The sequence below is a fragment of the Nocardia thraciensis genome (assembly GCF_054782435.1).
On record NZ_BAAGSM010000021.1, the window covers coordinates 1 to 53,952 of the forward strand.

The 53,952-nt window shown below is 67.7% G+C and carries 57 protein-coding genes and 1 pseudogene (1 of these 58 only partly in view); 33 read left to right on the forward strand and 25 right to left on the reverse strand.

Annotated elements, in window-relative coordinates:
* Positions 1 to 101 precede the first annotated feature (101 nt).
* The 3 genes from ACYVLQ_RS12895 to yidC all read left to right on the forward strand — a co-directional run bounded on the left by ACYVLQ_RS12895 (position 102) and on the right by yidC (position 2,583).
* Positions 102 to 1,007 (forward strand): IS5 family transposase, encoded by a 906-nt coding sequence (locus tag ACYVLQ_RS12895; RefSeq protein ID WP_460697673.1) that lies wholly within the window; start codon positions 102 to 104, stop codon positions 1,005 to 1,007.
* Positions 1,008 to 1,348: 341 nt separating this feature from the next.
* Entirely contained in the window at positions 1,349 to 1,645 is a 297-nt protein-coding gene (locus ACYVLQ_RS12900; RefSeq protein ID WP_460697674.1) for a DUF6412 domain-containing protein, read from the forward strand.
* An 86-nt stretch (positions 1,646 to 1,731) separates the two neighbouring features.
* A complete protein-coding gene (gene yidC, locus ACYVLQ_RS12905; protein WP_460697675.1) occupies positions 1,732 to 2,583 on the forward strand; it encodes a membrane protein insertase YidC in 852 nt (283 codons plus the stop codon).
* Between the two features lie 109 nt (positions 2,584 to 2,692).
* On the opposite strand, the gene ACYVLQ_RS12910 is transcribed toward yidC, so the two are convergent.
* Positions 2,693 to 3,214, reverse strand: coding sequence for a hypothetical protein (locus ACYVLQ_RS12910; protein WP_460697676.1), 522 nt, complete (start codon positions 3,212 to 3,214; stop codon positions 2,693 to 2,695).
* A 622-nt stretch (positions 3,215 to 3,836) separates the two neighbouring features.
* Between ACYVLQ_RS12910 and ACYVLQ_RS12915 the strand changes: the two genes are divergently transcribed.
* From ACYVLQ_RS12915 to ACYVLQ_RS12930, 4 genes and pseudogenes are all read left to right on the forward strand, one after another.
* Positions 3,837 to 6,407, forward strand: coding sequence for an ATP-dependent Clp protease ATP-binding subunit (locus tag ACYVLQ_RS12915; RefSeq protein ID WP_460697677.1), 2,571 nt, complete (start codon positions 3,837 to 3,839; stop codon positions 6,405 to 6,407).
* 260 nt (positions 6,408 to 6,667) lie between these two features.
* Positions 6,668 to 7,389, forward strand: a pseudogene (locus ACYVLQ_RS12920) (SDR family NAD(P)-dependent oxidoreductase).
* 81 nt (positions 7,390 to 7,470) lie between these two features.
* Positions 7,471 to 7,941 carry a nuclear transport factor 2 family protein gene (locus ACYVLQ_RS12925; RefSeq protein ID WP_460697678.1) on the forward strand — a complete coding sequence of 157 codons (471 nt, stop codon included), beginning with the start codon at positions 7,471 to 7,473 and terminating at the stop codon, positions 7,939 to 7,941.
* Between the two features lie 14 nt (positions 7,942 to 7,955).
* Positions 7,956 to 8,330 (forward strand): hypothetical protein, encoded by a 375-nt coding sequence (locus ACYVLQ_RS12930; protein WP_460697679.1) that lies wholly within the window; start codon positions 7,956 to 7,958, stop codon positions 8,328 to 8,330.
* A gap of 37 nt (positions 8,331 to 8,367) precedes the next feature.
* Here ACYVLQ_RS12930 and ACYVLQ_RS12935 read toward each other — a convergent pair whose 3' ends face one another.
* The gene (locus tag ACYVLQ_RS12935) at positions 8,368 to 9,387 is read right to left on the reverse strand and encodes an AraC family transcriptional regulator (protein ID WP_460697680.1); all 1,020 of its coding nucleotides are present in this window, start codon (positions 9,385 to 9,387) and stop codon (positions 8,368 to 8,370) included.
* Positions 9,388 to 9,457: 70 nt separating this feature from the next.
* On the opposite strand from ACYVLQ_RS12935, the gene ACYVLQ_RS12940 reads away from it, so the two are divergent.
* The 3 genes from ACYVLQ_RS12940 to ACYVLQ_RS12950 all read left to right on the forward strand — a co-directional run bounded on the left by ACYVLQ_RS12940 (position 9,458) and on the right by ACYVLQ_RS12950 (position 11,958).
* A complete protein-coding gene (locus tag ACYVLQ_RS12940; protein WP_460697681.1) occupies positions 9,458 to 10,918 on the forward strand; it encodes a flavin-containing monooxygenase in 1,461 nt (486 codons plus the stop codon).
* Between the two features lie 60 nt (positions 10,919 to 10,978).
* A complete protein-coding gene (locus ACYVLQ_RS12945) occupies positions 10,979 to 11,365 on the forward strand; it encodes a YybH family protein (RefSeq protein ID WP_460697682.1) in 387 nt (128 codons plus the stop codon).
* A 98-nt stretch (positions 11,366 to 11,463) separates the two neighbouring features.
* Positions 11,464 to 11,958 carry a methylated-DNA--[protein]-cysteine S-methyltransferase gene (locus ACYVLQ_RS12950; protein WP_460697683.1) on the forward strand — a complete coding sequence of 165 codons (495 nt, stop codon included), beginning with the start codon at positions 11,464 to 11,466 and terminating at the stop codon, positions 11,956 to 11,958.
* A gap of 95 nt (positions 11,959 to 12,053) precedes the next feature.
* On the opposite strand, the gene ACYVLQ_RS12955 is transcribed toward ACYVLQ_RS12950, so the two are convergent.
* From ACYVLQ_RS12955 to ACYVLQ_RS12975, 5 genes are all read right to left on the reverse strand, one after another.
* On the reverse strand, positions 12,054 to 12,419 hold the full coding sequence (locus tag ACYVLQ_RS12955; RefSeq protein ID WP_460697684.1) for an ACT domain-containing protein: 366 nt from the start codon (positions 12,417 to 12,419) through the stop codon (positions 12,054 to 12,056).
* Positions 12,416 to 13,024, reverse strand: a complete 609-nt coding sequence (locus ACYVLQ_RS12960; RefSeq protein WP_460697685.1) for a TetR/AcrR family transcriptional regulator — start codon at positions 13,022 to 13,024, stop codon at positions 12,416 to 12,418. The genes ACYVLQ_RS12955 and ACYVLQ_RS12960 overlap by 4 nt, the downstream gene beginning before the upstream one ends.
* Before the next feature lie 105 nt (positions 13,025 to 13,129).
* Positions 13,130 to 13,510 (reverse strand): F-box protein, encoded by a 381-nt coding sequence (locus ACYVLQ_RS12965; protein WP_460697686.1) that lies wholly within the window; start codon positions 13,508 to 13,510, stop codon positions 13,130 to 13,132.
* A gap of 61 nt (positions 13,511 to 13,571) precedes the next feature.
* Positions 13,572 to 13,775, reverse strand: a complete 204-nt coding sequence (locus ACYVLQ_RS12970; protein WP_460697687.1) for a hypothetical protein — start codon at positions 13,773 to 13,775, stop codon at positions 13,572 to 13,574.
* A gap of 248 nt (positions 13,776 to 14,023) precedes the next feature.
* Positions 14,024 to 14,308 (reverse strand): hypothetical protein, encoded by a 285-nt coding sequence (locus ACYVLQ_RS12975; RefSeq protein WP_460697688.1) that lies wholly within the window; start codon positions 14,306 to 14,308, stop codon positions 14,024 to 14,026.
* Between the two features lie 25 nt (positions 14,309 to 14,333).
* Here ACYVLQ_RS12975 and ACYVLQ_RS12980 point away from each other — a divergent pair, with 25 nt between their 5' ends.
* From ACYVLQ_RS12980 to ACYVLQ_RS12995, 4 genes are all read left to right on the forward strand, one after another.
* Complete coding sequence (locus ACYVLQ_RS12980) at positions 14,334 to 14,831, forward strand: CGNR zinc finger domain-containing protein (RefSeq protein WP_460697689.1); 498 nt, start codon at positions 14,334 to 14,336, stop codon at positions 14,829 to 14,831.
* Between the two features lie 343 nt (positions 14,832 to 15,174).
* Positions 15,175 to 15,681, forward strand: a complete 507-nt coding sequence (locus ACYVLQ_RS12985; protein WP_460697690.1) for a MarR family winged helix-turn-helix transcriptional regulator — start codon at positions 15,175 to 15,177, stop codon at positions 15,679 to 15,681.
* Positions 15,678 to 18,284, forward strand: coding sequence for an MFS transporter (locus tag ACYVLQ_RS12990; protein WP_460697691.1), 2,607 nt, complete (start codon positions 15,678 to 15,680; stop codon positions 18,282 to 18,284). Before ACYVLQ_RS12985 ends, ACYVLQ_RS12990 begins: the two co-directional genes overlap by 4 nt.
* Before the next feature lie 103 nt (positions 18,285 to 18,387).
* Positions 18,388 to 19,209 carry a YceI family protein gene (locus tag ACYVLQ_RS12995; protein ID WP_460697692.1) on the forward strand — a complete coding sequence of 274 codons (822 nt, stop codon included), beginning with the start codon at positions 18,388 to 18,390 and terminating at the stop codon, positions 19,207 to 19,209.
* Positions 19,210 to 19,236: 27 nt separating this feature from the next.
* On the opposite strand, the gene ACYVLQ_RS13000 is transcribed toward ACYVLQ_RS12995, so the two are convergent.
* Together ACYVLQ_RS13000 and ACYVLQ_RS13005 are read right to left on the reverse strand one after the other, a co-directional pair.
* Positions 19,237 to 19,422: a hypothetical protein gene (locus ACYVLQ_RS13000; protein WP_460697693.1), complete on the reverse strand. Its 186-nt coding sequence runs from the start codon at positions 19,420 to 19,422 to the stop codon at positions 19,237 to 19,239.
* A gap of 2 nt (positions 19,423 to 19,424) precedes the next feature.
* Positions 19,425 to 20,342, reverse strand: a complete 918-nt coding sequence (locus ACYVLQ_RS13005; RefSeq protein ID WP_460697694.1) for a helix-turn-helix domain-containing protein — start codon at positions 20,340 to 20,342, stop codon at positions 19,425 to 19,427.
* Between the two features lie 208 nt (positions 20,343 to 20,550).
* On the opposite strand from ACYVLQ_RS13005, the gene ACYVLQ_RS13010 reads away from it, so the two are divergent.
* Genes ACYVLQ_RS13010 through ACYVLQ_RS13020 form a run of 3 tightly spaced genes read left to right on the forward strand, consistent with a single transcriptional unit; the run spans position 20,551 to position 22,247 of the window.
* Positions 20,551 to 21,033, forward strand: a complete 483-nt coding sequence (locus ACYVLQ_RS13010; protein WP_460697695.1) for a DMT family transporter — start codon at positions 20,551 to 20,553, stop codon at positions 21,031 to 21,033.
* Positions 21,030 to 21,536: a DMT family transporter gene (locus ACYVLQ_RS13015; protein ID WP_460697696.1), complete on the forward strand. Its 507-nt coding sequence runs from the start codon at positions 21,030 to 21,032 to the stop codon at positions 21,534 to 21,536. Before ACYVLQ_RS13010 ends, ACYVLQ_RS13015 begins: the two co-directional genes overlap by 4 nt.
* A gap of 6 nt (positions 21,537 to 21,542) precedes the next feature.
* Positions 21,543 to 22,247 carry an aquaporin gene (locus ACYVLQ_RS13020; protein ID WP_460697697.1) on the forward strand — a complete coding sequence of 235 codons (705 nt, stop codon included), beginning with the start codon at positions 21,543 to 21,545 and terminating at the stop codon, positions 22,245 to 22,247.
* A 73-nt stretch (positions 22,248 to 22,320) separates the two neighbouring features.
* Here the strand turns inward: ACYVLQ_RS13020 and ACYVLQ_RS13025 are convergent, their stop codons facing one another.
* On the reverse strand, positions 22,321 to 23,115 hold the full coding sequence (locus ACYVLQ_RS13025; protein ID WP_460697698.1) for an inositol monophosphatase family protein: 795 nt from the start codon (positions 23,113 to 23,115) through the stop codon (positions 22,321 to 22,323).
* Between the two features lie 94 nt (positions 23,116 to 23,209).
* Between ACYVLQ_RS13025 and ACYVLQ_RS13030 the strand changes: the two genes are divergently transcribed.
* From ACYVLQ_RS13030 to ACYVLQ_RS13045, 4 genes are all read left to right on the forward strand, one after another.
* Positions 23,210 to 23,395, forward strand: coding sequence for a hypothetical protein (locus ACYVLQ_RS13030; protein ID WP_460697699.1), 186 nt, complete (start codon positions 23,210 to 23,212; stop codon positions 23,393 to 23,395).
* Between the two features lie 205 nt (positions 23,396 to 23,600).
* Positions 23,601 to 24,662, forward strand: a complete 1,062-nt coding sequence (locus ACYVLQ_RS13035; RefSeq protein ID WP_460697700.1) for a protein kinase family protein — start codon at positions 23,601 to 23,603, stop codon at positions 24,660 to 24,662.
* Positions 24,662 to 24,979 (forward strand): hypothetical protein, encoded by a 318-nt coding sequence (locus tag ACYVLQ_RS13040; protein WP_460697701.1) that lies wholly within the window; start codon positions 24,662 to 24,664, stop codon positions 24,977 to 24,979. The genes ACYVLQ_RS13035 and ACYVLQ_RS13040 overlap by 1 nt, the downstream gene beginning before the upstream one ends.
* Before the next feature lie 92 nt (positions 24,980 to 25,071).
* Positions 25,072 to 25,797, forward strand: coding sequence for a VIT1/CCC1 transporter family protein (locus ACYVLQ_RS13045; RefSeq protein ID WP_460697702.1), 726 nt, complete (start codon positions 25,072 to 25,074; stop codon positions 25,795 to 25,797).
* Between the two features lie 365 nt (positions 25,798 to 26,162).
* On the opposite strand, the gene ACYVLQ_RS13050 is transcribed toward ACYVLQ_RS13045, so the two are convergent.
* Positions 26,163 to 26,324: a hypothetical protein gene (locus ACYVLQ_RS13050; RefSeq protein WP_157123912.1), complete on the reverse strand. Its 162-nt coding sequence runs from the start codon at positions 26,322 to 26,324 to the stop codon at positions 26,163 to 26,165.
* Between the two features lie 336 nt (positions 26,325 to 26,660).
* Positions 26,661 to 27,656 (reverse strand): acyl-ACP desaturase, encoded by a 996-nt coding sequence (locus tag ACYVLQ_RS13055; protein ID WP_460697703.1) that lies wholly within the window; start codon positions 27,654 to 27,656, stop codon positions 26,661 to 26,663.
* A 344-nt stretch (positions 27,657 to 28,000) separates the two neighbouring features.
* On the opposite strand from ACYVLQ_RS13055, the gene ACYVLQ_RS13060 reads away from it, so the two are divergent.
* The 3 genes from ACYVLQ_RS13060 to ACYVLQ_RS13070 all read left to right on the forward strand — a co-directional run bounded on the left by ACYVLQ_RS13060 (position 28,001) and on the right by ACYVLQ_RS13070 (position 31,802).
* Entirely contained in the window at positions 28,001 to 29,242 is a 1,242-nt protein-coding gene (locus ACYVLQ_RS13060; RefSeq protein ID WP_460697704.1) for a KasA/KasB family beta-ketoacyl-ACP synthase, read from the forward strand.
* 104 nt (positions 29,243 to 29,346) lie between these two features.
* A complete protein-coding gene (fadD32, locus tag ACYVLQ_RS13065; RefSeq protein WP_460697705.1) occupies positions 29,347 to 31,215 on the forward strand; it encodes a long-chain-fatty-acid--AMP ligase FadD32 in 1,869 nt (622 codons plus the stop codon).
* Positions 31,216 to 31,520: 305 nt separating this feature from the next.
* Entirely contained in the window at positions 31,521 to 31,802 is a 282-nt protein-coding gene (locus tag ACYVLQ_RS13070; protein ID WP_460697706.1) for a hypothetical protein, read from the forward strand.
* Between the two features lie 241 nt (positions 31,803 to 32,043).
* On the opposite strand, the gene ACYVLQ_RS13075 is transcribed toward ACYVLQ_RS13070, so the two are convergent.
* The 3 genes from ACYVLQ_RS13075 to ACYVLQ_RS13085 form a co-directional block, all read right to left on the reverse strand.
* On the reverse strand, positions 32,044 to 32,790 hold the full coding sequence (locus ACYVLQ_RS13075) for an SDR family NAD(P)-dependent oxidoreductase (RefSeq protein WP_460697707.1): 747 nt from the start codon (positions 32,788 to 32,790) through the stop codon (positions 32,044 to 32,046).
* A gap of 46 nt (positions 32,791 to 32,836) precedes the next feature.
* Positions 32,837 to 34,003, reverse strand: coding sequence for a thiolase family protein (locus ACYVLQ_RS13080; protein WP_460697708.1), 1,167 nt, complete (start codon positions 34,001 to 34,003; stop codon positions 32,837 to 32,839).
* 93 nt (positions 34,004 to 34,096) lie between these two features.
* Positions 34,097 to 34,606: a hypothetical protein gene (locus tag ACYVLQ_RS13085; RefSeq protein WP_460697709.1), complete on the reverse strand. Its 510-nt coding sequence runs from the start codon at positions 34,604 to 34,606 to the stop codon at positions 34,097 to 34,099.
* 235 nt (positions 34,607 to 34,841) lie between these two features.
* Between ACYVLQ_RS13085 and ACYVLQ_RS13090 the strand changes: the two genes are divergently transcribed.
* The 3 genes from ACYVLQ_RS13090 to ACYVLQ_RS13100 all read left to right on the forward strand — a co-directional run bounded on the left by ACYVLQ_RS13090 (position 34,842) and on the right by ACYVLQ_RS13100 (position 39,972).
* Entirely contained in the window at positions 34,842 to 36,341 is a 1,500-nt protein-coding gene (locus ACYVLQ_RS13090) for a hypothetical protein (protein WP_460697710.1), read from the forward strand.
* A gap of 35 nt (positions 36,342 to 36,376) precedes the next feature.
* Complete coding sequence (locus tag ACYVLQ_RS13095) at positions 36,377 to 37,216, forward strand: DUF72 domain-containing protein (RefSeq protein ID WP_460697711.1); 840 nt, start codon at positions 36,377 to 36,379, stop codon at positions 37,214 to 37,216.
* A gap of 200 nt (positions 37,217 to 37,416) precedes the next feature.
* Entirely contained in the window at positions 37,417 to 39,972 is a 2,556-nt protein-coding gene (locus ACYVLQ_RS13100) for an MFS transporter (protein WP_460697712.1), read from the forward strand.
* A 9-nt stretch (positions 39,973 to 39,981) separates the two neighbouring features.
* On the opposite strand, the gene lipB is transcribed toward ACYVLQ_RS13100, so the two are convergent.
* Both lipB and ACYVLQ_RS13110 read right to left on the reverse strand, forming a co-directional pair.
* Positions 39,982 to 40,617: a lipoyl(octanoyl) transferase LipB gene (lipB, locus tag ACYVLQ_RS13105; protein ID WP_460697713.1), complete on the reverse strand. Its 636-nt coding sequence runs from the start codon at positions 40,615 to 40,617 to the stop codon at positions 39,982 to 39,984.
* 35 nt (positions 40,618 to 40,652) lie between these two features.
* Positions 40,653 to 41,000 carry a DoxX family protein gene (locus ACYVLQ_RS13110; protein ID WP_460697714.1) on the reverse strand — a complete coding sequence of 116 codons (348 nt, stop codon included), beginning with the start codon at positions 40,998 to 41,000 and terminating at the stop codon, positions 40,653 to 40,655.
* 161 nt (positions 41,001 to 41,161) lie between these two features.
* Between ACYVLQ_RS13110 and ACYVLQ_RS13115 the strand changes: the two genes are divergently transcribed.
* Entirely contained in the window at positions 41,162 to 41,674 is a 513-nt protein-coding gene (locus tag ACYVLQ_RS13115; RefSeq protein ID WP_460697715.1) for a mycothiol transferase, read from the forward strand.
* On the opposite strand, the gene ACYVLQ_RS13120 is transcribed toward ACYVLQ_RS13115, so the two are convergent.
* The 3 genes from ACYVLQ_RS13120 to ACYVLQ_RS13130 form a co-directional block, all read right to left on the reverse strand.
* Entirely contained in the window at positions 41,655 to 42,779 is a 1,125-nt protein-coding gene (locus ACYVLQ_RS13120; protein ID WP_460697716.1) for a DUF475 domain-containing protein, read from the reverse strand. The two genes, ACYVLQ_RS13115 and ACYVLQ_RS13120, sit on opposite strands and share 20 nt — an antisense overlap.
* Positions 42,780 to 42,991: 212 nt before the next feature.
* Positions 42,992 to 43,594, reverse strand: coding sequence for an aggregation-promoting factor C-terminal-like domain-containing protein (locus ACYVLQ_RS13125; RefSeq protein WP_460697717.1), 603 nt, complete (start codon positions 43,592 to 43,594; stop codon positions 42,992 to 42,994).
* Positions 43,595 to 43,707: 113 nt separating this feature from the next.
* Positions 43,708 to 45,327: a DUF885 domain-containing protein gene (locus tag ACYVLQ_RS13130; protein ID WP_460697718.1), complete on the reverse strand. Its 1,620-nt coding sequence runs from the start codon at positions 45,325 to 45,327 to the stop codon at positions 43,708 to 43,710.
* A 146-nt stretch (positions 45,328 to 45,473) separates the two neighbouring features.
* On the opposite strand from ACYVLQ_RS13130, the gene ACYVLQ_RS13135 reads away from it, so the two are divergent.
* Both ACYVLQ_RS13135 and ACYVLQ_RS13140 read left to right on the forward strand, forming a co-directional pair.
* On the forward strand, positions 45,474 to 46,307 hold the full coding sequence (locus tag ACYVLQ_RS13135; protein WP_460697719.1) for an SAM-dependent methyltransferase: 834 nt from the start codon (positions 45,474 to 45,476) through the stop codon (positions 46,305 to 46,307).
* Between the two features lie 84 nt (positions 46,308 to 46,391).
* On the forward strand, positions 46,392 to 47,897 hold the full coding sequence (locus ACYVLQ_RS13140) for a YfcC family protein (RefSeq protein WP_460697720.1): 1,506 nt from the start codon (positions 46,392 to 46,394) through the stop codon (positions 47,895 to 47,897).
* Positions 47,898 to 48,172: 275 nt separating this feature from the next.
* On the opposite strand, the gene ACYVLQ_RS13145 is transcribed toward ACYVLQ_RS13140, so the two are convergent.
* Positions 48,173 to 49,933: a BCCT family transporter gene (locus ACYVLQ_RS13145; protein ID WP_460697721.1), complete on the reverse strand. Its 1,761-nt coding sequence runs from the start codon at positions 49,931 to 49,933 to the stop codon at positions 48,173 to 48,175.
* A gap of 430 nt (positions 49,934 to 50,363) precedes the next feature.
* Here ACYVLQ_RS13145 and ACYVLQ_RS13150 point away from each other — a divergent pair, with 430 nt between their 5' ends.
* Entirely contained in the window at positions 50,364 to 50,528 is a 165-nt protein-coding gene (locus tag ACYVLQ_RS13150; protein WP_460697722.1) for a hypothetical protein, read from the forward strand.
* Between the two features lie 31 nt (positions 50,529 to 50,559).
* Here the strand turns inward: ACYVLQ_RS13150 and ACYVLQ_RS13155 are convergent, their stop codons facing one another.
* The 3 genes from ACYVLQ_RS13155 to ACYVLQ_RS13165 all read right to left on the reverse strand — a co-directional run bounded on the left by ACYVLQ_RS13155 (position 50,560) and on the right by ACYVLQ_RS13165 (position 52,302).
* Positions 50,560 to 51,291 (reverse strand): HD domain-containing protein, encoded by a 732-nt coding sequence (locus tag ACYVLQ_RS13155; protein ID WP_460697723.1) that lies wholly within the window; start codon positions 51,289 to 51,291, stop codon positions 50,560 to 50,562.
* 11 nt (positions 51,292 to 51,302) lie between these two features.
* The gene (locus ACYVLQ_RS13160) at positions 51,303 to 51,758 is read right to left on the reverse strand and encodes a hypothetical protein (protein ID WP_460697724.1); all 456 of its coding nucleotides are present in this window, start codon (positions 51,756 to 51,758) and stop codon (positions 51,303 to 51,305) included.
* Between the two features lie 97 nt (positions 51,759 to 51,855).
* Positions 51,856 to 52,302: a MarR family winged helix-turn-helix transcriptional regulator gene (locus tag ACYVLQ_RS13165; RefSeq protein WP_460697725.1), complete on the reverse strand. Its 447-nt coding sequence runs from the start codon at positions 52,300 to 52,302 to the stop codon at positions 51,856 to 51,858.
* Positions 52,303 to 52,471: 169 nt separating this feature from the next.
* Between ACYVLQ_RS13165 and ACYVLQ_RS13170 the strand changes: the two genes are divergently transcribed.
* Together ACYVLQ_RS13170 and ACYVLQ_RS13175 are read left to right on the forward strand one after the other, a co-directional pair.
* Positions 52,472 to 52,663, forward strand: a complete 192-nt coding sequence (locus ACYVLQ_RS13170; protein ID WP_460697726.1) for a hypothetical protein — start codon at positions 52,472 to 52,474, stop codon at positions 52,661 to 52,663.
* 174 nt (positions 52,664 to 52,837) lie between these two features.
* On the forward strand, positions 52,838 to 53,377 hold the full coding sequence (locus ACYVLQ_RS13175) for an LOG family protein (RefSeq protein WP_460697727.1): 540 nt from the start codon (positions 52,838 to 52,840) through the stop codon (positions 53,375 to 53,377).
* A gap of 372 nt (positions 53,378 to 53,749) precedes the next feature.
* On the opposite strand, the gene ACYVLQ_RS13180 is transcribed toward ACYVLQ_RS13175, so the two are convergent.
* Positions 53,750 to 53,952, reverse strand: the 3' end of a protein-coding gene (locus tag ACYVLQ_RS13180) for a hypothetical protein (RefSeq protein WP_460697825.1). The gene runs 346 nt beyond the window's last position; the window shows 203 of its 549 coding nt (coding positions 347–549); its start codon lies beyond the right edge, outside the window; it ends in the stop codon at positions 53,750 to 53,752.

Genomic DNA, 53,952 nt, shown 5'->3' on the forward strand with positions numbered 1-53,952 from the left:
CGCCGCACTCACCTGCTACAAGAAACTCACGAAGGCGAAATCAGCGACATGAGACACGGTCTTAGCGACCAAGAAAAACCGGAGTACTACCGGAGACCTCGTTGACCAGCGTAGCGGTGGCGGGGCGAGCGGATCTGACCGATGCCCAGTGGGCACGGTTGGAGCCGTTGCTGCCCTGCGGCAAGAAGGCGGGACGCCCGCCGAAGTGGACCAAGCGGCAACTCATCGACGGGATTCGGTGGCGGACTCGGGTCGGTTCACCGTGGCGGGACGTGCCGGCCGAGTACGGGTCCTGGCAAGCGGTCTATGGGCTGTTCCGGCGCTGGCAGCGGGCCGGGGCGTGGACGGCGATCGTGACCTCGTTGCAGATGCTGGCCGATGCCGCTGGGGTGATCGACTGGCAGGTCAGTGTTGATTCCACGATCACCCGGGCGCACCCGCATGCTGCCGGTGCCCGTCGCGAGGGCGACCGCCAGGCCGAACCACCCGCCGGCCCCGGCGAGAGCGAGCCGGTCGATCACGGACTGGGGCGTTCACGGGGTGGCTGGACCAGCAAGCTGCATCTGGCGTGTGAGCAGGGCTGCCGGGTGTTGTCGGTACTGATCACACCCGGCCAAACAGGAGACAACCCGCAGATGACGGCAGTGCTGGACGCGATCGCGGTGGGCAAACATGGTGGTGGGCGGGCGCGGGTGCGGCCAGCGCGGGTGCTGGCCGACAAGGCGTATTCCAGTCGCGGCAACCGGGAATGGTTGCGCCGCCATAGGATTGCCGCGACCATCCCGGTCCCGGCGGACCAAGCCGCGCACCGGCGGCGCCGTGGCAGTGCCGGTGGCCGCCCGCCAGCGTTCGATCCGGTGATCTACCGCGACCGCAACGCGGTCGAGCGAGGTATCAATCAGCTCAAACAGCATCGGGCCGTCGCCACCAGATTCGACAAACTCTGCGTCCGTTACCAGGCCACCGTCCACATCGCTGTCATCAACCAATGGCTCCGGCACACGTGAGGGCGGGCCACAGGCCCGCCCTCACCACTTCGAGACAGAACCTAGTCGGCCCTATCGTCATTCCGGCACGCTTTTGGCCGGAACCCTCCGCGGCAGGAAATGGATCCCGGCCAAGAGCACGCGGGGAATACGCACTGAGCCATTACCGCATGGCGGGAATACGCACTGAGCTATTACCGCACGCCGGCAGCACAGCAGAGAGCCGTGACCGCACGCCGGGAGCACGGCGGTGAGCTGTTACCGCACGCCGGGAGCACGGCAGGGAACCGTGACCGCATGCCGGGAATACGAAAGTGAGCCGTTACCGCATGCCGGGGTGCGCGGCCGGTACGCTGGTCGGCATGGTGACCCGGATTCGAACGGCCGCGCTGTTGGTGTGCGCGCTGGTCGTGTCCGCGGTGGCGGCGGTTGCCATGCCGGTCGGCGAGCCGAATTCGCTGGTGGCGGTGGGTGCGGCCGCTGTTGTGGCGTTGGCCGTGGTGGCGGCGCATACGGCGCGGGTCGCGCTGGTGCCGGTGGCGGTGCACGCGGGGCCGCCGGCTTCCGCGCAGCGCAGACGGCGGGGATCTTTTCTGCGTCAGAGCAATCCGGATGCGGCGGGCCGGGCACGGCCCAGGGCACCGGGGTACGGGGTCTGACCGCGCGGTAGTGCGTGGTCGGCGATTTCGCTGAACCCCTTCCCTTTTCGCCCGTTCGCGGGTGCCTCACAGTGAGGTGCTTTCCCATGCTCGATTTCGTGTATTACCCCGTATCCGCCGTGCTGTGGTTGTGGCACACTGGATTCGCCAGCGCCCTCGGCGCCGCCAGCGGCCTAGCCTGGGTACTGGCCATCGTCTTCCTCGTCGTGACGCTGCGGGCGGCGCTGTATCGGCCGTTCCTGGCGCAGGTGCGTTTCTCCCGGACCATGGCCGTGCTGCAGCCGCAGCTGCGGGAGCTACAGGCCAAGCATGCCGACGACCGCGAGAAACTGCTGGCCGAGACGCGAAAACTTCAGCAGGAGCACAATTTCAGCCTGGCGCGCGGATGCCTGCCGGTGGTCGCGCAGTTGCTGCTGTTTCTGGGCTTGTTCCATGTGCTGCGGTCGTTCGACCGCACGGGCGCGGGCTCGAACTTGCCGTTCTTCGGCGATTCGACGCCGATGACCGCCACCGAGAACGCCGCCACCGGAAACTATGTGTTTTCGCCGGACCAGGTGCAGTCGTTCCTGCAGGCGAAGCTGTTCGCGGCGCCCCTGTCGAGCACGCTGGCCACGGCGGGCGAATCGCTGACTGCCGTTGCGCTGGTGGCGATTCCGCTGGTACTGGTCGCCGCCGTCGCCACGCACTGCACCGCTCGCGCATCGATCGCCCGGCAAACGGAGACCACCCAGCAGACGCGGGTGATCAACTGGATGATGCTGTGGGTGTTCCCGCTCGGCACCGTGGTCGCGGGCCTGGTGATGCCGCTGGGCATCCTGGTGTACTTCGCCACCAGCAATACCTGGACCTACGTGCAGCAGCACGTGGTGCACCGGCGGCTGGACGCGGCGCCGGTCGTGCCTACGGAATCGGCGGCCGCGCAGCGAAAACAGAAGTAGGCGGGCCGGTTTCGTAGACCGCGTGGCCGCCAGCCGTCGGCATTCGCCCATTCGGTGCGGCAGCATGTGCCGCACCGAATGGACGGTGCGCGCCCGGACCGGCAGTGGCTCACCGTTCCATGGTGGCCCGGCTGTGCGCCTGCCGGAACGGGTCGTCACGACGCGGGCCCCGGGCGGGCGCCGCGCCCGGGAACACGGGGTGGGAGATCACCACCGTAGCTACGGTGAGGATCTGCTCCACGTCCACGCCGTCGGCCGCCAGCCGGGCGATGATGCCCAGCCGCCGCTCCTGGCCGTCGGGGCGGATCAGGATCACCCGGCGACCACGCTGTGCGACGAACCGCCTGCGCCGCGCGTCGTAGCGCAGCGGTGCCCCGTCGCGCACCGCCCGGTAGGCGTCCACGTCGAGGTCACGGTGCTGCTCGGCGTCGATCATCAGACCGTCGACGAGCCGCTCGGTCTGCTTCACCAGCAGGCGTTGCACCGCCGGGTCGGCGAACCGCAACCGCACGTCCACCCGCCGCCAGTGCTCCGCGACGGCGCTTCGCAGCAACTCCCGATGCCGGGCGATCTCTGTTTCCAGCTGATCGCCAGCACCGCCGCCGGACGTCGACGAGTATGACTCGGACATGATTACACGCCTTCCCTTTTGGTTGCGGATTACCTTGTGTTGCAACCGGATCGGCGTCCGACGAGAACAGTATGCCAAAGGGGTACGACAAGTTCGCCCGGCAGCCGCTCGAGCGCGCGGACGGCCTCGCTGTCGTTCCGGCGTGCTTGTGCCGGAATCCATCGGCGAGTGTGGATCCCGGCCAAGAGCGTGCCGGGATGAGGTGTGGTGGCTGCGCCGGGATGAGGTGTGGTGGCTGTGCCGGGGTGAGGTGTGGTGGCTGGTGCCGGGGTGAGCTGGTTGGTGGGTATGCGTTCTCGTTGTCGCACCGGGCAGGCCGATCGGCCGGTATGCGTCGCGGATGGTCGCCGACAATTTGCCCGAATCGTGACGGTGGCCGGTTGCGACGGCCGCGGGCGGCTTGCGGGGTGGAGTACCGTGGAATCCGACCGTTTCGGAACGGTCGGTACCACCTCGGCGGCGTGTCGAGCGGCCGTCGAGTCGCCGATGACGCGACGTAGCCGAAGATTCGCCGGTCATCTGGCTGAGCACTACCCGCGACGGTGTTGACGCTCGGCGCAGCGCCGTCCATGCCCTGGCAGCGCGCCGCGGGCGCGGCGCAGACAGACGACGAGGTGTGGACATGACCGCAGCTTGGCCCGGTTCGTTCGGCTCCATCGACGACATTTACAACCGCTTCTTCGGTTCGTCGGGTTTGACCTCACAACCGCCGGTGCAGCGAATCGATCTGGGGCGTCTGCTGAGCGACAACGCCAAATCCCTGGTCGCCAAGGCTCGCGACGCCGCGCAGGACTGGGGGAACGCCGAGATCACCGCCGAGCACCTGCTGTACGCGGCGACCCAGGTGGAGCCGTCCCGTAGCGTCATATCTCAGCTGGATCTCGACCCCGACCAGGTCGGCGCGCAAATGCGCGGTGCGGCCGGGAGCGGGCAGGCGACGGCGACCACGACGGGCGGCGGTGTGGTGCTGAGCCCCGCGGCCAAGCTGGCCCTGCGCAATGCCCAGCGCAGCGCCGCCGAGGCCGGGTCCAGCTATATCGGCCCGGAACACATCCTGCTCGGCATCGCCTCCAACAGCGACAGCCCGGCTGCGCAGGCGCTGTCGGGCGCGAAGCTGCCGCAGGTCGAGGGGCAGAAGCAGCCCAGCGACACCCCTACGCTGGACGAATACGGCCGCGACCTCACCGCGGAGGCCCGCGCGGGCAAGGTCGACCCGGTGGTGGGCCGCGCCGAGGAGATCGAGCAGACCGTGGAGATCCTGTCGCGGCGGCGCAAGAACAATCCGGTGCTCATCGGCGATCCCGGCGTGGGCAAGACCGCCATCGTGGAGGGCCTGGCGCAGCGCATTGTGAACGGCGACGTGCCCACCACCCTCGCCGATCGCCGCGTCATCGCGCTGGACGTGGGCTCGCTGGTGGCGGGCAGCAAGTACCGCGGAGAGTTCGAGGAGCGGCTGACCAAGATCCTCGACGAGGTGCGCGAGCACTCCGACGAGCTGGTCCTGTTCATCGATGAGCTGCACACCATCGTCGGCGCGGGGTCCGGCGGCGAGGGCTCGATGGACGCGGGCAACCTGCTCAAGCCCGCGCTGGCCCGCGGCGAGCTGCATGCCATCGGCGCCACCACCATCGATGAGTATCGCAAGCACATCGAGAAGGACGCCGCGCTGGAGCGCCGGTTCCAGCCGGTCATGGTGCCGGAGCCGTCCGTCGCCGACACCATCGAGATCCTGCGCGGGCTCGCCGACGTCTACGAGGAGCACCACCAGGTCCGCTACGACGACGAGGCGCTGGTGGCCGCGGCCGAGCTGTCCGACCGCTACATCACCGACCGGTTCATGCCCGATAAGGCCATCGATCTGGTCGACCAAGCCGGGGCGCGGGTCCGGTTGCGCACCCGTATGCCCGGACCGGACCTGCGCGACGCCGAGGAGGAGCTGGCGCGACTGAAGCGGGAGAAGGACGCCGCCGTCGCCGCCGAGGACTATGCCCGCGCCGACTCGCTGAAGGAACAGATCACCGCGGCCGAGGAACGCGTCGACCACATCGAGAACGACGAGGACGCGCTCCCGCACGTCACCCTGGATGATGTCGCCGAGGTGGTGTCCAAGCAGACCGGCATCCCGGTCTCCGAACTCACCGTCGAGGAGCGCGAGCGGCTGCTGAAACTGGAGGACGTGCTGCACAAGCGGGTGGTCGGGCAGGAGGAGGCGATCGTCGCCGTCGCCGAGGCGGTGCGCCGCGCCCGCGCCGGGATGAAGGATCCGAACCGGCCGATCGGCTCGTTCCTGTTCCTCGGGCCTACCGGTGTCGGCAAGACCGAGCTGGCAAAGGCGTTGGCGGAGGCGGTATTCGGTGACGACGACCGGATGATCCGGTTCGATATGAGCGAGTTCCAGGAGAAGCACACGGTGTCTCGGCTGGTCGGCGCCCCGCCCGGATACATCGGCTACGACGACGCCGCCCAGCTCACCGACAAGGTGCGGCGCCAGCCGTATTCGGTGATCCTGTTCGACGAGGTGGAGAAGGCGCATCCCGATGTGTTCAACGTGCTGCTGCAGCTGCTGGACGACGGCCGGGTCACCGACTCCAAGGGCCGCACCGTCGATTTCAAGAACACCATCGTGATCATGACCAGCAATATCGGCTCCGACCTGATCCTGAAAGCGCCTGCGGGCGACGTGGATTCGATCGAGCCCAAGCTGGTGGAGCGGCTGCGGCAGCACTTCCGGCCGGAGTTCCTCAACCGCATCGACGAGACCATCGTCTTCCACCGTTTGGACCGGGACCAGTTGCGGCACATCGTCGATCTGGTCCTCGACGGCCCGCGGCGCCGGCTGCGCGCCCAGGACATGGAGCTGGACGTCTCCGACGCGGCCCGAGACTGGCTGGCGGACAACGGCTATCAGCCCGAGTTCGGCGCCCGCCCACTCAAGCGCACGGTCCAGAAGGAACTGGAGAACCGCGTCTCCAAGCTGGTCCTTGGCGGCGGCCTGACCCCCGGCGACACCGTCCGCGTAGACGCCGACGACACGGGCCTACTGGTCAGCGCCGTCGCCCCCAAGAACGGCAGGGAACAATCCATCGCCGCGGTCTCCCCCAACGGCAAGCTCCCCACAAAGTCCGAAAAGAAAACGCCCACAGGCAAATCGAACACCAAGAAGGGCGGCAAGAAGTCCACCACAGTCAGCTGATCCCGGCCAAAAGCACGCCGGGAATAAGGCCGTCACCACGCGCCGGGATGAGGGAGTCGCCACGCTCCGGGATGAGGGAGTCGTCGCGCGCGCCGGGATGAGGGAGTCGCCACGCGCCGGGATGAGGGAGTCGTCGCGCGCCGGGATGAGGGAGTCGTCGCGCGCCGGGATGAGGGAGTCGTCGCGCGCCGGGGATGAGGCTGTCGCCGCACATCGGGAACAGGGGGTCGCCGCATGCCGGGAGTAAGGAGACTCGCCGCATGCCGGGAGTAAGGAGCGCGCATCGCATCCTGTCCGAGGGCGGCACCGTCGTCGGCGCCGATGTCAACAACGCCGGACTGGCCGAGACCGCGAAGCGGGCTGCCGAGCACGGCACCGCCGACCGGCTCACCACGCTCCGCATCGACATTTCCGACGAGACGTCCGTCCAGGCGGGGGTTACCAAGGCCGTCGAAACCCTGGGCGGTCTGGACGCGCTGGTGAACGCCGCCGGGATCCTGCGGTCAGCCCACACCCACGAGATGCCGCTCGCCGACTGGAACCGGATCATCACCACGAACCTCACAGGCATCTTCCTCATGATTTGCCAATCGTTGCCCGCACTGCTCGAGTCGGGCCGCGGGGTGATCGTGAATTTCGCATCGACGTCGACGTTCTTCGCCCACCCGTACATGTCGGCCTACGCCGCCTCCAAGGGCGGCATCATGTCCATGACCCACGCGCTGGCGGCGGAGTACGCCAAGCAGGGCCTGCGCGCGGTCGCGGTGGCGCCCGGCTCGATATCCAGCGAATGACAGACGGCCGTGGCCCCAGCATCCCCGACGACGCCGATATGAGCCTGTTCATGAAGCTGATGCCCGCCATCGGCCAGGGCTTCGCGTCGCCCGATACGGTCGCGGGCGTGGTGGCCATGCTGGCCTCGGACGACGGCGCGTTCATCACCGGTACCGAGGTCCGCATCGACGGCGGCACGCACATGTGACCGGTCGTCGCCGAAATCCGCACCGCAAAATGAGAACCTGTTCTATTGTTGGTCGCGGGTGAAGGAAGAAGGTGGCCGCGAATGGATCTGGTTGCGCTGGAGGAGATTCGTGCGCTGAAGTATCGCTATCTGCGGTCGCTGGACCTCAAACAGTGGGACGAGTTCGCCGCGACGCTGGCCGAGGACGCCACCGGCGACTACGGCTCCCCGTCGGGCGGCCAGCCGCTGCGGTTCGCCAGCGGCGCCGCGATCGTGGAGTTCATGCGGACGGCGCTGAGCGGCAATATCATCACGGTGCACGTGTGCACTCATCCGGTCGTCGAGGTCGTCGGCGAAACCGCCACCGGCAGTTGGTGTCTGGAGGATACGGTGATCGTGCCGGAGCACGGCGTCCAGATCCGCGGCGCCGCCTACTACCGAGATCTGTACCGAAAAGACAACGGGCAGTGGCGGATCACGCACACCGGCTACGAGCGCATCTACGAATCCACGCTCGCGCTGTCCGAGCTACCGGGATTTCGGCTGACAGCCAACCGCTGGGCCCCGACCTGAACTATCGTGCCCACATGATCGATGCGGGCGCGGTGCAGGCCTCCGATGTGTTCGTGCTCGTGCACAGTCCGATGGTCGGGCCGATGATCTGGCGCGGCGTCGCGCAAGCATTGGACGGCAAGGGCTTCCGCGCGGAGGTGCCGGATCTCACCGGTACCGTCCGGAGCGGTCCGTACCTGCCGCGCATCGTCGCCGCGGTGCGCGAACCCGTGCTCGAGCTGCTGGACCACCCACCTGTCCCCGCTGACCGCTCCGGCCGCCGTGGCCGAACTGCTTCCGGAGGCCGGGCGACGGGTGTGGCAGGCCGCGTAATGGCCCGGCGCGCCGACCTCGACCTTGCCGGCGCCGGATTGGTCAGAGTGCGGGCCGATGGTGCCGGGAACGTATGAAGGAATCCTTCGCCGTGCGCACGGCAACGGCATTGCGTCAATCCCTGTGCTCTGCTTCATGTTTGCGGCGCAGCGCGGTGGGCGTGGTGCGGAACCACCGGTGGCAGGTTCGGGTGAAGGTGGCTTGTTCGGAAAGGCCCAGGAGAGAGGCGATTTGGCTCATGGGGAGGTCGGTGGTGGTGAGATAGCGGCGGGCCTCGGTGCGGCGCACATCGTCGAGGATGGCCGCGAAGGAGGTGTTCTCGGCCGCCAGGCGACGCTGCAGCGTGCGCGGATGAACGGTGAGAAGCCTTGCCACAGAGGTTATTTCGGGTGCTGTCGTGCCGAGCAGCTGTCGTACCGCGGCCCGTACCTTCGGCTCGTAACGGGCGCCGGAGTCGGCGGACTGTTCGGCGAGGAAGGCCAGCGCCAACCTGCGCAAGGTCTCGTCGCTGCCCGCCACCGTCCGCGCGGTCAGGCTGCCGGGCACCCGCAGCATCGCGGCGGGTCGGTCGAATCGCACCGGGGCGCCGAAGAATTCTTCGTACACCGCCCGCGCGGCCGGAGGCCGATACGGCAGTTCGATGCTGCGCAGTCCGTACGGCCCGTCCACCAACCGCCGCAGCGCCTGGTGCAGGAATCCCAGCCCGAGATCGGTGCCCTGGATCGTGATCGGCAGCCCGGGTCGCACGCCGTAGTGCAGCGCCGTCACCCCGCGGTCGCCGTAGGGGTCGGGTTCCAGCGTGAGTCGCAGGGACCGGGCGTGCACGAACAGGTAGCGGGAGGTGCACTCCAGCGCGTCGGCCAGGGTGGGGGAACTGCGGATGGCCAGCGCGAGCGGGCCGAGCATGCCCAGATCCTGCCGGGTGGCGATGCGCAGCCCGAGATCGGGGCAGTGCAGCCGGTCGGCCGCGAGTTCCAGCACCATCGCCATCGCCTGGTCGGGCACCAGCAGATCGTCGGCGTCGAGTGCGGCGATCGGCAGCCCGGCCGCGGCGGCAAACTCCTCGGCGTCGCCGCCCAGCTCGGCCACCGTGGCGCGGAAGCCGCGCAGGCCCGCGGACCGTATCACCGACATGTCGTTCAGAATCAAATAGTTGTCGCGCGAAGTCTAAGGAGCCGGGGCCCTCGCCCCGCAGACTGGAGGCATGGAACATCTCGATGTCGTGATCGTGGGTGCGGGCCTGTCCGGAATCGGCGCCGCCTACCGGCTGCAGACCGAACATCCCGGCCGCGGCTACGCGATCCTCGAGGCGCGCGAGTCTATGGGCGGCACCTGGGACCTGTTCCGGTACCCCGGCGTGCGCTCCGACTCGGACATGTTCACCCTCGGCTATCCGTTCAAGCCGTGGCGTGATGCCAAGTCGATCGCCGACGGTCCGTCGATCCTGCGCTACATCCGGGAGACCGCGGCTGAGAACGGGATCGAGCAGCGAATCCGCTACGGCGCCAAGGTGATTGCGGCGGCCTGGTCCAGCGACGACTCCCGGTGGACACTCACCGTCGAGCAGGGCGGCGAGCGGCACAGTCTGACCTGCGGGTTCCTGTACTGCTGCGCGGGCTATTACAACTACGAGCAGGGCCACGCACCGCAGTTCCCGGGCGTCGAATCGTTCTCGGGACAGCTGGTGCACCCGCAGTTCTGGCCCGAGGATCTGGACTACGCCGGAAAGCGGGTGGTCGTGATCGGCAGCGGGGCGACGGCCGTCACGCTGGTGCCCGCCATGGCCGACCAGGCCGAGCTGGTCACCATGCTGCAGCGCTCGCCGACCTGGATCTCCGCGGTGCCCGGCCGGGACAAATACGCCGACCGCATCCGCGAGGTGCTGCCGCCGAAGCTGGCGCACCGGGTGATCCGGACCAAGAACATCCTGTTCAATGTGGGCTTCTACCAGTACTGCCGACGGCGGCCGGAGGCGGCGCGCAAGCTGCTCACCGATCTGTCCACCCGCATCCTGAAGGACAGGGAGCTGGTCGCCGAGCATTTCACGCCCAGTTACGACCCGTGGGACCAGCGGTTGTGCGCCGTGCCGGATGCCGACTTCTTCAAGGCGATGAAGAAGGGCAAGGCCGAGGTGGTCACCGATCACATCGAAACCTTTGCGCCCGAGGGGATCCGGCTGCAGTCGGGCCGCGTGCTCGAGGCGGATGTCGTGATCTCGGCGACTGGCCTGAAACTGCTTGCCTTCGGCGGGCTTTCGCTGACCGTCGACAGTGCGCCGGTGAATCTCGCCGACCAGTTCGTCTGGCAGGGGGCCATGCTCACCGGCGTGCCCAACTTCGCCGTGTGCATCGGCTACACCAACGCGTCCTGGACGCTGCGCGCCGACCTCACCTCGCGGCTGGTCTGTAAAGTGCTGGCGCACATGGACCGGCGCGGCTATCGGGCCGTGGTGCCGGAGCCCCAGGGGCAGCTGGACGAGACGCCGCTGCTGGACCTCGCCTCGGGTTATATCCAGCGGTCGATCGGCGACTTCCCCCGGCAGGGCCACCGGCACCCGTGGAAGGTTCGCCAGAACTATCTGCTCGACTCGGCCACGACCCTGCGAACCAGCCTGGACAAGACGCTGAAGCCGGTGCGCCGGGCGCCGGAGCTGCAGCGCGCCTGATTCGGGCGACCGGCTCGCCGCTCGAGCGATATCGCGCGGCGTCCGCTGTAGGTTCGGGGCATGGACCGTACGGCTGTCGAGACGTGGGTGGAGGGGTACGAGCGGGCCTGGAGGACGCGGGGGACCGAGCGGCTCGGCGAGCTGTTCGCGCCCGACGCCGGGTACCTGGTGTCGCCGTGGGCGCGGCCGATCACGGATGCGGCGGCGCTGGCGGAGTTCTGGGAGCAGGGCCGCGACGGGCCGGATGAACCGTTCACCATGGCGTATTGGATCGTGGCGGTGGACGGGGACACCGCGGTCGTGCGGGTGGAGGTCGAATACGCCCGCGGCGATCCGTCTCGCTGGCGTGACCTGTGGGTGCTGCGGTTCGATGCGGCGGGGCGCTGTGTGTGGTTCGAGGAATGGCCCTTCGCGCCCGGTCAGGAGGATGGGCAGAACGCCCTGTAGCGCCCCCGGAACGACGTGTCTGATTTCCGCTGGTATCGCCTGTGTCGCTGCGGCAGATTGGGTAGTGCAACAGAACGAGACAGGCGAAAGGAACTTCGATGACCGTGTACACGACGATCGACAGCCCGCTCGGCGAGCTGCTGCTGGCCGGGGAACCGTCGGGCGACGGCGTGGTGATCACCGCACTGTCCATCGAGGGCGGTAAAAACTTTGCGGTGCAGAGTGATTGGATCGCCGCTCCGGCCGCGTTCGCAGCGGTGGCGGCACAGCTGCGGGACTACTTCGACGGCAAGCGGACCGGGTTCGACCTCGAATTCGGCGGTGCGGGAAGCGAATTCCAGCATCGGGTGTGGAAGGAGCTGGAGCAGATCCCGTACGGCAGCACCGTGACCTACGGCGAGATCGCCGCCCGGATCGGGGCGTCGCGGGCGGCAGTGCGCGCGGTCGGCACGGCGATCGGGGCGAATCCGCTGCTGATCGTGCGGCCGTGCCATCGCGTGATCGGCGCCGACGGGTCGCTCACCGGATATGCCGGGGGAGTGGACCGTAAGCAGCGGCTGCTCGAGCTGGAGCAGGCGCGGGTGGCCGCATGACGGGCCGAGTTGCACCGCGGTTTCCGTGGCTTCGGGATAGGCCGCGTCATCTGCGGACCCATGGACGCCTGGACGGACCCATTGTGCTGTATCGCCTACTCGGTGATGCTGTGACCGGACTCCTGCAACGCCGTCGCAGCGTCTTCGCGTCGTTGCTCCGGAACGAGGACCAGGTCGGCGTGGTAGGTAGAGGCCACGAAGACCGGCACTCCCGCCTCGGCCAGCGGGCTCACCAGGGCGGCCAGCATGCCCGGAGTATCGAGTCCGTGCGCGGTGGCTCCGGCGTAGAAGCCGATCCACACCTCGCCCTGTTCCCACGGCGGCGCCTCCCGGACCATGGTCAGCCCCTCGGGCGCCCGCACGAGCGCGATCCACTCGTCGTCCTCGGGAAAGGTGGCGTTGGGCAGGTGCTCCACCGCGAACCGGGACGGGACGATATGCAGACGCTGGGCAGTGGTCATGGCGCCATGGTATTCAGCGGGTGCGACGGACCCAGGGTCCGGTCGAGCAGGTGATCGACGAAGGTTTCCGGATCGACCGGCATGTCCGATACCAGCCCCTGCGTGAGCCCGGAGATACTGACGGCGATGAGTTCGGCATCGCGTTCGATCGTGCCTGCGGGCGCTCCCGCCTTCCGGACCTGATCGGCGATCACGGTGACCAAAAGATTTGGCGGGCCGAGTATTTGGTCGTTGGATACCTCGGACCCCGTCAGTGCGGCGGCATGGAATGCCGCGAGCACGATCGTGTTCTCCCGCCGCACCTCGTCCAGCGGTAGCAGCCCCAGCAGGATCGTGCGGAGCGTGTCGCGTGGTCCCGCGTTAGCACCCAGTTCCTCGACCCGCCGCATGAATTGCGTTGCGGCATCGTCGATCACCGCCCGGAACGTCGCCCGGATCAGCTCCTCCTTGTTACCGAAGTAGTACTGCACCAGCCGCACCGAGACGCCGGCCTCGGCGGCGACCGACTGAAAAGTGGCCGCCTCCAACCCGCCCCGCGCGATGACGCGCCGCATCGCACCGGTGATCTCCTGGCGTCGCTGCTCGTGATCGACCAACCGCGGCACCGCATCCTCCTGTCCCGTAGCCCAGGATTTTCATGGTACGCGCATACCATCTATGTGGTATCGCGCGAAAAGCACTGACCGACGTCTCGGCCGCTGCTGCGAGCTTCAGCGGCGGGCGCGGGGGCGGCGCGGAACGGGGGGCGGATGCGGTGCGAAGCGGCGGTGTAGGTATTGCAGGGCGACCAGCAGGGTGACGGCGATTCCGGCGGCCAGGTAGTCGCCCGTGATGACGCCGATCAGCGCGAGGCCGCCGAAGACCGGCAGTTCCAGCACCGAGCACCAGCGCACCAGCCGGAGCCGGGTGGAGTGGGCGTCGAGCCAGGCCAAGCCGTCGTCGACGATGTCGGCGGCGGTATCGAATTCCACCATGCCGTCGCCGACCTGCACGAACCGGTGCACTGCCTGATCGCGGGTGATCCTGCCCAGCCACGCCTCGTCGATGAGTCGCTTGCCTTCTACGGCGACTTCCGTGATGACCGCTTGCATCTGCGGATCCCTTTCGAGTCGGTCCCGGAGATTGTAGGCGGATCGGCGAGCAACCGTGCCGCTAACTTCCCAGCACCGTGAGGGCTCGGTCGATATCGGCCGCGGCGTTGTAGAGGTGGCAACTCAGCCGCAGGCGACCGGCGCGCACGGACCCGACGACGCGCGCCGCTTCGAGCTGTTGCAATTTCTCCGACGTGACCTCGATCGAGACGATCGCCGAGTTGCCCTGCGGCAAGCCCAGTCCGGTGCGCAACCTGTCCGCCAACGCCAGGTCGTGCCGGTGGATGGCGTCAATCCCTGTGGACGACCGCCTGGCGTCGCTTGCCAATCGCAGGGACGTGTCGTAGCAGGTCTGCCACGGATCGAATCCGGCGTACCACCCCGCGGCGGGCGGACACAGCCGCTCCAGCGCCTCGTCGGTACCGGCGAGGAACGCGGTGCCCTTCGGCTGCCGAGAGGTGAGCGGTCATCGCCTCATCATGCGGAGCGTCCGGACCGGTGGACAAGATCCACTCAGCTTCCACTGGCCCGCAGTGTCGCCGCATCGGCCGGTCCGGTCGTCGGTTCCGTGAACTGACTGGACCCCGCCGCCGCCACCACGGCGCCTCCCTCGACGACCAGCCAGCGCCCGCACACGCAGCGCAGATAGCGCACCGACCCGTGCGACGAGATCAGGGCAGGTGACGGCCAGGCGCAGGACGGGCAGGTGGTGTTGCGGGCCGGGCCCCGTCGCCGCTCGGCGCCGCCCCGCCCATCGATGACGCGGTGCCTGTTATTCCGCCTGCTGCACTCACTCATGCTCTCAGCGTGGTGTAATAATCTAGTGCAGTTCAACCCTTACGGAGGGGCGGCGGCGGAACTCGGCGCCCTGCTCGTCAACGCGGACGCGGGCGCGGATCTCGTCCGCCTGCTCGACGAGTTCGGCTACCGCCCCGTCACCACGCTGAACGCGCGCCAGGCCGCCGGTCTGCGGCGCTGGATCGCCCGCCTCGACGAGGTGTTCACGGATCCGACCGTCGACCGTCTCAATGGCCTGCTGGCCGAAACCACCAGCCGCCCATACATTTCCACTCACGACGGCCGCCCGCCCCATCTGCATTACGCCGGGGAGCACGACCCGATGGATGAGCGCGTCAAGGCCTACACCGCCGCCGGGCTCGCCACGCTGTTCTGTGAGGATGCCGGTCGTATCGGCCGGTGCGCCCGGGAGGGGTGCCGCGTCGTCTTCATCGACACCTCCCGCAACGGGCGTCGGCGCTTCTGCTCGACGAAGTGCTCGACGCGAGTCCATGTGGCGGAGCATCGCCGACGCACCGCCTGAGGGGATGCACTGCGCTCGTTCTCGCACCCCGTGGACGTTCCCGCACCGCCTACAGTTGCTGGAAGGCGTGCGTGAACATGGGGGAGGTGCGCGAAGGTCTCGCAGGCCCGGGGTTGTGCGACCGGCGGATGTGTTCCTGCCCACAGCTGGGTGCTGGTCGGGGTCGTGCGGGCACGGAAGGGGCTGTCCGACCTGGGCGGATTCGCACTGGTCGGGGGCGATTTCGGACAAAGCGGACGAACGAAATTTGATTGCGGAGGAACCGCCTCCGGTCTGTATAGTTGGCCTCAGCAACTAGTTGTAAGCGCTAAACAAATGCGCTGCGGGGAGAAGGAATCTGATCATGGTCGTTGCCGCCCGTGATCGCGGTGCCACGACAGCCGAACTCGACGTCGCCGACCAACTCGGCGCCCAGCTGGTCCGGCTCATGCGGGCGATCGGCAGAACTAGATCACAGCTGGCCAAGCACGGTCCGGACGGGCTGGAGCGGCTGGCCTACGCCGTGCTGTTCTGCCTGGTCCACGACGGTCCGCAGCGGACCGGGAAGCTCGCCGAGTTGCTGCACGCCGAGACCTCCACCATCAGCCGGCAGACGCGCAGCCTGGTCTCGCACGGTCTGGTGGAGCGGCGGGCCGATCCGGTCGACGGCCGCGCCTGCGTCCTGGTGCCCACCGCGGAGGGGGTGCGGGTGTTCGAGGAGAACCGCCGGATCCGCAACCGCTGGATCGCCGAGCTGATCACCGACTGGCCCGAGCAGGACCGGGCAACGCTGACCGATCTCGTGGAGCGCCTCGTCGCGGGTATCGAAAAGACCACTGTCCCAGCCGATTCGAATAGAGCGGATAAATGACGACTACGACCACCCAGGCCCCGGCGGCGCAGCCGGACCTGGCTGCGGGTGCCGGTCAGAGACTGTCGCACCGGCAGATCATGACCATTCTGTCCGGCCTGCTGCTCGGCATGTTCCTGGCCGCGCTCGACCAGAACATCGTGAGCGTGGCGATCGTGCGGATCGCCAACAGCCTGAACGGATTCGATCAGCAGGCCTGGGCCACGACGGCATACCTCATCACGGCCACGATCAGCACCCCGCTGTACGGCAAGCTGGCCGACATCTACGGCCGCAAGCCGTTCTATCTCCTCGCGATCGCGCTGTTCGTCATCGGGTCGGCGGCGTGCACGTTCGCGACCTCGATGTACATGCTGGCGGGCTTCCGCGCGTTCCAGGGTCTGGGCGCCGGTGGCCTGATGTCGTTGGCGTTCACCATTATCGGTGACATCGTGCCGCCGCGTGAACGGGTGAAGTACCAGGGCTACTTCATGATGGTGTTCGGCACGTCTACCGTGCTGGGGCCGGTGCTGGGCGGCCTGTTCTCCGACTACGAACACCTGTGGGGCCTGGAGGGCTGGCGCTGGGTGTTCCTGGTGAACGTGCCGGTCGGCGTCATCGCGCTCGCGGTGGTCGCCAAGGTGCTCAATGTTCCGCACCAGCGGCAGCGGCTCCGCGTCGACTGGTTCGGGGCGGTGGCGCTCGCGATCTGCGTGGTGCCCCTGCTGATCGTGGCCGAACAGGGCCGCAGCTGGGGCTGGGACTCGACCAAGGCGCTGGTCTGCTACGGCATCGGCGCGGTCGGCCTGGCGCTGTTCCTCGTCATCGAGTACCTGATGAAGGACTCGGCGCTGATTCCGCTGCGGCTGTTCAAGAATTCCACCTTCACCGTGACCATCATCGGCGGATTCATCGTCGGCATCGCGATGTTCGGCGCGATCTCCATGGTGCCGCTGTACTTCCAAGTGGTGCGCGGATATTCGCCGACCGAGGCCGGTCTACTGATGCTGCCCCTGGTGGCGGGCATCATGATCGGATCGCTGATCGCCGGTCAGGTCACCAAGCGCACCGGGCACTACAAGATCCTGCCCGTCATCGGCACGTTCGTCATCACCGTCGGCGCGCTGCTGTATGCGCAGGTGCATTTCGACAGCGTGCTGTGGCAGCCGCTGGCCTTCGGCGGCATCATCGGTCTCGGCCTGGGCTGCTGCATGCAGACGCTGATCATCGCGGCCCAGAATGCCGGTCCCCGTACGGATATGGGCGTGTCGACGGCGTCGGCGACGTTCTTCCGGCAGGTGGGCGGCACGCTGGGGGTTGCGGTGTTTCTGACGATCCTGTTCAACCTGCTGCCGAACAAGATCGTCGACGCGTTCGGCGGACGCCTGCCCGCGGGGTTCGACACCGACAAACTGAGCCAGCTGCAGTCCGACACCGCGGGTATCGCGGCGCTGCCGGATCAGGTGCGGGAGCCGATCCTGATCGGCTTCACGAACTCGATGCACGGCGTGTTCTTCGCCGCCGCGGGCGTGGCGCTGCTGGCCTGCATCGTGCTGATGTTCATGAAAGAGATTCCGCTGCAAGAAGGCCCGGCGCCCCAGGCACAGCCGGAGCCGGACGCCGCGGTGGCGGATGCGACCGAGTCGCCTCGGATCGTGTCGCACCGGGCGGTGTCGGCGCGGGCGGAGGCAGAGTGGGCCGAGGACCAGGTCTGGGAGGGCGCCGCACAGGTGATCTCCGAGCCCGAACCGGTCCTCGCAACGACAGGAGGCAGACATGCGGCGGTCAACGGCCATGCGGCACAGCGGGTGTCGGCGATGACGGCGAGTCCGGTGGTCGCCTCGACGGGCGGCCGCGCGATCGGCGGGCGCATCCGACGCGAGGACGGCAGCCCGGTGCCCGGTGCGGCGTTGACTTTGATCGATCAACGCGGACACCAGGTTTCGCGGGCTACCGGGGACGGCGGCGGCGTCTTCGCCCTCGAGCCGCCCACGCCCGGCAGCTACGTGCTGATCGTGTCCGCGAGCGGGCATCAGCCGACGGCGGTGAACGTCACCGTCGGCAGCGGTACGCAACAGGTCGACCTGACCCTGCGGGGTTCCGGCGAACTGTCCGGCCTGGTGCGCTCGGCCGGGCGCGGGGAGCCGGTGGCCGGGGCCACGGTCACCGTGACCGATCCGCGCGGTGAGGTGGTGGGCTCGGCCGTCACCGCGGGTGACGGGGCCTACGTCTGCCACGGCGTGGTGGCGGGGACCTACACGCTCGTGGCGGTGGCCGCGCATATGCGTCCCACGGCGACCACGCTGACCGTGCCCGACAGCGGGCGACTGCGTTTCGATGTCGAACTCGCCTCGATGGCGGTGCTGAGCGGGTCGGTCCGGGCCGACGGCCGACCGGTGCCCGACGCCCAGGTCACGGTGCTCGACCAGGCCGGCTCCACCGTCGAGACCGTCCGCACCGACGAGGACGGCCGCTACGTGGTCCAGGATCTGTCCGAGGGCGACTACACGATCGTCGCCCGCGGCTATCCGCCGGTGACCGGCCGGGTCAGCGTCGCGGGCGGCGAGACCGACCACGACATGCGGCTTGGCTACGACGTCGACGAACAGGTGGACCGGTCATGAGTGGGCAGGCGGTCGTACTGGCCCGGCGGACGAGCGTGGCGGCCGTGGACAAGCGAACGAGTGGCATCCCGGAGCATCGGGTCGCGAGCGGAGAGGTGACGGCATGAGTGGGCTGACGGCGCAGATTCGCAACGCGGACGGCTGGCCCGTGCCCGCGGCGGTGCTCACGGTGACAAGCCTCGAGGGCCGCCAGCTCGCGCGCGCCGTGGCCGACGAGTCCGGGGCGGCGGCGACGGAGGCGTTGCCGCCGGGGATGCACACCGCGGTCGTCACCGCGCCCGGGCACAAGCCGGTCGCACAGGTCGCCCGGGTCTCGTCGACCGGGACCGGCGCGCTCGGGGAGGTTCGGCTGGAACCGGAGTCGGCCGCGGTCGAGCTGCCCCCGGCGGGGCCGTGGACCATCGATCCGGTGCATTCCACGGTCGTCGCCACCGCGCGGCATCTCGGCATCGCGAGCATCAAGTCCCGGTTCGCCGATGTCGGCGGGCGGCTGGATGTGGCCGAGAACTTCGAACTGACAACGGGTTACGCCGAGATCAAGGCCGCCAGCATCGACACCGGCGTCGGGATGCGCGACGAGCATCTGCGTTCGGCGGAGTTCCTGGACGTCGAGCGGTACCCGATCATCGGATTCACCAGCACGGACCTGCGCCGCACCGGCGTCGAGACCTGGGTGATGGCCGGGGAATTGGAGCTGCACGGGCAGCGCCGCCCGGTAGACCTCACGCTCACCTACGGCGGCTACGGGCCGGATCCGTGGGGCGGCGTGCGGGCGGCCTTCCACGCCGAAACCCTGCTTCGCCGCGATGATTTCGCCATCGACTACAACGCCGTGGTCCGGGCGGGAGTCGCCGCAGTCGGCACCACCGTGAAGATCGATCTCGACATGGAACTGGTGCAGGGGGATCGGCTGCCGCAGATGTAGCCGAGCGGCGGCTGTTTCTCCCGGGAGTCAGCCGCCGACCGACCGATAAGTGCTGGCGCCCATGCAGATTGCGCCGATATCGGCGATGAAGGGGTTGTAGCCCATCGGGCCGTCCTCGTCCGCCGTGCGCGACAGCAGCCAGTCCAGGGAATGGTCCGAGGTCGCGATGAAGCCGTCGAGGCTGGTGGCGGTGTAGTAGATGGTCCGGGCCATGGTCAGCCTCGTTTCTGCAGCCAGATGATCGGGTCGCCCTGGTCGATTTCCGTGGTGTCGTCGGGGATTTCGGACCGCAGCCACTGGCGGGCGAGCAGCCGCCGATGTGCGGAGAATGTGAGGACGTGCGCGATGACGCTGCCGATAACGAAGCTCTCCGGCGGGTCGCACAGCGCGTCGATCAGGGTGTCGCCCCAGCCGCCGCGGCGGTCGATCTCCCGGACGGTGTCCAGCCAGTGCGGGCCGACTTCCTCCAGGCGATGCATCAGGGTCGGAAGATCGTTCGGATGGCGTTGCGGCTCATCGTCTCCGTCGATCGCGGCCAGCCATACCTCCTTGCTCCAGATGAGCAGGTCCAGCACCGTCGCGATGGAATCGTCCGGGCCGTCCCAGTCGAGGGTCGCGTAGTCGCTGCGCCTGCGGCGGTACTGTCCGTCGCTGAGACTCGTTGCCAGCTTCAGCAATTCGCGGGTGTCGTCCAGGTCGTGGTGCAGCAGTAGGGATGTCGGGTCCATATCGTGTCGGCCTTTCGGTTCGCTGGCCACCCACAACGACATCGGCGGATGGAAATGGATGCCGTTCACCGCGGGCAGCCAGCGCTGCTTCTCTTCGGTGCGGGTCGCGCTGGGCGGATGGCCGAACGCGCGGCTGAATGCCCGGCTGAACCCCTCCACCGAGTCGTATCCGGCCGCGAACGCCACATCGGTGACGGAGACGCCGGTGCCCAGTTGCCACGCCGCCCGCTCCAGGAGCACGCGGCGCTTGAGGGCGACCGGTGACTCGCCGGTGCCCCGGGAGAACTGGCGCGAGAAGTGGTAGGGCGAGGCGTAGGCATCCTCGGCCATCGCGCCCAGCGTGGCGTTGTCGTCGTCGAGCACGACGTCGAGGAGTTCGCGGAGGCGGTCACGTCCGGTGGTCACGGATTCAGTGTGGCCCGTGCGGGGCGGGTGCCGCTTGACCGTTCTTGCGCAGTCGACGGCGTGTCTGCGCATGCCGAGCCGGGTTGATCATGCCGCTAAGTAACGGTACATTACTTAGGTCACTTACCGTATGGTCGCGTTGAACGTCCGTTCCGGTCGAATCGGGCTGCGGCCGCGGTTATTTCGCAGCTGCGACAAGGGCGGTCCCATGGTGAGTACGATTCCGATCGCGATCGGGTTGGTCTACCTGTTCATCCTTGTCGGGGGAGGCCTGCGGTCGGTGGAGGCCGGTTGTCAGAACACTCTGATGAACCACATGAAGAATATGTGGCTGTGCGCGGTGATCTCGTATGCCGTTGCGCTGACCGGCTTTTCGATTTTCCTGGCGGTATCGACCAAATCGCCGTGGCCGACGCTCGACGACCTCCGCGCCATGCCGTGGTGGGCGCCCTTCGGTGGATTGATCGGCGGCGCGGCCGTACTCGGCATGATCGCGGTCGCCCGCTACGTGGGTGTGGCGACGTTCAGCGCGCTCGTGATCGTCGGCGAGATGGTGGTCGCGCTGATCATGGACCACTTCGGGCTCATGGGGTTCGAGCAGCACAGTGCCACCGTTCCGCGCTTCATAGCGTGCGGTCTCATCACCGCGGCGATCTACCTGATGTCCGATACCCAGGAGGCACGGTCATGACCACGACGACCCTCGAGCCTCCGCGAAAGCCGCTGTCGCGCAACGCCTTGACCCTCGTGGTCGTCTTCATTCTGGTCGGCGGCGCACTGCGGTCGGTGGAGGCCGGTTGCCAGAACTCGTTGAAGCTCTCCCTGAAGAACGTGTGGCTGTGCGGTGTGATCTCCTACGCGGTGGCCTTCACCGGGTTCCTGGTCTTCATACTGGTGGCGCGCATGGTCACCAAGCAGTGGCCGTGGCCGACGCGGGCCGATGTCCGGGCCTTGCCGTGGTGGGCGCCGTTCGGCGGATTGCTCGGCGGCGCAGCGATTCTCGCGATGATCGCCGTGGCCTCCGACGTCGGCGTGAGCACGTTCAACGCGCTGATCATCGCCGGGCAGATGTTCGCGGCTCTCTTGATCGACCACTTCGGCGTGATGGGTTTCCCGCGCCATCGGGTGACCGGACGGCGGTTGGCCGCATGCGCCATGATCATCGTCGGTATCTACCTGATGGCGAAGTACTGAGCCGTGGTGTCCCCCGCTGTCACGCCCGTCGCCACGAAAACCGTTGTCGCCCAGCGGATGCTGGCGGAGTTCGTCGGCACCGCGATGCTGGTGACCGCCATCGTCGGTTCCGGAATCGCGGCGCAGCGACTGTTCCAGGAGCCGGGCGCGCGGTTGTTCGTGAACTCGGCGGCGACGGCACTCGGGTTGTCCGTGCTGATCATCGTGTTCGGCCCGCACTCGGGTGCGCACCTCAACCCGGTTGTGTCGGTGGTCGATTGGCTCCGGGGCCGGTGGGCGGGCACCGGTCTCTCGGCCACCGAACTGGCGGGCTATCTGAACGCGCAGATCGTCGGAGGAGTCGCGGGCGTCGTGCTGGCCAACGTGATGTTCGGTATGCCACCGGTCCAACAGGCATCCGAGGCCCGCTCGGCCGCAGGGTTCTTCATCGGTGAGATGGTAGCGACGGCAGGGTTGATACTGGTGGTATCCGCACCGCCCTGCACCCGTCACATCGGAACCGCCGCCATGGCCACCGGCGCCTACATCGCTGCGGCCCAATGGTTCACCAGCTCAACCTCCTTCGCCAACCCCGCCGTCACCATCGCCCGCTCCCTCTCCGACACCTACACCGGCATAGCCGCAGGATCGGTGCCAGGTTTCATCCTGGCGCAATTCCTCGGCGCGGCAATCGGCCTCGTACTGTCCATGGTTTTCGACCGGTGTAGGTAACCGACCCCGAGACATGGAGCCATGGAAATCGACAGCGACCGGAACTGTTCGCTTGGGTACGTCGAAGGCGAGATCAGCGAGGGGTAATCAGGTTCAACAACTGGGTCGACAGGGCTGAACCGATGGCTATCGTGCTCGTGGAGTTCAGGTGGTGGGGGTTGCGGGCCAGGTCGACCACCACTGCACCGCTTTCGCGTGCGATGGCTACTCCGGCCGCGGTGTCCCACGGTTTGTTGGACAGGCTGATGCATGCGTCGGTGCGGCCGTCGGCTACCCAGACCAGGTCCAGTGCGGCCGAGCCGAACATGCGTACTCGCTCCACATTGGCCGCCAGCGCGGCCGTAATGGCAAGGCGGCGTTTGTTGTTCGATTCGGCACAGGTACCGGTCGCGTAATCGCCGATTGAAACTATTGCGGTGCTCAGCTTTTCGTTTCTGCTGGCATGGATAGGTCGATCGTTACAGAAGGCGTCACTGCCGGCGGCGGCGAAGTACTCGAGGTCGAGGAACGGCGCTGCGATGACCCCGATGACCGGAACACTGTCACGCAGCAACGCGAGTGATACGGCGCAAAGCGGAAGTCCGTGAATGAAATTCGAGGTCCCGTCGATGGGGTCCAACGTCCACACCAGACCGGCCGCAGGATCGTCGGGCTGATCCTCCGACTCCTCACCAAGGAAATCGCAATCAGGCGTCTCCCGCTCCAGAAACCCCCGGATGTGCTCTTCGATCCGCCGATCGAGATCGGTAACAAAGTCGCGATCCGACTTCGCATGCACGACCCCACGCTCAGCCGTGCCAAGCAACCCGCTCCCCTCAGCCACCGCAGCCCGCGCAATAGCAAGCAGTTCGGTGAGAGTGTCCGCCATCCGGTACGCGCCTCCCTTCCGCTCGACCGCTAGATTCCGACTGACCTCGGCAAACGTATCGGAGATACAAGGTCGCCGCGGTGCGGGGGTATCCGTGTGCACGATCCACCACGGGAGCGCAGTCGCGATATCCGGTTTCGCCGACCCGGCGTCGGTGGGGGCGATACCGGCGTACATCTGGGCGAAGACGGTGATCTACTTCGACCCGATCGGCGAGCCGACGGAAGTGGTCGCGAACGCGCATCCGGACTTCGTGGCAGCAGTCCGTACGCGCGGCTGACGGTCGCCGGACCGCGACGAACAACTGTCCGGGAGTCACATGGGCAGGGTTGGCTTCGCGGTTGCGGGAGGGTTCTCGGGGGCGGTAGCGGGACGCGTTCTTGCAAAGTTCTCGCATATGCTTCGAGGTGTTTGGAGCGCGTGCTGGGAGGGTGGTGGCATTGACCGGTGGAGTCGGTCGCACTCTCGACCTGGTGGCTCGGCGGGTGGCGGCGGCCCTGGAACGAGCCGGTACGGCCGCGTCACGCGAGCAACGGGAAACCGCTGCGACCTTGAACTTGACCACCCGGCGACTGCAACGAACCGATGAAACAGCCGGGCGAGACATCGAGCGATCAGCATTGGACGAGGCGCCGCGACGGACCTCCGTGCCGCATCCGATGAGCCGCCGGACGCGGGTCTTCACGCCGAGCGACGAGGAACTGATGATGCGCCGTCGCCAGTTGGTAGCTCCGCCGCCCGGGAGACGCCCCGACCTGCCGGATCCACACATGAAGACGTACGCTGCGTTGGTTGACGGGCGCAAAAAGAAGAAGCAGGTGTGGCTGATGCGGTCCACCGACGGTATGCGAAACGTCTTCAAGCCGTTTTCCGGCGAGTTCCCGGTTCGGATCGGTATTCCCGAAACCCCGGGTGCGCAAGCCATCCGCGAGGTGGCGGCCTTTCGAGTGGATCGGATGCTCGGATTCGGACGGGTCCCAGCGACCGCGATCGTCGACGGGCCGAAGGGGTACACGCGCGGTTCGATCCAGCAGTTCATCGAATCCGGTCCGGGGCGTTCGCTGGTGGGCGCCGACGGAAAAATGAACTACGACAGAACGCAGCAGCAGCAGATGGCCGTGCTCGATTACATCACCGGCAACAGCGACCGGCACGCAGGAAACTATCGGACAGTCGTGGAGGACGGCAAGAACAAGATCGTCGCGATCGACCACGGCACGACCTTCCCGGAGCGACCCGACCCCTGGGGGATCCGGTCCGATTTCGTCAAAGCGCACATGAATACACGGCTGGATCCCGACGTGCTGCGGGCGGTCGAGAAGCTGCATCCCGATCGGCTACGTGGCGCACTGGAAGATCTGGGAATGAGCGACCTTGCGATCAAGGGCGCGGTCGATCGCCTCCAGGAGATACAGGCGAAGAAGATGATCACCGGGGACAAGTGGCCCGGCAACATCAACTGGAGTGAAGAGGTGGCGGGCGGGTTCGGAGACTCTCGGTACAAGCCTTACCAGACCGATCGCTCCCCGGGCGGTCAGGAGGCATGATGAGCCGTACGGCACCGAATCTCGTGACGGTCTACGACCTGGGTTCCTGGGAGCCGCGCCGGGTGGCCGAATTCCGATTGACGGCGCAGGGCAGTATCGAACTCACCGTCCTCGGCTCCGCGGGCTGCCCGATCGCCGAACAGTGGTATCGCCGGGGCGTCGAGGTTCTCGGGGAGGCGCGCTTCGTCACCGTGAACGATGCCGCGGAGTTCATGCGCGCTCTCCTGCAACCGTTTCGGCTGAGCTATTACGAGCTTGTCGACGAGAGCGACCGCGTCGCAGGCGAATACGACCGACATCACAGTTCACCCGGATAAGGTATGGAAACCCTTGCTGTGCAACGCCTTACCTCACCTCGGTAAGCCTGGCATTGCTGGTAGAGCGTCTGGGAAATCGCTAGCGTGGCGGTGTGCAGAGTGATGTGGGCGGCGTGGCGGTGCAGGAACACCCCGAGCCGCACGGGGCCGGGCTGGCCTCGCGGTTGAATTGGTTGCGGGCGGGCGTGTTGGGGGCCAATGACGGGATTGTGTCGGTGGCGGGGATTGTGGTGGGGGTGGCTGCGGCGACGACGAGTTCCTCGGCGATTCTGACGGCGGGTGTGGCGGGGCTGGTGGCGGGGGCGGTGTCGATGGCCTTGGGGGAGTACGTGTCGGTGAGTACGCAGCGGGACAGTGAGCGGGCGGTGTTGGCTGTGGAGCGGCGGGAGTTGGCCGAGATGCCGGAGGAGGAGTTGGCCGAGTTGGCGGCGATCTATGAGGCGAAGGGGTTGTCGGAGGAGACGGCGTGGAAGGTGGCGGTGGAGCTGACCGAGAAGGATGCGTTCACCGCGCATGCGGAGGCCGAATTGGGGATCGACCCGGCGGAGCTGACCAATCCGTGGCACGCGGCGTTCTCGTCGGCGCTGTCGTTCACGCTGGGGGCGTTGCTGCCGCTGTTGGCGATCCTGACGCCGCCGAGTGTGCGCGTGCCGGTGACCGTTGCCGCTGTGCTGGTGGCACTGGCGATTACGGGCGCGGTGGGCGCGAAGCTCGGAGATGCCCCCGTCGTGCGGGCGACATTGCGGGTGCTGCTGGGCGGGGCGCTTGCTATGGCTACCACTTACGCGATCGGGCATTTGGTGGGGATCGCCGTGTAGGCAGGCGGGGCGTTGCGGGGGAATGGATCCCGGCGGAGAGCATGCCGGGATGACGAGGAGGGGCCCGCCGGGGTGACGAGGAGGGTTTCGCTGGGATGACGAGGATGGGCTCGCCGGATGATCAGAGCTGGGGCCGCGCCGGAATGACGGGAATGCTTGGCGTGCGCCGGGTTGACGGGAGCTGGGTTGCGCAGGACGACGGGAACCCTGAGCAGGGGGTCTTGGATGGGGATAGTCGTCCGGTGTCCGGGAATGAGGGGGCTGACCGACCCGTGCCCAGGGTTTAGAGGGCGGGCGCCCGTGGCCCGGGATGGTTGTCCCGGGCCGGGCCGCTCAGCGACGAGATGCGGGTGCCGACCGGGGGTTCAGTGGCTTTCGAGCTGGATGCGCTCGAGGGCCTCTCGAACCTTCAGCTGGCGCTGGGGGTCGGCGACGCGGAACTCGAAGTGCACGGTGTCCTTGGGTGCGCCGATCAGAGCCACGGAATCACCGGCCGTGGGATGGGTAGCGCGGGGTAAAGCAGTCATACGTCAAGTGTGCACCGAACGGCTATTTTCTGGCAATGTGTTCTGCGGCGCTATTTGCGGCTGAGACCGTTTCGAAATGCTCGGAGGGGCAGTGGCTTACGCCGGTACGACGGTTCGACTGGCCCGGAAAGCCGCGCCGGCCAGCTAACTCGAGCGTGTAATTCACCCTCGCGCTACCGCTCCGGAAGTGCGTCCGGGAGCAGGAAAAACGGGCCTCGAGCGGCGGAAATTCCAGGGGCACGGTCGAACCGGACGACGGTTCAGCGAACGGCCCAAGGGCCCCTGCGGATCAAGAGCGGAGGTGGTGAGTCCGGTTGTGAGCGCACACGATTACGCTCACCCCTTGGCGCTCACCAACTCCCGCTTCTTCGCCTCCCGCGCCAGTGCCCGGTCGCGCTGCTCCTCGAACCGCATGCAGTCGCCCTGCAGCTTCTCCAGGAACTCTCCGAGCTCGTTGCGGATCCGGTCGCCGCGGGCGGTGAAGTCATTGCGTTCGAACACATTCCACTTGCGCAACACCGGCATCACCACCTCCTCCAGATGCTGGCGCAGATCGTAGATGCCGTGCTTGGCCATCAGCACGCCGTTGCGCCGCCAGTCGGGCATTCCGGCGCCGGGCATCTGGAAGTGCCGCACGATGCCGCTGATCGCCTCGAGCGCCTGATCCGGCACCAGGTCCAGAGCCGCGCCGCACAGGTTGCGGTAGAAGATCATGTGCAAGTTCTCGTCCAGCGCGATCCGCTGCAGCATGCGGTCGGCGACGGGATCGTTGCAGACGCGGCCGGTATTGCGGTGTGAAACGCGAGTGGCCAACTCCTGGAATGTCACATAGGCGACCGAGTGCAGCAATCCGGTATCCGCCAGGTGTTCGGCGGTGCCGCCCGCCTCACGGACCAGTTTCATCGCGTTGTAGCCGTTGGTCATATGCACCATCCGGGCGTTCTCCAGCGCCACCGGATCCACGCTGCGGGTCACGACCAGATAGTCGCGGATGACGATTCCGTGTCGGTTCTCCTCCGCGGTCCAGCGACCCACCCAGGTGCCCCAGGCGCCGTCCTGTGAGAAGTTCTCGGAGATCTCCCGGTGATACGAGGGCAGATTGTCCTCGGTGAGCAGATTGGTGATCATCGCCGCCCGCGCGACCTCGCTCAACCGCGACTGTCCGGGCTCCCAGTCCAGCCCGCCCATCGCCGCGAAATTCCGGCCGTCGTCCCACGGCACGTAGTCGTGCGGGTGCCAGGACTTGGCCATCGACAGGTGCCGGTCGACGTTCTGCTCGGCGACAGGCTCGAGCTCGAGCAGCAGTTCGAGCTGGGTCAGGTTCCTGGCCACGATGATGCCCTTCCTTCGAAGTGGATCGGTGGGTGAGACGCTGCGGAGAGAAACCGGTACAGTTCAGTAGCGACCGAATTGCTGCGTGTCACGCGGCCGATCCGGTCGGCTTCGCCTCGATAATCTAGACCCGCCTCGTCCGGGCACTCGAGGCAGGAGGGTGCGTCGTATTAAAGAGGATCGAACTCCTGCTGAAGAGATGCACGGTGGCCCGGCCGGTGGGGCGGAAGCGGTTGGTATACCAGCCGTTCCGCGCCGTGCTGTCATTTCCGCTTGTATTCGCCGCAGCGTTGCTCCACCGCCGTGCCCCCGACCGCAGTGTTGTCACCGAAAGTGAGCCGAGAATGACGAGTTCCAGTCGCAGGTATCCCGACGTCGTCGTCACCAGCCTGGCCGCCACCACCTCGATCGCGGGCGATGTCGATTCGACCTGGAAGGGATTACTCAACGGGGAGAGCGGCATCGACGTCCTCGAGGACGAGTTCATCGACCAGTTCGAGCTGCCGGTGCGCATCGGCGGGCATCTGAAGGTCAAGCCGGGGGAAAGTCTCAGCCGCGACGAGACCCGCCGACTGTCCTACGTCGAGCAGATGGCGCTGGTGCTGGGCCGCGAGGCGTGGCGCAACGCCGGGAGCCCTGAGGTCGACCAGGAGCGGCTCGGCGTGTCGATCGGCACGGGGCTCGGCGGCGCGGAAATCCTCATCGACTTCACCAAGAAGATGAACAACGCGGGCTATCGGCGAGTGTCGCCGCTGGCGATGCAGATGATCATGCCGAACGGGGCCGCAGCGGTCGTCGGCGTGGAACTCGGTGCGCAAGCCGGTGTTTCGACGCCGGTGTCGGCGTGTTCGTCCGGGTCGGAGGCGATCGCCAACGCCTGGAAGATGATCGTGATGGGCGACGCCGACATGGTCGTGACCGGTGGCGTCGAGGGATCCATCCAGGCGGTGCCGATCGCCGCGTTCACCATGATGCGCGCGATGAGCACCCGCAACGACGATCCCAAGCGAGCCTCCCGCCCGTTCGACGTCGACCGCGACGGGTTCGTCTTCGGCGAGGCGGGCGCGATGATGGTGATCGAGACCGAGGAGCACGCCAAGGCCCGCGGCGCCACCATCCACGCCCGGCTGATGGGCGCCGGGGTCACCTCCGACGCGTTCCACCTCGTGGCGCCCGATCTGGAGGGCAAGGGCGCGGCGCGGGCCATGGCACGCGCGATAGAGACCGGGGGCTTGTCGAAAAGCGATGTGACACATGTGAATGCGCACGCGACAGCCACGCCGATCGGCGATACCGCCGAGGCGAAGGCGATCAACGCGGCCGTGGGCAATCACGCGTCCGTCTATGCCCCGAAATCCGCGCTGGGGCACTCGATCGGCGCGGTCGGGGCACTCGAGTCGGTGCTCACGGTGCTGTCCATCCGCGACAGCGTCGTGCCGCCGACACTCAACCTGGAAAAGCTCGACCCCGAGGTCGACCTCGACGTCGTCAGCGGTCAGGCCCGCTCGGGCCGCATCGACTACGCGGTGAAGAACTCCTTCGGCTTCGGCGGCCACAACGTGTCGCTGGCTTTCGGACGATACTGAGCTACCGTGGCCGGGGCGCCTGCTAATCTTCGTGCTTCGGTGTCGATCTCTGTGTGTTCGGTGTCATGGCACGGCCTCTGGTTCGTGCGTGAAAAGGATAGGGAATGATCGGCGAGACCTTCGATGACTATCTGGACGAGCAAGGCAACATCAAGATCCTGGGTGACGCGACCCTGATCGATTTCGTCGACAAGCACAGCGCGGCGAACGGGGACGAGCTCGCCTACCGCTATATCGACTACTCGCGCGAGCGCGACGGTGAGTATCACGAACTCACCTGGCGCCAGTTCGGTGTTCGGTTGCGTGCGGTGGCGGCGCGGTTGCAACAGGTGACCCGTCCGCGCGACCGGGTGGCGATCCTGGCACCCCAGGGTCTGGACTACGTGGTGGGCATGTTCGCCGCCGTGTACGCGGGCAATATCGCTGTGCCGCTGTTCGATCCGGACGAACCGGGGCACACCGACCGCCTGCACGCGGTGCTCGGGGACTGCCAGCCCACGGCGATTCTCACGGCGAGTTCGGCGGCGGCCGGTGTGCGGGAGTTCTTCCGCGCGCTCCCGGCGGCGCAGCGGCCGCGCGTGATCGCCGTCGACGCGATCCCCGACAGCGTCGGCGCGGGCTGGAAAGAGCCCGACATCAATATCGACAGCGTGGCGTATCTGCAGTACACGTCCGGGTCCACCCGGACGCCCGCGGGTGTGGAGATCACCCACCGCGCCGTCGGCACCAACCTGCTGCAGATGATCGACGCGCTCGGTATCGAATGGGACACCCGCGGGGTGACCTGGCTGCCGCTGTTCCACGACATGGGGCTGCTGTGCGTGATCCTGCCCGCGATCGGCGGCAAGTTCATCACCATCATGTCGCCGAGTGCGTTCGTGCGCCGCCCGTACCGGTGGATCAAGGAGTTGGCCGCGCACTCCGACGGGGCCGGAACCTACGCCGCCGCACCGAATTTCGCGTTCGAGCACGCGGCGGTGCGCGGGCGGCCGAAGGCGGGGGAGACCCTCGACCTGTCGAACGTGATCGGGCTGATCAACGGCAGCGAGCCGGTGTCGGTGACCTCGATGCAGAAGTTCAACGACGCGTTCACGCCGTACGGCCTGCCGAAGACCGCGATCAAGCCGTGCTACGGGATGGCGGAGGCCACGCTGTTCGTCTCGGCCACGCGGCGCGACGACGAAGCGAAGGTGGTCTACGTCGACCGCGGCGAGCTCAATGCCGGGCGCATGGTCGAGGTGGACGAGAACGCCGAAGGCGCGGTGGCGCAGGTGTCCTGCGGCTATGTGGCGCGCTCGCAGTGGGCGGTGATCGTGGACCCGGAGACCGGCGCGGAGCGGCCCGACGGCGAGGTCGGCGAGATCTGGCTGCACGGGGAGAACATGGGCATCGGGTACTGGGGGCGCGCGGAGGAGACCGAGGCGACCTTCCAGAATCGGCTCACCGCCCGCCAGTCCGTCAGCCATGCCGAAGGCACTGCGCCGGAGGCGAAGTGGATGCGCACCGGTGATTTCGGCGTCTACCACGACGACGAGCTGTACATCACCGGTCGGGTGAAGGATCTGGTGATCGTCGACGGCCGCAACCACTACCCGCAGGATCTGGAGATGTCGGCGCAGGAGTCGTCGACCGCCCTGCGTCCGGGATTCGTCGCGGCGTTCTCGGTGGGCGCCAACGAGATACCGGAGCAGGCGGACGAAGGCGCTTCCGGCGCGGAGCATTTGGTCATCGTGGCCGAAAGGGGCAGCGGCGCGGCGAAGATCGAGCCGGAACCGATCGCGGAAACCGTGCGGGCGGCGATCGCCAAGCGGCACGGCGTCACGGTGCGCGATCTGCTGCTGGTGCCCGCGGGGTCGATTCCGCGCACCTCCAGCGGGAAGATCGCCCGCCGGGCCTGCAAGGCGGCATACCTGGAGGGGACTCTGCGCGGCGGGCGGCGCCAGCAGGCGTTCCCGGACGCGGTCGACGAATAGCGGACGAGCTACAGGGCGCCTGGGCCCACGAGAGGCCGCAGGCGCCTGTCGTCGTTCCGGCGTGGATCCCGGCCAAGAACGTGCCGGGATGACGGTGGAGGCGTGCCGGGATGACAGTGGAGGCGTGCCGGGATGACGGTGGAAGCCGTGCGGGGGCTGTGGCAGGTGTGCCGGGGTGACTGTGGCAGGTGTGCCGGGGTGACTGCGGCAGGCGTGTCGGGTGACTGTGGGAGGCGTGGGCAAGGAATTGTCCTGTGCATGTCCGGCGTGCCGTCGTTCGCGATGGGTTACCGTGGAGCTACGTCGTGGATCGTCTGGTGTACGCGAAGGGCCTTGGCATGGAGCGCACGATCGTCGAAATCATTGCGGTGACGGCACATTCGGAGCCGGTCGGCCCGCTGTCGGTGGAGTTGGCGCACCGGGTCATGCAGGTGCACGCCGGATGCGCCGCCGACTGCTGCCCGAACAAGAAGGCGGCCTACGACATACTGGTAACCGCCGGGCATATCGTTCCCGACAGCTCTCGGAACCGGGCGTACGGGGTGGGCCTGCTGCGGCGCTCGCCGCGCCGCCAGCCCACGAGATAGCCTGCCGTACTTCGCGAGTCGGTCGTTCCGCGCAGCCGAAGACGTCTCGAGCTTCCCCTTGCAGGGCGGTATGCGGTGGACGGCCGGGCGATTCTTCCCGAATATGCCCGCCTCGCTCACGGTGGAGAGTGCTGAACGAGCAGGAGGCGGAGGAGTGGTACGCGCTCGCGAAACCTCAGGGCGAGAGCGAGTAGTGGTCGGATTCCGGCCGAACGCACGCCGGAATGACGGTCGGCGTCGCTCAGGCGCGCCAGAGTTGGTCTCCGGCGCGGGAGACCACGATGTTGGGCACCACGGCACGGGTCGACAGGCGCGAGATGGCGAGTACCAGTTCGGCTATGTCGGCGGTGGGCAGCATGGCCGACGGGTCGAGTTCGCCGTGTTTCCAGGCGCTCATCTCGGTGTCGACGTAACCGGGGGACAGCGCGGTGGCGCTCACGCCGCGAGCCGATTCCTCGAGCGAGACGGTCTCGCACAGCGAGATCAGCGCCGCCTTGGTGGCACCGTAGGCCGCGAGGCCCGGTTCGCCTGCCACCCCCGTAATCGAGGAGATCGCAACGATTTTCGCGCCACGCTGCGGATCGGCGGCGGCGCTGGCGCGCAGCAGCGGCAGCGCCGCCTGGATGAGGGTGAGCGGGGCGCGGAAGTTGACGTCGAGCATGCGCTCGCGGGCCTTGGGCGTCATGTCCGCGACCGGGCTCGCGGTACCGGTGCCCGCGCTGAGCACCAGCAGATCCATTCCGCCGCACCGATCGGCGTGCGCGTCGACCAGAGCGGTGACCTGATCGGGGTCGGCCATGTTCGCCGCCACCGGATGGACCTGCGCGCCGGTCTCGGCCCGCAGCCGCTCGGCGGTCTGCTCGAGGGTCTCGGCGGTGCGGGCGGCGATGGTCACCGCGTAGCCTTCGCCCGCGAGCCTGTGGGCGACCTCGGCGCCTATCCCGCGCGAGCCCCCGGTGATCAAAGCGCTGCGTTTCGTATCAGTCATGTGGTTCCGTTCGGAGGGACACGGAGCAGGATCCGGCGGCCACGGCTCAGAGCCGCTCGATGACGGTGGCGTTGGCCAGCCCGCCCGCCTCGCACATGGTCATCAGGCCGTAGCGACCGCCCGACTGTTCGAGGTGGTTGACCAGCGTGGCGAGGATGCGGGTGCCGGAGGCGCCCAGCGGGTGGCCCAGGGCGATGGCGCCACCGCGCGGGTTCAGCCTGGCCGGGTCGGCGCCGAGTTCGTGCGCCCATACCAGCGGCACCGGCGCGAAGGCCTCGTTCACCTCGTAGGCGTCGATGTCGTCGATCGACAACCCGCCGCGCGCCAATACCTTTCGGGTCGCGGGGATCACGGCGGTGAGCATCAGCAGCGGATCGTCACCGGTCACCGCGAACGCATGGAACCGCGCCCGCGCCCGCAGCCCGAGCTGGTTCGCCTTCGCCTCGCTCATGATCAACACCGCGGAGGCGCCGTCGGTCAGCGGCGACGAATTGCCCGGGGTGATGGACCATTCGATCTCCGGGAAGCGGGCCTCGAACTCGGCGTCGACGAACGCGGGCCGTAGTCCGGCCAGCTTCTCCATCGTGGTCGACGGGCGTACGGTCTCGTCGGCGGTCAATTCCCCCGCTGCCACAAGCTCTTTCGCGAAACCGCCCGCCGCGGCGGTTTCGGCGGCCAGTCGATGCGAGCGAGCGGCGAACTCGTCCAACGTATTTCGATCCAACTTCCAGCGGGCCGAGATGACCTCTGCCGCAATGCCCTGCTGCACAAGGCCATCGGGGTACCGGTGCGCTATCGGCCCTCGATTGGCATCCGCGCCTTGGGCATTGGAGAACATCGGCACCCGGCTCATCGATTCCACGCCGCAGGCGATCGCGATGTCGTAGGCGCCCGCGATCACCCCCTGGGCGGCGAAATGGGCTGCCTGCTGGCTGGATCCGCACTGCCGGTCGACTGTCGTCGCGGGCACCGACTCCGGGAATCCGGCGGCGAGCACCGCGGTGCGGCCGATGTTGAACGCCTGCTCCCCGCTCTGGGTGACGCAGCCGGTGACCACGTCGTCGACCAGCGCCGGGTCCAGATCGTTGCGCGACATCAGCTCGGTCAGCACCCCGGCCAACAGCCTCGCCGGATGCACCTGCGACAGGCCGCCACCGGCCTTGCCCTTGCCGGACGGGGTTCGGACGACGTCGACGACGACTGCCGAGGTCATAGCCACTCCGATCAGGTCGACAATACGAGTTACCCGATTAAGTTAACACGAATTCTCGTTCGATCGAAGGGCGTGGGCCGCGGCCACCTGCGATCATCTCGGCGGAGATGGACTGAAATTCGCACCGAACCCGTACAGGATCGGCAGCACGACGGCGCCGATCGGGCTGAACAGGCCCAGTTCCTCGGGCAGGGCGCCCAGCGAGTAGACCCAGATGACGTAGGCCCCGAGCCCGAACCCGATGGGGAGCCAGCGGTTTCGGTACAGCGCGGCCGGATACTGCTTCAGCAGTAGGGGTATCGTGCCCACGCCGAACGCCGTGAAGATCACCAGCAGCCACACCGTGCGCGCGGGCGTGTGCGCCTCGGTCATGCCCGTGATCGCCGCCGAGGCCGCCAGATAGGGCCCGCTGGTCTCGATCGGGAAGTATTTGAGCAGGCGCTCCCGATAGGAGTCGGAGCGCTGCGCCGGTGACGAACCGGGCGTCCGGGCGTACGGTTGCACCGCCCTGGCCCATTGCCGCTGCGGCGCCACGGGCGGCGCGGCCGGTGTCTCGGCGCTCTCGGCATAGCGATTCGTGACGATTCTCGAAACCAGTGACATGTTCCCCCACACAATCTTTCGTCTTCCGAGACTACTTATATATCGACGACGTGGCCGCCGGTGAAACTTCTCGCCACGCCCTGGGTTTCCGGGGCACCGTCGGCGGCGGCCCTCCTGTCCTGCGCTGTCCGCACGGTCGGCGCATATCGGAGGGCGATATGTGGCAGACTCGGCACGGCACGATGCGGCCGATCCACGACCGTGTGTGGAAGGTGGCGCGGGAGTTGGGAATGCGATGGAGTTGACCACCATCGAGCAGCAGGTGGCCGACGACAGACGGACCGCCACTGCGGAGCGATCGGCCGAGGCCGAGCTGCGGCTGGCGGCCTCGCTGTGCGAGCTGTCCAAGGCCTTTCTGGCCACCAAGGAGCAGGGTGAGGGGCGCGACCGCGCGCCCGCGGCGCTGGAGCCCGCGCAGGAGGCCGTGCTGATCCGGCTGCGCTGGCTGACCCAGGGCCACGTCAGCGCCCAGTTCGCCGGGCAGGTGCAGGAGGCGCTGCGGCTGTTCGAGCAGGCCGCCCGCACCATCGGGCACCGCGAGCTCGCCACCTCCACCATTCGCCAGGCCTGCGACGCGTATCACCGGGTGGCACAGCGCTATCCGATGGCGGCGGGAGTCTGCGCCGACGGGCTGTCCAAATGCGGCGTGTGGCTGTGCCGCTTGGACCCCGAATCGGCGGTGGCCGCGAGTTCGGAGGCGGTGCGCATCCGCGCGGGGCTGTTCGCCACCGAGCCCGACCAGGCGGGGCGCTACCTCGCCAGCCTGAACATGCTGCTGCGCACGCTCATGATCGGCCGCCCGCGCAAGCAGGCGCTGGCCATGTACCGCGAGCGCTACTCGGCCTGGACCACGCAGGCGATGACCACCCGGCTGCGCGAAACCCGCATCGACGACGTCGACTTCACCAGCAAGACCCGGGCCGCGCTGACGAAGCTGGAGTGCCAGACGCTCGAGCGCGCGGGATATCTGACCCAGCAGCAGATCCTCTACCAGACCTCCGGCGACCTGACCACGATCGAGGAGATCAACTGGAAGCTGGGCCTGGTCGGGCTGAAGCCGCTGGCCGCCGGTGCGCTGGCGGATCCGCCCTCCAAGCCGGTGGAGATCGGGAGCGCGTTCGGCGCGCTGAGCGTGCGTTGCGCCGCCCCCGACGCGCTGGCCCAGGTGCGCGCGGCGGTGATCGCGGCCTACGAGGCCGACGGCGCGCGGGCCGTGGACAGCTCCGTCTTCCAGGGCGTGCACGAAACCCACTGGCACATGCCCGATCCCGAGCTGAACCTGGCCGATCGCCTCGGCGACGACGTGGTGCTGGTCGAACGGTCCGGCGGCAGCTGGATTTCGGTGATGAGCAGGCACTGGGAGCTGACGCCGGTCGGTAGACACCCACTGGCGCTTGCTCTTTCGCGGCGCTGGCCCGTGATCGCGGTCAATACCACCGAGAACATGTCCTACGAGCTGTGCTGGTATGCCGACGGCGCCGCTATCCAGTACGCCGCGCTCGGCCGTCCCGTCGGGCAGCCGCCGCTCGAGACCCCGCTGGCGCCACTGGATTTCGCGACGCTCGCGGACTACGGCGCCGACTACGCGTCGGAGACCCAGGTGCGTTCGGCGTTCGGCAACACCCCGATGTTCGCCAAGCTCACCCACCTGCCAGCCAGCGGTATCCGGCAGGCGGGCCAGGCGCGGCCGCTGGTCGACTACGGCGAACAGGTGCTGTTCTTCCAGCGCGGCTGACCGGCGCGCCGAGGGCGTGCGTTAGCGTCGAGCGTATGCGGTTTCACGTGGGGTGTGCGCAGTGGACGCACACGGCCTGGGCGGACCGGCAGCCGAATCCGCGGGAACGGCTGCGGGCCTATGCGGAGTGGTGCAATGCGGTGGAGGGCAACACCACCTTCTACGCCACGCCCGCACCGCACACGGTGCGATCCTGGGCGGCGCAGACGGATCCGAGTTTCCGGTTCGTGGTGAAGCTGCCGAAAACCATTACCCACGAACGCCGCTTGGCGGGCGCCGAGCCGCAGCTGCGCGAATTCCTGTCCGCGATCGAGCCGCTCGGGCCGCGCGCCCACGCGCTGTGGGTGCAACTGCCGCCCTCGTTCGGGCCCCCCGATCTCGGCGCGCTGGCCGGGCTGCTGCGGCAGCTGCCCGACGAGTACCGCTACGCCGTCGAGGTGCGGCACCGGGCGTTCTTCGAGGACGACCGCGCCACGGCACAATTGGAGCACGTGCTGGCCCGCCGGGGCGCCGAGTGGATACCGTTCGACACCGGCACCCTGTTCGCGGCCCGACCGACCAGTCCGGGCGAACGCGAGGCCTGGACCAAGAAGCCGCGCCTGCCGCGGCGGACCCGCGCCCTCACCGAATACCCGATCGTGCGGTACCACGGCCGCGACGACAGCGCCGCCACCGTCGCGGGCTGGCGGCCGTGGCTGGACATCGTCGCCGACTGGCTGCGCGAGGGCCGTTCGCCCACCGTTTTCATCCATACGCCCGACAACGCCGAATCACTGGTGTTGGCTCGTCGGTTCCACGACGAGATCCGTGCGCGGCTGCCGGAGGTCGAACCGCTCCCGGAACCGGCGCCGACCGAGCCGATGACGTTGTTCTGAGAGTTGTATAGTTGGCCTCGGCAACTACTTGTGCGTGCCAAGCACGTCGGCCGGTGTGGGAGAAGGGGATCCCGGGGCCCGTTGCCGAGTTGCCGTGCACCGGATACGTACCCGGCCACATCATGATCGTTCCGCTCCACCGGCTCGACCGCAGTATCGAAACACTCATTGCTCACTGCGAACCGAATTAGGGCTTGAACATGACGACTTCGACCACCCGGGACCCGGCGGTGCGGCCGGACCCGGCGGCGGGTGCGGGCGCGTCACTGTCGCACCGGCAGATACTCACGATCCTCTCCGGCATGCTGCTGGGCATTTTCCTGGCCGCGCTGGATCAGAACATCGTGACCGTGGCGATCGTGCGGATCGCCAACAGTCTGAACGGGTTCGACCAGCAGGCCTGGGCGACGACGGCGTACCTGATCACCGCCACCATCAGCACGCCGCTGTACGGCAAGCTGGCCGACATCTACGGCCGCAAGCCGTTCTATCTCCTCGCGATCGGGTTGTTCGTGATCGGGTCGGCGGCGTGCACCTTCGCCACGTCGATGTATCAGCTGGCGGGGTTCCGGGCCTTCCAGGGGCTGGGCGCGGGCGGGCTGATGTCGTTGGCGTTCACCATCATCGGCGATATCGTGCCGCCCCGTCAGCAGGTGCGCTACCAGGGCTACTTCATGATGGTGTTCGGCATCTCGACGGTGCTCGGCCCGGTGCTCGGCGGATTCTTCTCCGACTACGACCACCTGTGGGGCCTGGAGGGCTGGCGCTGGGTGTTTCTGGTGAACGTGCCGATCGGGGCGGTCGCCCTGCTGGTGGTCGCGAAGGTGCTCAACGTGCCGCACGAGCGGCAGCGCCACCGCATCGACTGGCCGGGCACCATCGCGCTGGCGATCTGCGTGGTGCCGCTACTGATTGTCGCCGAGCAGGGGCGCGGCTGGGGCTGGCAGTCGGATCGCGCGCTACTGTGCTACGGACTCTGCGGCATCGGACTGGTGTTGTTCCTCGTCGTCGAATTCCTGATGAAGGATGCGGCGCTGATCCCGCTGCGACTGTTCCGGAGCTCGACCTTCTCGATCACGATCGTCGGCGGGTTCATCGTGGGCATCGCGATGTTCGGCGCGATCTCGATGGTGCCGCTGTATCTGCAAGTGGTACGCGAATATTCGCCGACCAAGTCGGGGCTGCTGATGCTGCCGCTGGTACTGGGCATCATGGTCGGCTCCTCGATCGCGGGCGCGGTCACCAAGGCCACCGGCCGCTACAAGGTCCTGCCAGTGGTGGGGACGTTCGTCATCGCGGGGGGTTCGGCGCTGTTCGCGCAGGTACGTTTCGACAGTCCGCTGTGGCAGCCGCTGGCCTACAGCGGGGTGATCGGCATCGGCCTCGGCGGGTGCATGCAGACGCTGATCATCGCGGCGCAGGCCGCCGGGCCGCGGTCGGATATGGGGGTGTCCACCGCATCGGCCACGTTCTTCCGGCAGATGGGCGGCACGCTGGGTGTCACGGTATTCCTGACGATCCTGTTCAACCTGCTGCCGAACAAAATCCTCGATGCCTTCGGCGGGCGGCTACCGGCCGGGTTCGACACCGGCGCGATGACCGAACTGCAAAGCAACACAGCGGGTATCGCCGCGCTCCCGCCGGAGCTGAAGGCCCCGATCCTGATCGGCTTCACCGACTCGCTGAGCGGAGTGTTCTACGTCGGTGCGGCGGTCTCGCTGCTGGCCTGCGTGGTGCTGCTGTTCATGAAAGAGATTCCGCTGCGGGACCCTTCGGAGGTGGCCGCAGAGCCGCTCGAGGACGGCGCCTGGGACGAGGCGGAGCTGTGGGAGGGGTCCGCGCGGGCGCTGACCGAGCCGGAACCCGTCCTCGCGGGCGTTGGGCGCCACACTCGGATGGAGTCCGCCCGGGTGTCCGAAACCGTAGGTGGCGGAGCGTATTCGGCGGCGGCCGGGACGGCGGTGCTGCTGTCGGCGGAATACGGTGACGGCGAATCGCATTCGCTGGATGGGCGCGTTCACCGCGAGGATGGCCATCCTGTCGCCGACGCCGCCCTGACGCTGATAGACCAACGCGGGCACCAGGTTTCGCGCGCCACCGGCGGCCCGGACGGCGGCTATCGCATCGACGCACCGAATCCGGGGGCCTACGTGCTCATCGTGTCGGCGACCGGTTACCAGCCCGCGGCGGTGAACGTGACGGTCGGGGAATGGCCGCAGGCGTTGGATATCTCGCTGCTCGGGACCGGAGAGGTGTCGGGTGTGGTGCGGGTGGGCGACCGCGGTGAACCGCTGCACGGCGTCACCGTCACGCTGACCGACGCGCACGGCGAGGTCGTCGGGTCCGCGGTCACCGACGCCGAGGGCGCCTACGCCTGTCACGGAGTGGTGCCGGGTACCTACACGCTGGTTGCCGTCTCCGACCACATGCGTCCCGCCGCAACGACTTTGACCGTTCCCGACAGCGGCCTGCTGCGTCACGACATCGAGCTCGGATCGACCGGCGTGCTGGCCGGTCTGGCGTGGGCCGACGGCCACGCGGTACCGGACGCGCAGGTCCTGGTGCTCGACGACCACGGCAACCCGATCGCCTCCGCCCGCACCGACGCCCACGGCCAGTATGTGGTCACCGATCTGCCGGAAGGGGAGTACACGGTGGTGGCCCGGGGCTACCCTCCGTCGACCAGCCGGGTCGTCGTGGACGGCGGCGAGCTGACGCATGACGTCCGCCTGGGTTACGAGGAGCCGACCGACTGAGGCAGCGGATCAGGTGGCCTCGAACGCCCTTGCCACCACCGGACGAACCTGATCCATTGTGGCGGAGCCAGTTTCGCGCTGCACCGAGGTCATATCCACGGAAGGGAGCCCGCAGGCCACCGCCCAGTGCCAGGGCTCGAGATCACCGTCGACATTGAGGGCGAAGCCGTGGCTGGTGATGCCGCGGCTCTGGCGCATGCCGATGGATACGATCTTGCGGCCGGTCGCGGAAGTCCAGACGCCGGTGAGCAATTCGGAACCGGGCGGGGTGTCGCGGCGCTCGGCGGGGACGCCCAGCACGGCGAGGGCTTCGACCAGGCGGTGCTCGACCTCACGGATGTAGTCGACCACGCCCTCACCGGGCTGCAGCGCGACGATCAGATAGCCGACGAGCTGGCCGGGACCGTGATAGGTGAGCTGCCCGCCGCGGGTGGTCTCGACGACCGGAATGTGGTGCGCGGGATCCGGCAGATGCTCGAGCGGTGTGCGGCGGCCGATGGTGTACACCTGCGGATGACTGAGCAGCCACAGCGTGTCGGGGCGCTCCTCACGGCGCCGCTGCTCGACCATCTCGGCCATCCGCTCCATCGCCTTGTCGTACTCGACGAGCTCGTCCTGGATCAACGTCAGCGGCCTGGACCTCATGATCCGACAATACCCACGCCCGGCCGTGCGGCTCGCTATGCCGCCAGTCGCAGGGTCAGTGCGGCGGCGACCGGGATCAGGTACAGCGCCGGGAACGGCGCGGTCTTGTAGGACTCGGCGCGCAGGGCCGTAATGATGGCGCCGACGAAGTAGAGGATCAGGCCGATGGCGGCGGCGACCCCGATGACCGGGAGGAACAGGCCGACGATCAGACCCAGCGCCCCCGCGCCCTTGGCCAGGCCGAGCGGGGTCCACCACGACCGCGGAACCCCGTACTGCGCCAGTGGTTCGACGACGAAGTCCTTCCTGGTCAGCAGGGAGAAGGAGGAGAAGGCGACCCACAGGGCGACCAGGACGGTGACGATGTAGTAGGCGACGGTCATCGGAATGCCTCTTGTCTCAGTGGTTTTCGGCGGCCGGTTCGTTCCGGTTCGCTCGATCGACGCCGCAGCGCCCGCGACTGTGACATCGCCGTGCTCGCCGGGCTGTCGGTGCCCGCGAGTACGGTCGGGCGAAAAGGTTCCGCGGGGAAGGGAGAAGTTAGATGGCAACGAGTGCCGACGTGCTGATAGACGCATACGAGCGGATCCGCGAGGTGGTGCACGAGGCGGTCGACGGCCTGGACGAACAGGCGCTGGCCCATCGCCTGGAGCCCGCCGCGAACTCCATCGCATGGCTGGTCTGGCACCTGACCCGAGTGCAGGACGACCATATCGCCGACGTGGCCGGGACCGATCAGGTGTGGACCGCGCGGGGCTGGTACGACAGGTTCGCGTTACCCGTCGGCAAGCGCGCCACCGGATACGGCGACAGCCCGTCCGACGTCGCGCGCATCCAGGCCCCGGCCGAGCTGCTGACCGGCTATTACGACGCCGTCCACGAGCAGACGCTGCGGTACGTTCGGGAGCTGACCGACGCGGACCTGGACCGCGTGGTCGACTCGGCCTGGGATCCGCCGGTCACCCTCGGTGTGCGGCTGGTCAGCGTGATCTCCGACGACCTGCAGCACGCGGGCCAGGCGGCCTACCTGCGTGGCGTCATCGAACGGACGCGCTAGCGGCAGTCAGGTCGTGTTCCTCCGCGTCGTCGGCGGCGGGGCGGTGGCGCCTGTTGTAGATGACGCTGCTGACGAACGCGGCCGCGATGATCGTGACGCCGATCAGGCCGGTGACGACCTCGTTGAGGTGATGCCCGGTCGAGTACAGCAACACCACGGCGAGCGCACCGATGGCCCAGTGCGCGCCGTGCTCGAGATACACGTATTCCGAGAGGGTGCCCTGGCGGACCAGGTACACGGTGATCGAGCGGACGAACATCGACCCGATGAGGCCGAGCCCGAGCGCGATGATGATGGGGTCGGCGGTGATGGCGAAGGCGCCGATGACTCCGTCGAAGGAGAACGACGCGTCCAGGACCTCCAGATAGAGGAAGCCGAAGAATGCCGCGCGCCCGGTGGCGACCACCGCCCGCCCCGGGCCGGGGCGCTCCATATCGGCGGCGTGCTCGCTGTCCAGGGCCTCGCTGAGCCCGTTGACGAGAATGTAGGTGACCATGCCGAGCACGCCCGCGACCATCACCACATCGGCCTTGTTGTCCGGGGCGACGACGCCCGCGATCAGCACCAGCACCACCATCGAGACGACGGTCGGGAACATCGGGAACCGTCCGAGCCGGGCCATGGGCCGCTCCAGCCAGCTCAGCCAGGTGATCTCGCGGCGCGTGCAGACGAAGTCCAGGAACAGCATCAGCAGAAACATGCCGCCGAAGGCCGCGATCTTCGGATTGGCCTCGTTGAGCAGCGTCTCGTAGCTGGGGCGGCCGTCGGGGAAGTAGGCCGCACCGTCGGGCGGCGGGTTCAGCGCCAGCTCGAACGCCTTCACCGGATCCAGGTGGGCCCCGATCGCGACGATGACCAGCGGAAATACCAACCGCATCCCGAATACGGCGATGAGCACGCCGACCGTGAGGAACATGCGCTGCCAGAACTGGCTCAGCCGCTGCAGCACGCTGGCGTTGACCACCGCGTTGTCGAACGACAGCGACACCTCGAGCACACCGAGGATCGCCGCCAGGATCAGTGCCTCCGGCCCGCCGTAGATCAGCGCGACCACCAGCGATACCACCGTGACGATGAACGACAGGGCGAACACACGCACGAACATGCCGATGCCTTTCGCATTAGCCCGACACCCGCGGGGGGTTGAACTCCACGAGTAGCGGCAGTCAGAGTGCCCGCAACCCTGACTCGATTGTTGCAGCCATATGGAAGAAACGGCAATCGGTGCAGGCCGCGGACGTCCGGGCAAGCCTACCCGGTGTCTGTGAAGTTGCCGGTGTCAGTCGTGGGAGTAACGCGCGGGCGATTTGCCCGAATTCAGTACCAGCCGTGGGACTGCCAGAACGCCCAGGCGCCGTCCGGACCGCCGTAGCGCTGGTTCATGTAGTCGTAGGTCCAGCGGATCTGGGTGAGCGGATTGCAGCACCAGTCCAGGCCGTGGGTGCCCATCTTGTGCGCCGGGAGAGCCTGACCCAGGCCGTAGGCGCCGGACTCCTTGTTGACGGCGAAGGTGTTCCAGCCGCTCTCGCGGGTGATGACGTTGTCGAAGGCCGGGAACTGATGCGGCGGGACGATCAGCAGCGCCATCGTCTTCGGCGCCAGCCGGAACGCCGTCGGCACCGCGCCCAGGCTCATCGCGACCAGGTCGGGGAGCAGCGACGAGGCCGCCGGGATCCGTGCGGCACAGACGAAGTCGGTTCCCGTGGCACGGGGTACGTCCGCCCGCACCGGGGTCGGTTCGTGGTTTCGGACGCCGGTCGTGCTCGCGGCGGCGGGAGTGCGCGCACCGGCCTCGCACGGCCCGAGCGCCGCCTCCTCGGCGGTGGCGACCGCGGCGCCCGCGGTCAGCGCTCCCGTCAGCGCGACGGTGACTCCGGCCGTTGCGATCCAGCGCGCGATCCGTGGTCTCGGCTGCGGCATGGCGGGCTCGCTCCCTTCGCGTCGGCGGGTGGATTCCCGGACACAGATGTAATGAGCAAACCACTAGTTATTGATATGGCGGGTGAAGCGGACCGGTGTGTCTGTGACCCGATTCACACCCCGTCCATGCCGAGCAGCGTCCGCAGATGCCGCGGTGCGGGCGAGCCGTGGGCGAGCATGGCGTCGTGCCAGCCGCGCGGCGAGACCGCGGCGGGACGGGCGGCGGCGATCGCGGACATCTCGGCGTAGCCGACGAAATAGGTCGACAGCTGCGTGGAACTCAGCTGGGCCCGCCGCCATTTTCCGGCCGCCTCGCCTTCCTCCTGGAAGCCGCGGCGCAGCATCAGGTCCATGGCCTCGGCCTCGGTCATCCCATCGCAGTGCACACCTTGGTCGAGGATGGCGTTGATGGTCGCGCGCAGCTGCATCTTCAGCCGCTGCAGGCGCACCGGCAGACCGCCGAACCCGTGTTCGGACATCAGCTCCTCGGCGTAGACGGCCCAGCCCTCGATGAAGGTCCCGCTGGCGCACAGAGCGCGCGTGGCCGTCGAACCGCGGAACCGGCGCGCGTGGGCGAGTTGCAGATGGTGGCCCGGCATCGCCTCGTGCACCGTGAGGTTGCGCAGCATGTGGTCGTTGTATTCGCGGTAGTAGGAGACCACTCGCTCGGGCGGCCAGTCGGCCGGTGCCGGTGCGATCGCGAAAAAGGTTGGCAGATCCGCGGTTTCGAGCGGGCCGACCGAGTCGCAGTAGGCCCCGGCCACGCCGCGGGCGAACTCCGGCATCGCCTGTACGACCAGGGTGTCGTCGACCGATGACACCAGGTCGTGTGCGGCGACGAAGGATTCTGCCTCGGCAAGCGCGGTCTCGGCGAGTGCGACGACGGTGTCGTTGTCCGGCCGGTCCACGGCGAGCGTGTCGAGGGCGGCGCGGACGGTGTCGTCGTCCGGGTCGGCGACTCCGAGCAGTTCGCCTGCGGCGGACCGGATCTCGTCGTGCAATCGGTCCAGGTGGCGATGCGCGCGGTCGAGCAGCGCGGCCGCGCCCAGGTCGGTGTCGAGGGTGTGCCACAGCTTCGCCTCCCACACCCGGCGGCCCAGTCGCGGATCCCGGGTGGACTCGTCGAGCCGCGCCCGGAGCCACCCGGTGAATTCGGTCAGCGCCGCCACGGCCGCGATGGCGGGACCGTCCACGCCCGTGCCGGGCGCCTGGGCTGCCAGCGCCGGGACCTGGTCGCGGATCAGCGCGGCCGCTCCGCCGAACTGCCCGATGGCGGTCTCGACGTGGATGCGCGGGCAGTCTTCCAGCACGCCGCGTGCGGTGGCGAGCGCGTCGGGCAGCGCCGTCAGCCGGGCGCCGAGCGCCTCCAGCCGCTCGGCGGGCGGGGCGAACGGCCGTGCCAGCAGGTCGTACAGCAGCGGTCCGGGGTTGTGCAGCAACGGATTCCACTCGTGCTCGCGTAGTTCGCCGAGTGCGAAGAGACGGCTGTCGACCTCCTGCAGCAGCAGCGCGTGGTCGACCCGGTCCTCGGCGGGCAGTTCCAAATCGTCCACCTCGGCCAGGGCGTGGGAGGCCTCGCGCAGCATCGCCGTCTGCTCGCGCACGGCGTCGTCGGACCGGTCCGGAAGCCGATCGTCGGCACGGTGGTCGCCGACCGCCGCCGCGGCGGCGGGGTCCGCCCGCAGTATCGCGTCCACGATCCGTTCCGCCCGCTGCACGAAGCTCTCCGACATGGCGGCCACCGTACCTGTCGTACCATGATCATCGTCGGCCGCTGCGGGCCGCTCGTAACTCGAAATGCGCGGTACCGATCCCAAACCCATGCGAATGCGCCAGACTCGGAGTCGGTAACCGACCGGACTATGCCAGGGAGTTTGCGATGTCCCAGTCTTCCGCTTCCTACCCGAGCGCGGTGCCGGTAGGGGTGGACACCACCCGAGCCAGTATCGCCCGCGTGTACGACGCATTTCTCAATGGCAAGGACAATTTCGAGGTCGACCGCGAGGTCCTCGCCCGGGTGCGGTCCGTGGCTCCGCAGGCCACCGATTTGGCTTGGGCCAACCGGGATTTCCTCATTCGGGTATGCCGTTTCCTGGCCAAGCAGACGGGTGTCGACCAGTATCTGGATCTGGGCTCCGGGCTGCCGACCGCGGAGAACACGCACCAGGTGGTGCAGCGCATCCGTCCCGAGTCGCGCGTCGTGTACGTCGACAACGATCCGATGGTGCTGGCGCATGCGCGCGCGCTGCTGGAGGAGAACCCGGATACCAGTATCGTCACCGCCGACATCTTCCAGCCGCTCGAGGTGCTCGAGAACCAGGTGGTGCGCAGCGAACTGGATTTCGACCGTCCGATAGCGCTTTTCCAGATCGGCACCCTGCACCATTATCTCGGTGAAGACGGGGCGGCGCTGATGCAGACTTATATCGATGCGTTGCCGTCCGGGTCCTATGTCGCCATCGCGCACTTCCTCGATCCGCAGACTCCCGAGCACACCGAACTCGCGCAGAAGATGGAGGACAAGTTCGTGCACAGCCCGATGGGCAGCGGGCGATTCCGCACGCGCGAGGAAATCCAGGCATTCTTCGGCGACCTGGAAATGATCGAGCCCGGGCTCGTGCTGTGCGACGACTGGTGGCCGGACGGCCCGCGTCTGGAGCCACTGTCGTCGGTGCGCAACTGCATCGTGGGCGGCGTCGGCCGTAAGCGCTAGCACAGTCGTCTCATATTCCGGCGCGCTTCTGGCCGGAATCACTGCTACCCAGGTGCGGGGGATGTCAGTGGTAAGTATGTCGCCATGGACACTGCCGCAGCGGAGTCGGGACATAAAAGCAGGTGGTCGTTCCCGTCCACCTACACCATTCTTGCCGGTGTCACGCTGCTGGTGTGGCTGGCGGCCTTCGTCGTGCCGCCCGGCCGCTACGACAACGACGATCAGGGCCGTCCGGTCGCCGGAACATATCAGCGCATCGAGGACGCCCCGGGATTCGTTGCGCGACTGAAGGATCTGTTTCTCGCCCCGATCGACGGACTGTACGGAATCCAGGACGACAAGACCGGACTCGTCGGCCCCGATCTGTCGGGCAGCCTCTACGGCGCGGCGGCGGTGTTCCTGTTCGTGCTGGCCGTCGGCGCGTTCATCACCGTCGCCTTCGCCACGGGCGCGCTCGAGCGTGGCATCGGCAGGTTGGCGTATCGATTGCGCGAGCGGTCGTACCTGTTGATCGTCGGTGTGATGGTGACCTTCGCGATCGCCGGTACCGTCGAGGGTTTCGCGGAGGAGACGCTCGGGTTCTACGCGCTGCTGGTGCCGCTGCTGCTGGCGCTGGGCTATGACCGCATGACCGCGGTCGGTGCGATCATCTGCGGCGCCGGTGTCGGCGTGCTGTGCGCGACCGTCGATCCGTTCGCCATCGGCACGGCCTCGGCCGCCGCCGGGATACCGATCGGCGACGGCATCGTGCTGCGCCTGATCATGCTGGTGGTGCTCACGGCGGTGACCGTCGCGTACGTGCTCTGGTACGCGCGCCGGGTGCGAAACGATCCGGACAAGTCCTGGTCGGGCTGGCTGCCGGGCGACCGGGACGCGAAAGCCGAAGACCACGAACCGGATCCGATGACCCGGCGGCACACCGCGGTGCTGTGGTTGGTGGTGCTGCTTTTCGCGTTCATGATCTTCGCGATCATTCCCTGGAGCGAGGTGATCAATGGGTTGGACGCGAAACCGTTTGCGTGGGAACTGGGTTGGTCCTTCCCGGAACTGACCGCGCTGTTTCTGTTCGGCGCGGTGTTGGTGGGCCTCGTCGGTGGGCTGGGCGAGGGACGCCTGACCGACGAAATCGGCAGGGGTTTCGGCGATTTCGTCGGTGCTGGCTTCGTGATCGTGTTGGCCCGCGGCGTGACGGTGGTCATGAACAACACCCAGATCACCGCCACCGTCCTGCACGCGCTCGAGGGCGCCGTGACCGGGACCTCGTCGGGGGTGTTCGCGGTGGCGGTGTTCCTGGTGAACATCCCGCTGGCATTCCTCATCCCGTCGACCTCCGGGCACGCCACGCTCGCCATGCCGATCATGGCCCCGCTGGCCGATTTCGCTCAGGTGCCGCGGTCGCTGGCGGTGACGGCCTGGGCGGCGGCCTCCGGGTGGGCCAATCTGGTCACCCCGACCACGGCCGTGGTGACTGGTGGTATCGCGCTGGCGAAGGTGCGTTACGACCGCTACGTGCGGTTCGTGGCGCCGCTGATGGGGGTGTTGTTCGTGCTGATCTGCGGGTTCGTGGCCGTCGACGCCTGGATCGGGTGAGTCCCGGGGTCAGCGTGTGCCGAGCAGCAGGGTTTGGGCGCTGGCCGAACAGAAGGGCGACATGATCCTGCCCTCGCGGCGCTGGGGCGCCGCGAGGGCAGGAAATGGTGGGTTGAGGCGTGGGGTTGAGGTGGTGGGTTGAGGCGTGGGTTGAGGTGGTGGGCTGAGTTGTGGGGTTGAAGTGGTGGGCTGAGCTGTGGGGTTGAGGAGGTGGGCTGAGCCGTGGGTAGCGGTGGTGGGTTGGGCCGCTGGGTCGTGGGGTGATGGTGGCTGGGTTAGTCCGCCTTTGGTTTTTCGGGGTCGGTGGGAGGGTCTTCCACCTCGACTACTTTTACCTCGACTACTTCTACTGCCTCGGTGACCAGGCCGAATTCGGTGTCGTGCTGTTCGGTGCCCTGTAGGACGGCGTTTTCGATCAGTAGTGCGCCGTGTTGTTCGCGCAGGATTATCGGGTCGGAGCGGACGTCCTTGTACAGTGCCACGCACATCAGGCCCATGACGATCGCGAACGGTAGTGAGACCACCGTCGTCAGGGCCTGTAAGCCGTTCAAGGCGCCATCGAGGTCCTTCGGATCGGCGATGACGAGCATGATCGCGGCGACGGCGCCGGTGGCCGCACCCCAGAAGGTCACGGTCACCTTGGACGGTTCCAGGCTGCCTTTCTCCGACAGCGTGCCCATCACGATCGATGCGGCGTCGGCGCCCGAGACGAAGAAGATCGCGACCAGGATCATCACCAGCGCGGCCGTGAACGACGCGATCGGGTAATGATCGAGCAGGCGGAACAGTGCGTTGTTGGAGTCGACCGAGCCGTTCGCCTCGGTCAGGTCGCCGGTCTCGCGCTGCTGGAAGACGCCCGCGCCGCCGAAGATCACGAACCACACCAGGCTCACCAGGCTGGGCACCAGCAGCACGCCGGTCACGAACTGCCGGATGGTGCGGCCGCGGCTGATGCGCGCGATGAACATGCCGACGAACGGGGTCCACGAGATCCACCACGCCCAGTAGAAGATCGTCCAGCTCGACAGCCACGCCTTTTCGGCCTCGCCGCCACTGACCGCGGTGCGCGAGGCCATCGAGGGCAGCTTGGCGATGTAGTCGCCGAGCGCGGTCGGCAGGAAGTTGAGCATGAACAGCGTCGGGCCGAGCACGAACACGAACAGCGCGATGATCAGCGCGAGCACCATGTTGATGTTCGACAGCCACTGGATGCCGCGGTCGATACCGGAGATCGCGGAGAAGATGAACGCGATGGTGAGGGCGGTGATGATGAGAACCAGGCTGACCTTGCCGACCGAGTCGACCCAGCCGTTGAACTCCATGCCCGCGCCGATCTGCAGCGCGCCCAGGCCCAGCGAGGCGGCCGAGCCGAACAGCGTCGCGAAGATCGCCATCATGTCGATCGCCTTGCCGCCCCAGCCCGTGGAGTAGCGGCCGAGAATCGGGCGGAACACCGCCGAGATCAGCTGCGAGCGGCCCTTGCGGAAGGTGCCGTACGCGATGGCCAGGCCTGCCACGGCGTAGATCGCCCACGGGTGCAGCGTCCAGTGGAACAGCGTCTGCGCCATCGCCGTTTCCGCGGCCTGATCGGTCTGCGGGTCGGCGGTGCCCGGCGGCGGCTTCACGAAGTGCGTCAGCGGTTCGGCGACGCCCCAGAACATCAGGCCGATACCCATGCCCGCGCTGAACATCATCGCGATCCAGGAGACGGTCTTGAACTCCGGCACCTCGTCGTCGTGGCCGAGGGGGATCTTGCCGTAGCGGCTGGCGGCCATCCACAGAACGAAGACGACGAAGGCCGACGCGATCAGGACGAATAGCCAACCGGTATTGGTGATGACCCAGGATTGCGCATCCGACGAGGCGGACGCGAGGCCCGTCTGGTTGAGGATGCCCCAGGCGACGAACGCCAATGAGCCGATCGCCGTGATGCCGAAAACCCACCGGTCCAAACCGAGTTTGGTCGGCGGCTTTCCGAGCGAATCCTCGGTGCTGTCATCTGATCCGTCGGATTTGCGGCCGGTGTCTATCGACATCAGATCCGAGTCCTTTCAGAGTATGGGCGCAGGCCTGCATGAAGCCCCCATTACTGGTTTGAGCAACCGTACAGCGTGCGGGGTGGTCGTGCAGCCGGTACCACCGTTTCAGATGGCCGCGCACCCCCACTACGCTGGTGGGATTCGGCTGTAGCTACCGTACGCGCCGGTGTGTCCGGGGTGCCGCAAAGGCCTGACCTACCAGTGAAAACCAGTATTCTCACGCTCGTTTGCCGAGGTTCGCTTCCGCTTCCGCAACCTGCCGGTGGCGTTCGGGAGTAGTTTCGACGCTGACGTGATTTCGCGGTCTCGCGGAGAGCTGGGTGCGGAGAATCCGGAATTGCGATCCGTGGCAAGGGATCGGTCGGGGAGTAATGCCGTGATCGCGTTTGCCGCAGCGTGTTCCAGGGAATTTAGCGGATGTGTCACCATGATCGCGGGGGAGCTCCCCGGCGCGGCGCTGGGCATCGGCGGCGGCGTACTGCTGCCGACGCGCTCGGCCCGCTATGTGCGCCGATCGCCGCCGGAGGTGCTGGCGCGCCTGCGCGAGAACCGTTTGGGCGCAATGACTCCCGCCGCGCAGCGGAGCGCCTGAGTCCCGACCGCCCGCTGTCGCCCTGTCGGGTTCAGTCGTTCCAGCCGCTGCTGGCGAGGATCTGGTCCCAGGAGGGGACGAGGTGCGGGTGGCGTTGGCGGACGATTTCGGCTGTCAGGGAACCCGGTACGGCTTTCTGGGGTTTGGCGAGGGCTTGGGCTTCGACGGCGTCGCTCAGTGCGCGGCTGCCGCCCAGGCGCGGGTAGGCCGCGTGCACCCGGTCGGCATAGCCCGGCGGCAGGGCGTCGGGGCTCGCTCCGATGTCGATTCCGATGCCCTCCACGGCAATCCAGATCTCGGCGGGACGGCGCCGACGGTAGACCGGGGAGCTGCTGAGGCCGGTGGTGTGGGCGGCGATGGCATCCCAGATCACGTCGACCCGGTTGTCGCGCACACCGTGCTCTTCCAGGAACCGCGCCGCGTAATCGGCGCCGTCGACCTCGAATCTCTGCTCGCCGTTGGCGGTCTCGGTCAGACCCATATCGTGCAGGGCACAGATGAGGAACATGTTTTCGTCGTCGAAATCCGCGCCCGGGCGCAGGCCCTGGGCACGGGCGGCCGCGAGGCCGAACAGGTAGCCCCGGATGGAGTGGTTGCGCAGATACGGTTCCTGTTCGGCCGTGATCAGCCGATGTGCCTCGGCGGCAAGGGGAGTCGCGGGCAGGGTGAGCGGATTGCCCTGGGCGGCGGCCGGGAATCCGGTGAGCGCCAGGGCGCTCCCGGCGAGTCCGGCGCCGACCATTGTGCGGCGAGATACAGACATTCGAATCTCCCTCAGTGTGCGCCCGGTCGGACGATCATGAGCACTACGACCACCGCCCACAGCAGGTTGTAGATTCCGGCGAGCATGCTCAGGGTGCGCAGGCGGCGGCCGTCGTCGGGGCGCTCCAGCGCCTCTCGTTGCATCGGGGCGATCTGAACGAGCAGGGCGCCCGCGACGGCGGTCAGGATCATGGCCGCGGTGATCCAGATTTCGCCCATCCGCCCCTGGACGGTCGCCAGCACGATTCCGACGGCGGGCACGACGAGCGCCAGGACCGCGTAACCGCGCGTGATGCGGTGCATGGCCGCCGCGACCGCCGGATTGCGGTCCGAAGGCTCCGGTTCCGGGGCCGCGCCGACCGCTGGGGCCATCGGGGCGTAGCGCGGGAACAGGCTCGCGGCGACGGCGGAACCGCCCACGAAGACGATGCCCGCCAGCACGTGGATCGACAACAGCACAGTCTCCATGAACTCCTCCACCTTTCAGGGTGGCTGAAGCTTAGCATTGAGCTTCAATAAAGTTGAAGGCTGTGCGAAAGGTCACCCCGTCATCGAAAAGTGAAGGTCAGGAAGCGGTTTCCCCGGAGAATGCGGCGAGCAGGGCCGCGCCTACCTGGCGCAGAATCGGATCGGATTCCGGGCCGAACAGTTTCGCGTCCACCTCGGCGACCGCCTGCTTGGCCGACCGCAGCAGCCGCGCGCCCTTCGGCGTGAGCTCGATCGTCGACGCCGATCCGGCGCGGGCCGTGCGGTCGCGCACCAGGCCCGCGTTCACCAGCGCCTTCACCGCGGTGTGCACACTCTGCACGCTGATGCTCGACATGCGCGCCAGATCGCTGAACGACGCCCCGGGAACACCCGAGATATGGCCGAGCAGTCCGAGTCGGCCGACGGTGAGGTCCAGCGGTGCGAGGGCGGCGCCGAGTTCGGCCTCGACCTTTCGCGCGATCGTCAGCACGAGGATCGAGGCACTGGTCACGGGCGGTTCGGAGCGGCCTTCGTCGGCGGACATCGTTCCAGTTTCCCGCATCGTCGGGCCGGTGCCGCCGAGGGTGGGTACCGGCGGATCTGGGTGTGATGCTGAACGTGGCCGACGGGCAGGCCACCGCCGCGCTGATACTGGGTGCCGTGCAAGGGGTCTCGCGTGAGTATTCCGAGTTCGCCAAGTTCTCGACGAGAATATGGACCAGCTCGGGAGTGCCCGGCGCTGCTGTGGATACGCGACCGGCTCGACGGCGTTTCGGCGCGGCAGGGCTGGCCGCATCGGTGACGCGGGCGGGCTTGCCCTGGATCCCAACGGATTCCAGTTGCTGGCCGCCAAATTCGGTGAGACGGTTGCATCGTTCTTCGGTAAGTCGATCGGGGTGAAGTAGGCAGGGCCCCTGTGCCTTCCGGAACGCCCAAGGGGTACAGCCATTCCTGGATGATCTCCTCGCCGGTGACGATCTTGCCGCTGAACGGATCTCGCTCTTGGTTATCGAATGTGCAATCCCTCGGCGAGCGGTCCGGGCGGTCGCGGAGCCGGGATGCGTTTATACAGTGGCCGCATGAACATCTGTGTCTTTCTGTCGGCCGCCGATCTCGACGAGCGCTACACCGGCCCGGCGCGTGAGTTCGCGGAACTGATCGGCAAGGGCGGGCACACGCTGATCTGGGGCGGCTCGGATGTCGGGCTGATGAAGGTGGTGGCCGACGCGGTGCAGGACAGTCGCGGCCGGTTGGTGGGAGTGTCCGTGGAGTTCCTGGCCGACAAGGCTCGGGTGAATGCCGACGAGATGATCGTCGCGGCCGACCTGGCCGAGCGGAAGGCGCAGTTGCTGGCCCGGGCGGACGGGGTGGTCGTGATGGTCGGCGGAACCGGAACCCTGGACGAGGCCACCGACATCCTGGAGCTGAAAAAGCATGGGCTGCACCATAAGCCGGTCGTCGTGCTGAACACCGCCGGGTTCTACGACGGGCTGCGGCAGCAATTCGAGCGAATGGACGCCGAGGGATTCCTGCCGATTCCCCTGGACCAACTGGTGTACTTCGCCCCCGACGGCGCCGCGGCAATGGCCTATCTGGAGAGCGCGGCAGGAGCACGCTGACCGGCCTACGCGCCGAAATGACTCGAGCGCCAGGTGCCCCGGAAATGAGGCGACGGCCAAAACATGTCGGCCCACCTGTTCCGGCGCGCCGGGCCCACCATTTCCCGGCGTGCCGACCCACTCATTCTCCGGCGTCCTGCCCCCCTTCTATCCTCCAGCGTGCCGACCACTTCATTTCCGGCGTGCCGGCCCCTGCCATTTCCTGGCGTGCCGGCCCCTACCATGTCCCGGCGTGCCGCCCCCCGCCATTTCCTGGCGCGCCGATCCCTGCCATGTCCCGGCGTGCCGGCCCCTGCCATTTCCTGGCGCGCCGTTCCCCTCTATTTCCCAGCGTGCCGACCACTTCATTTCCCGGCGTGTTTTTGGTCGGGATCACGCCGCCGCTACCGGCTCTCGGTCGTTCCGGCGGGTGCGGCGCCATACGTAGCCGAGGAAGCCGATGAGGGCTACCAGGGGGAGGGCGCTCAGGGTCCAGCTCAGGGACAGTGGGGGGCCGGGTTGTTCGAGTACCGCGAGGTTGCGCAGTTCGCCGACGCCGTGGCCCTGGGGTCCGTCGATCTCGAAACGGAAGGTCC

What these genes read in the sequence shown, in the direction of transcription:
- ACYVLQ_RS12900 (WP_460697674.1), top strand. Translation starts at nt 1,349, where the DNA reads ATGGTGACCCGGATTCGAACGGCCGCGCTGTTGGTGTGCGCGCTGGTC.
- yidC (WP_460697675.1), top strand. Translation starts at nt 1,732, where the DNA reads ATGCTCGATTTCGTGTATTACCCCGTATCCGCCGTGCTGTGGTTGTGG.
- ACYVLQ_RS12910 (WP_460697676.1), bottom strand. Translation starts at nt 3,214, where the DNA reads ATGTCCGAGTCATACTCGTCGACGTCCGGCGGCGGTGCTGGCGATCAG.
- ACYVLQ_RS12915 (WP_460697677.1), top strand. Translation starts at nt 3,837, where the DNA reads ATGACCGCAGCTTGGCCCGGTTCGTTCGGCTCCATCGACGACATTTAC.
- ACYVLQ_RS12925 (WP_460697678.1), top strand. Translation starts at nt 7,471, where the DNA reads ATGGATCTGGTTGCGCTGGAGGAGATTCGTGCGCTGAAGTATCGCTAT.
- ACYVLQ_RS12930 (WP_460697679.1), top strand. Translation starts at nt 7,956, where the DNA reads ATGATCGATGCGGGCGCGGTGCAGGCCTCCGATGTGTTCGTGCTCGTG.
- ACYVLQ_RS12935 (WP_460697680.1), bottom strand. Translation starts at nt 9,387, where the DNA reads ATGTCGGTGATACGGTCCGCGGGCCTGCGCGGCTTCCGCGCCACGGTG.
- ACYVLQ_RS12940 (WP_460697681.1), top strand. Translation starts at nt 9,458, where the DNA reads ATGGAACATCTCGATGTCGTGATCGTGGGTGCGGGCCTGTCCGGAATC.
- ACYVLQ_RS12945 (WP_460697682.1), top strand. Translation starts at nt 10,979, where the DNA reads ATGGACCGTACGGCTGTCGAGACGTGGGTGGAGGGGTACGAGCGGGCC.
- ACYVLQ_RS12950 (WP_460697683.1), top strand. Translation starts at nt 11,464, where the DNA reads ATGACCGTGTACACGACGATCGACAGCCCGCTCGGCGAGCTGCTGCTG.
- ACYVLQ_RS12955 (WP_460697684.1), bottom strand. Translation starts at nt 12,419, where the DNA reads ATGACCACTGCCCAGCGTCTGCATATCGTCCCGTCCCGGTTCGCGGTG.
- ACYVLQ_RS12965 (WP_460697686.1), bottom strand. Translation starts at nt 13,510, where the DNA reads ATGCAAGCGGTCATCACGGAAGTCGCCGTAGAAGGCAAGCGACTCATC.
- ACYVLQ_RS12975 (WP_460697688.1), bottom strand. Translation starts at nt 14,308, where the DNA reads ATGAGTGAGTGCAGCAGGCGGAATAACAGGCACCGCGTCATCGATGGG.
- ACYVLQ_RS12985 (WP_460697690.1), top strand. Translation starts at nt 15,175, where the DNA reads ATGGTCGTTGCCGCCCGTGATCGCGGTGCCACGACAGCCGAACTCGAC.
- ACYVLQ_RS12990 (WP_460697691.1), top strand. Translation starts at nt 15,678, where the DNA reads ATGACGACTACGACCACCCAGGCCCCGGCGGCGCAGCCGGACCTGGCT.
- ACYVLQ_RS12995 (WP_460697692.1), top strand. Translation starts at nt 18,388, where the DNA reads ATGAGTGGGCTGACGGCGCAGATTCGCAACGCGGACGGCTGGCCCGTG.
- ACYVLQ_RS13000 (WP_460697693.1), bottom strand. Translation starts at nt 19,422, where the DNA reads ATGGCCCGGACCATCTACTACACCGCCACCAGCCTCGACGGCTTCATC.
- ACYVLQ_RS13010 (WP_460697695.1), top strand. Translation starts at nt 20,551, where the DNA reads ATGGTGAGTACGATTCCGATCGCGATCGGGTTGGTCTACCTGTTCATC.
- ACYVLQ_RS13015 (WP_460697696.1), top strand. Translation starts at nt 21,030, where the DNA reads ATGACCACGACGACCCTCGAGCCTCCGCGAAAGCCGCTGTCGCGCAAC.
- ACYVLQ_RS13025 (WP_460697698.1), bottom strand. Translation starts at nt 23,115, where the DNA reads ATGGCGGACACTCTCACCGAACTGCTTGCTATTGCGCGGGCTGCGGTG.
- ACYVLQ_RS13040 (WP_460697701.1), top strand. Translation starts at nt 24,662, where the DNA reads ATGAGCCGTACGGCACCGAATCTCGTGACGGTCTACGACCTGGGTTCC.
- ACYVLQ_RS13050 (WP_157123912.1), bottom strand. Translation starts at nt 26,324, where the DNA reads ATGACTGCTTTACCCCGCGCTACCCATCCCACGGCCGGTGATTCCGTG.
- ACYVLQ_RS13060 (WP_460697704.1), top strand. Translation starts at nt 28,001, where the DNA reads ATGACGAGTTCCAGTCGCAGGTATCCCGACGTCGTCGTCACCAGCCTG.
- fadD32 (WP_460697705.1), top strand. Translation starts at nt 29,347, where the DNA reads ATGATCGGCGAGACCTTCGATGACTATCTGGACGAGCAAGGCAACATC.
- ACYVLQ_RS13075 (WP_460697707.1), bottom strand. Translation starts at nt 32,790, where the DNA reads ATGACTGATACGAAACGCAGCGCTTTGATCACCGGGGGCTCGCGCGGG.
- ACYVLQ_RS13080 (WP_460697708.1), bottom strand. Translation starts at nt 34,003, where the DNA reads ATGACCTCGGCAGTCGTCGTCGACGTCGTCCGAACCCCGTCCGGCAAG.
- ACYVLQ_RS13085 (WP_460697709.1), bottom strand. Translation starts at nt 34,606, where the DNA reads ATGTCACTGGTTTCGAGAATCGTCACGAATCGCTATGCCGAGAGCGCC.
- ACYVLQ_RS13090 (WP_460697710.1), top strand. Translation starts at nt 34,842, where the DNA reads ATGGAGTTGACCACCATCGAGCAGCAGGTGGCCGACGACAGACGGACC.
- ACYVLQ_RS13095 (WP_460697711.1), top strand. Translation starts at nt 36,377, where the DNA reads ATGCGGTTTCACGTGGGGTGTGCGCAGTGGACGCACACGGCCTGGGCG.
- ACYVLQ_RS13100 (WP_460697712.1), top strand. Translation starts at nt 37,417, where the DNA reads ATGACGACTTCGACCACCCGGGACCCGGCGGTGCGGCCGGACCCGGCG.
- lipB (WP_460697713.1), bottom strand. Translation starts at nt 40,617, where the DNA reads ATGAGGTCCAGGCCGCTGACGTTGATCCAGGACGAGCTCGTCGAGTAC.
- ACYVLQ_RS13110 (WP_460697714.1), bottom strand. Translation starts at nt 41,000, where the DNA reads ATGACCGTCGCCTACTACATCGTCACCGTCCTGGTCGCCCTGTGGGTC.
- ACYVLQ_RS13115 (WP_460697715.1), top strand. Translation starts at nt 41,162, where the DNA reads ATGGCAACGAGTGCCGACGTGCTGATAGACGCATACGAGCGGATCCGC.
- ACYVLQ_RS13120 (WP_460697716.1), bottom strand. Translation starts at nt 42,779, where the DNA reads ATGTTCGTGCGTGTGTTCGCCCTGTCGTTCATCGTCACGGTGGTATCG.
- ACYVLQ_RS13125 (WP_460697717.1), bottom strand. Translation starts at nt 43,594, where the DNA reads ATGCCGCAGCCGAGACCACGGATCGCGCGCTGGATCGCAACGGCCGGA.
- ACYVLQ_RS13130 (WP_460697718.1), bottom strand. Translation starts at nt 45,327, where the DNA reads ATGTCGGAGAGCTTCGTGCAGCGGGCGGAACGGATCGTGGACGCGATA.
- ACYVLQ_RS13135 (WP_460697719.1), top strand. Translation starts at nt 45,474, where the DNA reads ATGTCCCAGTCTTCCGCTTCCTACCCGAGCGCGGTGCCGGTAGGGGTG.
- ACYVLQ_RS13140 (WP_460697720.1), top strand. Translation starts at nt 46,392, where the DNA reads ATGGACACTGCCGCAGCGGAGTCGGGACATAAAAGCAGGTGGTCGTTC.
- ACYVLQ_RS13145 (WP_460697721.1), bottom strand. Translation starts at nt 49,933, where the DNA reads ATGTCGATAGACACCGGCCGCAAATCCGACGGATCAGATGACAGCACC.
- ACYVLQ_RS13150 (WP_460697722.1), top strand. Translation starts at nt 50,364, where the DNA reads ATGATCGCGGGGGAGCTCCCCGGCGCGGCGCTGGGCATCGGCGGCGGC.
- ACYVLQ_RS13155 (WP_460697723.1), bottom strand. Translation starts at nt 51,291, where the DNA reads ATGTCTGTATCTCGCCGCACAATGGTCGGCGCCGGACTCGCCGGGAGC.
- ACYVLQ_RS13160 (WP_460697724.1), bottom strand. Translation starts at nt 51,758, where the DNA reads ATGGAGACTGTGCTGTTGTCGATCCACGTGCTGGCGGGCATCGTCTTC.
- ACYVLQ_RS13165 (WP_460697725.1), bottom strand. Translation starts at nt 52,302, where the DNA reads ATGTCCGCCGACGAAGGCCGCTCCGAACCGCCCGTGACCAGTGCCTCG.
- ACYVLQ_RS13170 (WP_460697726.1), top strand. Translation starts at nt 52,472, where the DNA reads ATGGACCAGCTCGGGAGTGCCCGGCGCTGCTGTGGATACGCGACCGGC.
- ACYVLQ_RS13175 (WP_460697727.1), top strand. Translation starts at nt 52,838, where the DNA reads ATGAACATCTGTGTCTTTCTGTCGGCCGCCGATCTCGACGAGCGCTAC.